This is a genomic window from Micromonospora sp. NPDC051141, from assembly GCF_044455765.1.
GTDB lineage: Bacteria > Actinomycetota > Actinomycetes > Mycobacteriales > Micromonosporaceae > Micromonospora.
On sequence record NZ_JBITFD010000001.1, the window covers coordinates 169,348 to 225,597 of the forward strand.

Annotated in this window: 53 protein-coding genes (1 of these 53 only partly in view); 18 read left to right on the forward strand and 35 right to left on the reverse strand. The window is 74.0% G+C overall.

The features are described from left to right. On the reverse strand, window positions 1–802 hold an 802-nt coding region (locus ACIA6B_RS00895; protein WP_396769628.1), incomplete at its 3' end, for an NADH-quinone oxidoreductase subunit C. 102 nt (window positions 803–904) lie between these two features. On the opposite strand from ACIA6B_RS00895, the gene ACIA6B_RS00900 reads away from it, so the two are divergent. Beyond that, on the forward strand, window positions 905–1,951 hold the full coding sequence (locus ACIA6B_RS00900) for a glucose 1-dehydrogenase (protein ID WP_396769630.1): 1,047 nt from the start codon (window positions 905–907) through the stop codon (window positions 1,949–1,951). Window positions 1,952–1,964: 13 nt separating this feature from the next. Here the strand turns inward: ACIA6B_RS00900 and ACIA6B_RS00905 are convergent, their stop codons facing one another. Together ACIA6B_RS00905 and ACIA6B_RS00910 are read right to left on the reverse strand one after the other, a co-directional pair. After that, entirely contained in the window at window positions 1,965–3,281 is a 1,317-nt protein-coding gene (locus ACIA6B_RS00905) for a DUF2252 domain-containing protein (RefSeq protein WP_396769632.1), read from the reverse strand. A gap of 37 nt (window positions 3,282–3,318) precedes the next feature. Further along, entirely contained in the window at window positions 3,319–3,879 is a 561-nt protein-coding gene (locus ACIA6B_RS00910; RefSeq protein ID WP_281938179.1) for an NADH-quinone oxidoreductase subunit B, read from the reverse strand. A gap of 195 nt (window positions 3,880–4,074) precedes the next feature. Here ACIA6B_RS00910 and ACIA6B_RS00915 point away from each other — a divergent pair, with 195 nt between their 5' ends. The 3 genes from ACIA6B_RS00915 to ACIA6B_RS00925 all read left to right on the forward strand — a co-directional run bounded on the left by ACIA6B_RS00915 (window position 4,075) and on the right by ACIA6B_RS00925 (window position 6,892). Then, a complete protein-coding gene (locus tag ACIA6B_RS00915) occupies window positions 4,075–4,635 on the forward strand; it encodes a SigE family RNA polymerase sigma factor (RefSeq protein ID WP_396769635.1) in 561 nt (186 codons plus the stop codon). Further along, window positions 4,628–5,824, forward strand: a complete 1,197-nt coding sequence (locus ACIA6B_RS00920) for a hypothetical protein (RefSeq protein ID WP_396769637.1) — start codon at window positions 4,628–4,630, stop codon at window positions 5,822–5,824. Before ACIA6B_RS00915 ends, ACIA6B_RS00920 begins: the two co-directional genes overlap by 8 nt. A gap of 117 nt (window positions 5,825–5,941) precedes the next feature. Next, window positions 5,942–6,892, forward strand: a complete 951-nt coding sequence (locus ACIA6B_RS00925; protein WP_396769639.1) for a hypothetical protein — start codon at window positions 5,942–5,944, stop codon at window positions 6,890–6,892. Between the two features lie 124 nt (window positions 6,893–7,016). Here the strand turns inward: ACIA6B_RS00925 and ACIA6B_RS00930 are convergent, their stop codons facing one another. The 3 genes from ACIA6B_RS00930 to ACIA6B_RS00940 are packed head-to-tail and all read right to left on the reverse strand — an operon-like array spanning window position 7,017 to window position 10,274. Next, complete coding sequence (locus ACIA6B_RS00930; protein WP_396769641.1) at window positions 7,017–8,489, reverse strand: pyridoxal phosphate-dependent decarboxylase family protein; 1,473 nt, start codon at window positions 8,487–8,489, stop codon at window positions 7,017–7,019. Window positions 8,490–8,541: 52 nt separating this feature from the next. After that, on the reverse strand, window positions 8,542–9,927 hold the full coding sequence (locus ACIA6B_RS00935) for an MFS transporter (RefSeq protein ID WP_396769643.1): 1,386 nt from the start codon (window positions 9,925–9,927) through the stop codon (window positions 8,542–8,544). A 32-nt stretch (window positions 9,928–9,959) separates the two neighbouring features. Continuing rightward, complete coding sequence (locus tag ACIA6B_RS00940; RefSeq protein WP_107157392.1) at window positions 9,960–10,274, reverse strand: MGMT family protein; 315 nt, start codon at window positions 10,272–10,274, stop codon at window positions 9,960–9,962. Window positions 10,275–10,287: 13 nt separating this feature from the next. Between ACIA6B_RS00940 and proB the strand changes: the two genes are divergently transcribed. Beyond that, on the forward strand, window positions 10,288–11,445 hold the full coding sequence (proB, locus tag ACIA6B_RS00945) for a glutamate 5-kinase (protein WP_396769645.1): 1,158 nt from the start codon (window positions 10,288–10,290) through the stop codon (window positions 11,443–11,445). Between the two features lie 66 nt (window positions 11,446–11,511). Continuing rightward, window positions 11,512–12,753 carry a glutamate-5-semialdehyde dehydrogenase gene (locus ACIA6B_RS00950; RefSeq protein ID WP_396769647.1) on the forward strand — a complete coding sequence of 414 codons (1,242 nt, stop codon included), beginning with the start codon at window positions 11,512–11,514 and terminating at the stop codon, window positions 12,751–12,753. Window positions 12,754–12,790: 37 nt separating this feature from the next. Here ACIA6B_RS00950 and ACIA6B_RS00955 read toward each other — a convergent pair whose 3' ends face one another. The 6 genes from ACIA6B_RS00955 to ACIA6B_RS00980 form a co-directional block, all read right to left on the reverse strand. Continuing rightward, window positions 12,791–14,062 (reverse strand): hypothetical protein, encoded by a 1,272-nt coding sequence (locus ACIA6B_RS00955; RefSeq protein ID WP_396769649.1) that lies wholly within the window; start codon window positions 14,060–14,062, stop codon window positions 12,791–12,793. Window positions 14,063–14,172: 110 nt separating this feature from the next. Continuing rightward, window positions 14,173–15,420 (reverse strand): adenylyltransferase/sulfurtransferase MoeZ, encoded by a 1,248-nt coding sequence (gene moeZ, locus ACIA6B_RS00960; RefSeq protein ID WP_396769651.1) that lies wholly within the window; start codon window positions 15,418–15,420, stop codon window positions 14,173–14,175. A 41-nt stretch (window positions 15,421–15,461) separates the two neighbouring features. Continuing rightward, window positions 15,462–16,259: a DUF3152 domain-containing protein gene (locus ACIA6B_RS00965; protein ID WP_396769653.1), complete on the reverse strand. Its 798-nt coding sequence runs from the start codon at window positions 16,257–16,259 to the stop codon at window positions 15,462–15,464. Window positions 16,260–16,334: 75 nt separating this feature from the next. After that, the gene (locus ACIA6B_RS00970) at window positions 16,335–17,186 is read right to left on the reverse strand and encodes a DUF3152 domain-containing protein (protein WP_396769655.1); all 852 of its coding nucleotides are present in this window, start codon (window positions 17,184–17,186) and stop codon (window positions 16,335–16,337) included. A gap of 5 nt (window positions 17,187–17,191) precedes the next feature. After that, on the reverse strand, window positions 17,192–18,247 hold the full coding sequence (locus ACIA6B_RS00975; RefSeq protein WP_396769657.1) for an alpha/beta fold hydrolase: 1,056 nt from the start codon (window positions 18,245–18,247) through the stop codon (window positions 17,192–17,194). Window positions 18,248–18,288: 41 nt separating this feature from the next. Then, the gene (locus tag ACIA6B_RS00980; RefSeq protein ID WP_396769659.1) at window positions 18,289–21,282 is read right to left on the reverse strand and encodes a hypothetical protein; all 2,994 of its coding nucleotides are present in this window, start codon (window positions 21,280–21,282) and stop codon (window positions 18,289–18,291) included. 148 nt (window positions 21,283–21,430) lie between these two features. On the opposite strand from ACIA6B_RS00980, the gene ACIA6B_RS00985 reads away from it, so the two are divergent. Both ACIA6B_RS00985 and ACIA6B_RS00990 read left to right on the forward strand, forming a co-directional pair. Continuing rightward, complete coding sequence (locus tag ACIA6B_RS00985) at window positions 21,431–22,069, forward strand: TetR/AcrR family transcriptional regulator (protein ID WP_107161786.1); 639 nt, start codon at window positions 21,431–21,433, stop codon at window positions 22,067–22,069. Between the two features lie 65 nt (window positions 22,070–22,134). Beyond that, window positions 22,135–22,362 (forward strand): DUF3107 domain-containing protein, encoded by a 228-nt coding sequence (locus ACIA6B_RS00990; protein WP_107161788.1) that lies wholly within the window; start codon window positions 22,135–22,137, stop codon window positions 22,360–22,362. A 107-nt stretch (window positions 22,363–22,469) separates the two neighbouring features. Here ACIA6B_RS00990 and ACIA6B_RS00995 read toward each other — a convergent pair whose 3' ends face one another. Further along, window positions 22,470–23,111, reverse strand: coding sequence for a ferritin-like fold-containing protein (locus ACIA6B_RS00995; protein WP_396769661.1), 642 nt, complete (start codon window positions 23,109–23,111; stop codon window positions 22,470–22,472). A gap of 282 nt (window positions 23,112–23,393) precedes the next feature. Here ACIA6B_RS00995 and ACIA6B_RS01000 point away from each other — a divergent pair, with 282 nt between their 5' ends. Both ACIA6B_RS01000 and ACIA6B_RS01005 read left to right on the forward strand, forming a co-directional pair. After that, window positions 23,394–25,055, forward strand: coding sequence for a DEAD/DEAH box helicase (locus ACIA6B_RS01000; protein WP_396769663.1), 1,662 nt, complete (start codon window positions 23,394–23,396; stop codon window positions 25,053–25,055). A 187-nt stretch (window positions 25,056–25,242) separates the two neighbouring features. Then, on the forward strand, window positions 25,243–26,412 hold the full coding sequence (locus tag ACIA6B_RS01005; RefSeq protein ID WP_396769665.1) for a class I SAM-dependent methyltransferase: 1,170 nt from the start codon (window positions 25,243–25,245) through the stop codon (window positions 26,410–26,412). On the opposite strand, the gene ACIA6B_RS01010 is transcribed toward ACIA6B_RS01005, so the two are convergent. Beyond that, on the reverse strand, window positions 26,409–26,801 hold the full coding sequence (locus ACIA6B_RS01010) for a hypothetical protein (protein ID WP_396769667.1): 393 nt from the start codon (window positions 26,799–26,801) through the stop codon (window positions 26,409–26,411). The genes ACIA6B_RS01005 and ACIA6B_RS01010 overlap by 4 nt on opposite strands. A 230-nt stretch (window positions 26,802–27,031) precedes the next feature. Between ACIA6B_RS01010 and ACIA6B_RS01015 the strand changes: the two genes are divergently transcribed. Next, a complete protein-coding gene (locus ACIA6B_RS01015) occupies window positions 27,032–27,451 on the forward strand; it encodes a helix-turn-helix domain-containing protein (protein WP_396769669.1) in 420 nt (139 codons plus the stop codon). Between the two features lie 58 nt (window positions 27,452–27,509). On the opposite strand, the gene ACIA6B_RS01020 is transcribed toward ACIA6B_RS01015, so the two are convergent. The 9 genes from ACIA6B_RS01020 to ACIA6B_RS01060 all read right to left on the reverse strand — a co-directional run bounded on the left by ACIA6B_RS01020 (window position 27,510) and on the right by ACIA6B_RS01060 (window position 37,604). Then, window positions 27,510–28,469, reverse strand: coding sequence for a hypothetical protein (locus ACIA6B_RS01020; RefSeq protein ID WP_396769670.1), 960 nt, complete (start codon window positions 28,467–28,469; stop codon window positions 27,510–27,512). A 103-nt stretch (window positions 28,470–28,572) separates the two neighbouring features. Beyond that, window positions 28,573–28,803 carry a heavy-metal-associated domain-containing protein gene (locus ACIA6B_RS01025; RefSeq protein WP_107161800.1) on the reverse strand — a complete coding sequence of 77 codons (231 nt, stop codon included), beginning with the start codon at window positions 28,801–28,803 and terminating at the stop codon, window positions 28,573–28,575. Window positions 28,804–28,885: 82 nt separating this feature from the next. Further along, entirely contained in the window at window positions 28,886–31,006 is a 2,121-nt protein-coding gene (locus tag ACIA6B_RS01030; protein WP_396769672.1) for a DEAD/DEAH box helicase, read from the reverse strand. A 137-nt stretch (window positions 31,007–31,143) separates the two neighbouring features. Continuing rightward, window positions 31,144–32,253, reverse strand: a complete 1,110-nt coding sequence (locus tag ACIA6B_RS01035) for a branched-chain amino acid ABC transporter permease (RefSeq protein ID WP_396769674.1) — start codon at window positions 32,251–32,253, stop codon at window positions 31,144–31,146. After that, on the reverse strand, window positions 32,250–33,140 hold the full coding sequence (locus tag ACIA6B_RS01040; RefSeq protein ID WP_396769676.1) for a branched-chain amino acid ABC transporter permease: 891 nt from the start codon (window positions 33,138–33,140) through the stop codon (window positions 32,250–32,252). Before ACIA6B_RS01040 ends, ACIA6B_RS01035 begins: the two co-directional genes overlap by 4 nt. Next, window positions 33,140–33,874, reverse strand: coding sequence for an ABC transporter ATP-binding protein (locus tag ACIA6B_RS01045; RefSeq protein ID WP_396769678.1), 735 nt, complete (start codon window positions 33,872–33,874; stop codon window positions 33,140–33,142). The genes ACIA6B_RS01040 and ACIA6B_RS01045 overlap by 1 nt, the downstream gene beginning before the upstream one ends. Next, window positions 33,871–34,614, reverse strand: coding sequence for an ABC transporter ATP-binding protein (locus ACIA6B_RS01050; RefSeq protein ID WP_396769680.1), 744 nt, complete (start codon window positions 34,612–34,614; stop codon window positions 33,871–33,873). Before ACIA6B_RS01050 ends, ACIA6B_RS01045 begins: the two co-directional genes overlap by 4 nt. Before the next feature lie 3 nt (window positions 34,615–34,617). After that, the gene (locus ACIA6B_RS01055) at window positions 34,618–35,820 is read right to left on the reverse strand and encodes a substrate-binding domain-containing protein (protein WP_281938225.1); all 1,203 of its coding nucleotides are present in this window, start codon (window positions 35,818–35,820) and stop codon (window positions 34,618–34,620) included. Between the two features lie 665 nt (window positions 35,821–36,485). Beyond that, window positions 36,486–37,604: a glycerophosphodiester phosphodiesterase gene (locus ACIA6B_RS01060; RefSeq protein ID WP_396769682.1), complete on the reverse strand. Its 1,119-nt coding sequence runs from the start codon at window positions 37,602–37,604 to the stop codon at window positions 36,486–36,488. A 106-nt stretch (window positions 37,605–37,710) separates the two neighbouring features. On the opposite strand from ACIA6B_RS01060, the gene ACIA6B_RS01065 reads away from it, so the two are divergent. Both ACIA6B_RS01065 and ACIA6B_RS01070 read left to right on the forward strand, forming a co-directional pair. Further along, window positions 37,711–39,045: a TrkH family potassium uptake protein gene (locus ACIA6B_RS01065; protein ID WP_396769684.1), complete on the forward strand. Its 1,335-nt coding sequence runs from the start codon at window positions 37,711–37,713 to the stop codon at window positions 39,043–39,045. Then, window positions 39,035–39,703, forward strand: coding sequence for a potassium channel family protein (locus ACIA6B_RS01070; RefSeq protein ID WP_396769686.1), 669 nt, complete (start codon window positions 39,035–39,037; stop codon window positions 39,701–39,703). Before ACIA6B_RS01065 ends, ACIA6B_RS01070 begins: the two co-directional genes overlap by 11 nt. 74 nt (window positions 39,704–39,777) lie before the next feature. On the opposite strand, the gene ACIA6B_RS01075 is transcribed toward ACIA6B_RS01070, so the two are convergent. The 7 genes from ACIA6B_RS01075 to ACIA6B_RS01105 all read right to left on the reverse strand — a co-directional run bounded on the left by ACIA6B_RS01075 (window position 39,778) and on the right by ACIA6B_RS01105 (window position 48,455). Then, window positions 39,778–41,403, reverse strand: a complete 1,626-nt coding sequence (locus tag ACIA6B_RS01075; protein WP_396769688.1) for a serine/threonine-protein kinase — start codon at window positions 41,401–41,403, stop codon at window positions 39,778–39,780. Between the two features lie 71 nt (window positions 41,404–41,474). After that, complete coding sequence (locus tag ACIA6B_RS01080; protein WP_396769690.1) at window positions 41,475–43,028, reverse strand: fused MFS/spermidine synthase; 1,554 nt, start codon at window positions 43,026–43,028, stop codon at window positions 41,475–41,477. Between the two features lie 36 nt (window positions 43,029–43,064). After that, entirely contained in the window at window positions 43,065–44,105 is a 1,041-nt protein-coding gene (locus ACIA6B_RS01085) for a coiled-coil domain-containing protein (protein WP_396769692.1), read from the reverse strand. A 181-nt stretch (window positions 44,106–44,286) separates the two neighbouring features. Further along, the gene (locus ACIA6B_RS01090; protein ID WP_396769694.1) at window positions 44,287–45,096 is read right to left on the reverse strand and encodes an inositol monophosphatase family protein; all 810 of its coding nucleotides are present in this window, start codon (window positions 45,094–45,096) and stop codon (window positions 44,287–44,289) included. After that, window positions 45,089–45,541: a response regulator gene (locus ACIA6B_RS01095; RefSeq protein ID WP_396769696.1), complete on the reverse strand. Its 453-nt coding sequence runs from the start codon at window positions 45,539–45,541 to the stop codon at window positions 45,089–45,091. Before ACIA6B_RS01095 ends, ACIA6B_RS01090 begins: the two co-directional genes overlap by 8 nt. Next, window positions 45,538–47,262, reverse strand: a complete 1,725-nt coding sequence (locus ACIA6B_RS01100) for an ATP-binding protein (protein ID WP_396769698.1) — start codon at window positions 47,260–47,262, stop codon at window positions 45,538–45,540. Before ACIA6B_RS01100 ends, ACIA6B_RS01095 begins: the two co-directional genes overlap by 4 nt. Beyond that, window positions 47,262–48,455: a PP2C family protein-serine/threonine phosphatase gene (locus ACIA6B_RS01105; RefSeq protein ID WP_396769700.1), complete on the reverse strand. Its 1,194-nt coding sequence runs from the start codon at window positions 48,453–48,455 to the stop codon at window positions 47,262–47,264. The genes ACIA6B_RS01100 and ACIA6B_RS01105 overlap by 1 nt, the downstream gene beginning before the upstream one ends. A gap of 315 nt (window positions 48,456–48,770) precedes the next feature. Between ACIA6B_RS01105 and ACIA6B_RS01110 the strand changes: the two genes are divergently transcribed. Then, window positions 48,771–51,149 carry a M28 family peptidase gene (locus ACIA6B_RS01110; protein WP_396769702.1) on the forward strand — a complete coding sequence of 793 codons (2,379 nt, stop codon included), beginning with the start codon at window positions 48,771–48,773 and terminating at the stop codon, window positions 51,147–51,149. Here ACIA6B_RS01110 and ACIA6B_RS01115 read toward each other — a convergent pair. Continuing rightward, window positions 51,146–51,982: an SDR family oxidoreductase gene (locus ACIA6B_RS01115; RefSeq protein ID WP_396769704.1), complete on the reverse strand. Its 837-nt coding sequence runs from the start codon at window positions 51,980–51,982 to the stop codon at window positions 51,146–51,148. The genes ACIA6B_RS01110 and ACIA6B_RS01115 overlap by 4 nt on opposite strands. 109 nt (window positions 51,983–52,091) lie before the next feature. Between ACIA6B_RS01115 and ACIA6B_RS01120 the strand changes: the two genes are divergently transcribed. Beyond that, entirely contained in the window at window positions 52,092–52,685 is a 594-nt protein-coding gene (locus ACIA6B_RS01120; RefSeq protein ID WP_396769706.1) for a TetR/AcrR family transcriptional regulator, read from the forward strand. An 85-nt stretch (window positions 52,686–52,770) separates the two neighbouring features. Next, window positions 52,771–53,373, forward strand: coding sequence for a dihydrofolate reductase family protein (locus tag ACIA6B_RS01125; RefSeq protein ID WP_396769708.1), 603 nt, complete (start codon window positions 52,771–52,773; stop codon window positions 53,371–53,373). Between the two features lie 48 nt (window positions 53,374–53,421). On the opposite strand, the gene ACIA6B_RS01130 is transcribed toward ACIA6B_RS01125, so the two are convergent. Then, window positions 53,422–53,595, reverse strand: coding sequence for a hypothetical protein (locus ACIA6B_RS01130; RefSeq protein ID WP_396769710.1), 174 nt, complete (start codon window positions 53,593–53,595; stop codon window positions 53,422–53,424). Between the two features lie 316 nt (window positions 53,596–53,911). On the opposite strand from ACIA6B_RS01130, the gene ACIA6B_RS01135 reads away from it, so the two are divergent. Next, window positions 53,912–54,103 (forward strand): hypothetical protein, encoded by a 192-nt coding sequence (locus tag ACIA6B_RS01135; RefSeq protein WP_396769712.1) that lies wholly within the window; start codon window positions 53,912–53,914, stop codon window positions 54,101–54,103. A gap of 108 nt (window positions 54,104–54,211) precedes the next feature. Next, a complete protein-coding gene (locus tag ACIA6B_RS01140; RefSeq protein WP_396769714.1) occupies window positions 54,212–54,661 on the forward strand; it encodes a GNAT family N-acetyltransferase in 450 nt (149 codons plus the stop codon). Between the two features lie 97 nt (window positions 54,662–54,758). Here ACIA6B_RS01140 and ACIA6B_RS01145 read toward each other — a convergent pair whose 3' ends face one another. The 3 genes from ACIA6B_RS01145 to ACIA6B_RS01155 all read right to left on the reverse strand — a co-directional run. Beyond that, window positions 54,759–55,013, reverse strand: coding sequence for a Smr/MutS family protein (locus ACIA6B_RS01145; protein WP_396755100.1), 255 nt, complete (start codon window positions 55,011–55,013; stop codon window positions 54,759–54,761). Window positions 55,014–55,068: 55 nt separating this feature from the next. After that, window positions 55,069–55,431, reverse strand: a complete 363-nt coding sequence (locus tag ACIA6B_RS01150) for a tetratricopeptide repeat protein (protein ID WP_396769716.1) — start codon at window positions 55,429–55,431, stop codon at window positions 55,069–55,071. A gap of 101 nt (window positions 55,432–55,532) precedes the next feature. Then, a protein-coding gene (locus ACIA6B_RS01155; RefSeq protein WP_396769718.1) for an ROK family protein crosses the window boundary here: on the reverse strand, window positions 55,533–56,250 show its 3' portion. The gene runs 53 nt beyond the window's last position; only the last 718 of its 771 coding nucleotides appear in the window; its start codon lies beyond the right edge, outside the window — the gene reads right to left on this strand; the stop codon is at window positions 55,533–55,535.

A 56,250-nucleotide genomic window follows, 5' to 3' on the forward strand; every position in this document is an offset into this window, starting at 1 on the left:
CGGACGCGGGGCGCGCCGGACGCTCACCCGGGGCCGGGCGGGACGGACGCTCGCCGGACGCGGGGCGCGCCGGACGCTCACCCGGGGCCGGGCGGGACGGACGCTCGCCGGACGCGGGGCGCGCCGGACGCTCACCCGGGGCCGGGCGGGGCGGGCGCTCGCGGGCCGGGCGGGCCGGCGTACCGCCGCGGGGGCCCTCGCCGACGCCGGCCGCGCCGGCCGGCGTGGGCGTCGTCCCCCACTCCCCCGGCGCGGGCACGCCCGGCGGCCGGATCGGCCGGCGACCGCCGCCCGCCTCCGACTCGCCCGGCTCCTTCGCGCCCGGCCACGGCTTCGCCACCCGGGAGGCCAGCACGAACTCCTTGCGCAGCGGATGCCCCTCGAACTCCGGCGGCAGCAGCAGTGGCCGCAGCTCGCCGTGCCCGGCGAAGTCGATGCCGAACATCTCGTGGGTCTCCCGCTCGTGCCAGGCCGCGCCGGGGAAGACGTCGACCACCGAGGCCACGACCGGTGTGTCCCGGGAGACCCGGGTGCGCAGCAGCAGCCCGTGCCGGTGCCGCACCGACCAGAGGTGCGCCACCACGTCGAAGCCGTCGGCCAGCTCGTCCACCGCCGACAGCCAGTCGAGGAAGTCACAGCCCAGCTCGGCGTCGTCGCGTGCCGCGCGCACCGCGTCCGCCCAGGTCGCCGGCGGTACGTCGACGGTGGCGCGGGCGTACCCCTGACCGCCGGAGACCGACGCGGCGGCCTCGACGGGCGCGAGCAGCGCGACCACGCGGCGGCCGACCTCTTCCGGAGTCATGCGCTGATCCTATGGCCGGCAGCTCCCGGCCGGGTCGGGCCGTCCGGGCCCGGTTCGCCGCTTTGCCGAGCGGGCGGTCGGCCGGCGGGGAAAGATGAGGCCGTGCGCGCTGTGACTGTGACCCCCGGTGTCCCGGACTCGCTGCGGCTCACCGAGGACTGGCCCGAGCCGGCGCCCGAGGAGGGCGCGATCCTGGTCGAGGCGCTGGCGGTGGGCGTCTGCGGGACCGACCAGGAGATCATCGCCGGGGAGTACGGCGAGGCGCCGCCGGGTCAGGAGCGCCTGGTGCTCGGGCACGAGTCGCTGGGCCGGGTGCTGGAGGACCCGACCGGCACGTTGCACCCCGGTGACCTGGTGGCCGGCGTGGTCCGCCGCCCCGACCCGGTGCCCTGCGCGAACTGCGCGGTGGACGAGTGGGACATGTGCCGCAACGGGCGGTACACCGAGCACGGCATCAAGGGGTTGCCCGGCTTCGCCCGGGACCGCTGGCGGCTGCCGCCCAAGTTCGCCGTCGGGCTGGACCCGGCGCTGGAGTCGGTGGGCATGCTGCTGGAGCCGACGAGCGTGGTGGCGAAGGCGTGGGACCACATCGAGCGGATCGGCCGCCGGGCCGAGTGGAAGCCGAAGACCGCGCTGATCACCGGCGCCGGGCCGATCGGTCTGCTGGCCGCGCTGCTGGCCAGCCAGCGTGAGCTGTCCGTGCACGTGCTGGACCGCAACACCACCGGCCCGAAGCCGGACCTGGTCCGCGCGCTCGGCGCGACGTACCACACGTCGACGGTGGCCGAACTCGACCTCGCACCGGACGTGGTGGTCGAGTGCACCGGCGCGCCGCCGGTGGTGCTGGACGCGATGTGCAAGGCCGCGCCGAACGGCATCGTCTGTCTGACCGGGGTGTCCAGCGGCGGCCGGACCATCGACTTCGACGCCGGCGCGCTCAACCGGGAGCTGGTACTGGAGAACAACGTGGTGTTCGGTTCGGTCAACGCGGGCCGCCGGCACTGGGAGCTGGCCGCCGAGGCGCTCGCCCGCGCCGACCGGTCCTGGCTGACCTCGCTGGTCACCCGCCGGGTGCCGGTCTCCGCGTACCGGGAGGCGTACGCGTCGACCGGCGACGACATCAAGGTGGTGCTGGACTTCGCGCAGTGAGCCGGGCGGCGGCTCAGATGCCGGGCAGCCGGCCGTTGCGGAACAGGTCCACGAAGAGCTGGTGGTCCTCGCGGGCCCGGATGCCGTACCGGTGGGCGAAGTCGACCAGGTAGTCGACGAAGCCGTCGGCGTCGGCGTCCACGGCCGCGACGATCGACTCCTCGGTGGAGTAGTCGACCAGGTCGTGGCTGGACTCGTCGTCGGCCACCGAGTGCATCCGGGCCACCGCCCGGCCCAGGTCGGTGAGCACCCCGGCCAGGTCCTCGGGCTCGTTCACGTCGGCCCAGTCGAGGTCCGCCGCGTACGGGGAGACCTCGGCGACGAGCTGGCCGACGCCGTCCAGCTCGGTGAAGCCCAGCCACGGGTCGGCATGCGCCTGCAACGCCCGCTGCGACTCGGCGGTGCGGTGCCCCTGGTGCCGGAAGTACGACCGGACCCGCTCGTCGTCGATGTGCCGCGCCACGGCCGGCACCTGGGCCTGCTTCATGTAGATGACGACGTCGTTCTCCAGCGCCTCGGTGTGCCCCTCCAGCAACAGGTTGTACGACGGTAGCCCGGCCGAGCCGATGCCGACGCCCTTGCGCAGCACCACGTCCTTGATGGTGGTCGCCACCGGGCGCAGCCGGGCGCTCGACTCAGGAAGGGTGTGCAGGTAGTCGCCGAACGCGGCGCAGACCCGTTCCCGGGTGGCGGCGTCGATCTCGTGCACGCCGTCGCCGAGGGAGAACCGCCGCTCGTAGTTGTCGACGGTGGTCTGCGCGGCGAGCAGGTCCACCCGGGTGCTCAGTCGGGCCTGCTGGAGCACCCGACGCAGCACGCCGTCGGCGTTCTCCAACGTGATCGAGCCGATCGCGTCGTCCCCACCGGTGGCGATCGCCCGCAGCTCGGTCAGGTACGACCGGGCGAAGCTGGTCACCAGCTCGCCGATCACCCGGTCGGAGAGCGCCTTGGCGTAGCCGAGCAGGGCCACGCTGGCGGCCAGCCGCTTCAGGTCCCAGGTGAACGGTCCGACGTACGCCTCGTCGAAGTCGTTGACGTTGAACACGAGCCGGCCGGAGGCGTTCATGTAGGTGCCGAAGTTCTCGGCGTGCAGGTCGCCGTGGATCCAGACCCGGCTGGTCCGGTCGTCGAGAAAGCGGTCGCTGGCGAATTCGCCGCGCTGGTCGGCGTAGAACAGCGAGGCGCTGCCGCGGTAGAACGCGAACGGCGAGGCGGCCATCTTGCGGAACTTCCGGCGGAACGCCGCCGGGTCGATCGCCATGGACGCGCCGAACTCCTCGGTCAGCACGTCGACGATGTAGGCGGAACGCTTCTCCGCGGAGTCGGTCATGGTCCGCAGGCTAGCCCCGCCGCGCCACCGGCGCGGGTCAGCCGATCGGGGGACGCACCGGGGGCGCGGTCAGCGCCTCGACCGGGCGCGGGACCACGTCCGCCGGGGAGGCGAGCCGGTCCGGGCGGGGTACGCCGCCGAGGCCGGACTGCTCGGCGGCGATCTTCTCCTGAAGGCGGAGGATGCCGTGCAGCAGCGCCTCCGGGCGGGGCGGGCAGCCGGGCACGTAGACGTCGACCGGGATGAGCTGGTCGACGCCCTTGGTCACCGAGTAGGAGTCCCAGTACGGGCCGCCGCAGTTGGAGCAGGCACCGAACGAGATCACGTACTTCGGCTCGGGCATCTGGTCGTAGAGCCGCTTGACCGCCGGGGCCATCTTGTCGGTGACCGTGCCGCTGACCACCATGAGGTCGGCCTGCCGGGGGCCGTGGGCGAACGGGATCACGCCGAGGCGCATGAAGTCGTGCCGGCCCATGCTGGTCGCGATGAACTCGATGGCGCAGCAGGCCAGGCCGAAGTTGAATACCCAGAGCGAGTAGCGACGGCCCCAGTTCAGCACGAACCGGATCGGCTCACCGAGCACGGCCGGCAACTGCACCTGACTCTCCCTCCACGCTCCCCGAACCGACAGTCAACCACAGCGTCCGGGGCCCGGACCGGCCGCCGGCCACCGCCGCTGTCCCCGACCGGACAGTCGGGCGCCCGCCGGTACGGCAACGGCCGCAACCCGTACCGGCGTCCGGACGTGTGACCGGTGTGACCGCGCCGGCGGCATGCCCACGGGGAGGACCGGATGACAGTGACGAGGGAGCCGCGGCTCGACGAGCCGCCGCCCGAGGAGACCACGAGGCGCCCGGCCGGAGCGGCGCCGGTCGACTTCGACGGTCTCTACCATGCGCATTTCCGGTCGCTGACCGTTCAGCTCACCGCCTACTGCGGCGACCTGGCCCAGGCGCAGGACATGGTGCAGGAGGCGTTCTGCCGGGCGTTCGCGCGCTGGTCCCGGGTGTCCCGCTACGACGATCCGGTGGCCTGGATCCGTCGGGTGGCATGGAACCTGGCGACCAGCCGGTGGCGGCGGGTGCGGACGGCCCAGGCATGGCTGCACCGGCAGCGTGAGGAGCACGTGCCGGGGCCCGGGCCGGACCGCGTCGCGTTGACCGCGGCGCTGGCCGACCTGCCCGCCAACCAGCGTCGCGCGGTGGTTCTGCACTACCTGGCCGATCTCAGCGTCGCGCAGATCGCGGCCCAGGAGGACGTGCCGGAGGGCACCGTCAAGTCCTGGCTGCACCGGGGGCGGGCCGCGCTGGCGGCGAAACTCACCACCACGAATGAGGTGAACCACCATGACTGAGCCCGACGACATCCTGGTCGGCGGCGAGTTCGCCGAGTTCCGCGCGGCGTACGTGCCGGTGGTGCGCCCGGCCGGGACGGCGGCGGTCCGGCGGACCGTGCGCCGGCGTCGCCGGCGGACCACGGTGGTGACCGCTGCGGCGGTGGTGCTCGCCGTGGTGATTCCGGTGGGTGCGAACGCCGCGCTGGACCGGCGGACCGGACCGCCCCCGACGCCGGCCCAGACCGTCACCCCGAGCCCGTCCGAGACCACGTCGCCACCACCACCGCCGACGACGCCGGCGCCGAGCACCGCCAGCCCGAGCCGGGTCGCACCGGACGGACGGATCAGCCGGTCCCAACTGCTGGCTGCCCGGGTCGACCTGCCGGCGTGGACGCCCGACCCGGTCTGCCCGGCGGGTCCGACCCGGATCGCCGCCACCTACCGCAAGGAGGGCGACGTGCTGCTGGAGGAGATCGCCCACGGCGACGTGGACGGTGACGGCACGGTGGAGACGGTCGCCCTGCTCCGCTGCCAGATCTTCCAGCACGGCCCGTCCCAGGTGGTGGCGCTCGACCGGGACGCCGCCGGCCGGATCGTCGTGCTCGGCCAGGTCGCCCGGTCCGCGAAGACGGCTCCCGAGTGGTTGCTGGACACGCAGGTCACCGACCGCGGCACGGTCCGGGTGGAGATGGCGGACATCGCGCCCGGCGGCGGCTGGTCGCTGGACTGGTCGCAACGCCAGTGGCGCGGGTACCGGTGGACCGGGAAGCGCTTCGACCAGGTGGACGGGCCCACCTCGTTCGGCCCGAACCCGCACCTGGCCGACCTGACGGTCTCCGCCGGTGACGTGGCGTGGAGCGCGCCGGACGCGGACGGCGCACGTACCGGGACGATCTCGGTCACGGTCCGGAACCTCAGCGCGGTCCCGGCCGACCTGGTCGAACTGCACCTGCGGATGCAGGTGGGGACCGTCGCGGACGGTGACGCCTGGGCGGCCTGCCGGGACGGGGCACCGCCGAAGGGACCGATCATCTGCCGCTTCGGTCCGCTCGGAGCCGGCGCGGAGCGGACCTTCCGGTTCGGCCTGCGCAACACGAACAGCGCCAGCGGTACCGGCATCGCCGAGGTGACGCCGGTCGGCAGCGGCGCCGAACCGCTGCTGGACCCGAACCACGAGAACAACGAGGACCGCTACACGTACCGCTGAACCGCTGTCGGATTCCACACAGAAAAGATCGCAACCGGATCGACGCGCGTCGCGTGCTACCGGTGACGCCGCGCGGACCAGCCGTGCGGTGACGGGGACCTTGGGAGGACCTTCCAGATGAGGACACGTATCGGAGGCCGGCTCGCCGGCGTCCTGCTCGGCTCGGCCGCCGCGTTGCTGGCACTCACCGCTCCGGCCGCCGCCGCGCCCACCGCCGACCCGGCCGCCGACATCTCGGTGGGTCGGCTGGTGCTCGAACCGGGCGCACGCGGCTACCACGGCAGCCTGCCGGTCACGGTGACCAACAACGGCCCGGTCGCCACCTACTTCAGCGTCTTCCTGCTGGAGCCGGTGGCCGGTTCGTTCCGCGGCGTGAGCCCGGAGGAGGCGTGCGGCTTCGGGGGGTTGCAGGACAACCGGCGGACCGCCACCTGCGGCGTGCCCGGCGGCGACATCGAGCCGGGCGAGAGCCGGCAGTTCAACGTCACGTTCGAGGTGCTCACGGCGACCCGCGACGTCGCGATGATCGCGAAGGGCGGCAAGATCTCGGTGAACGTCGGCGACGGCCGGAACGAGGTCGCCGACCGGGCCAGCTACGCGGCGCGGTTCCGCTCCACCACGGGGTCGCTGCGCGACCCGGTGCCCTACGTGCAGGACACCCAGGCCCGCGCCTCGCTCACCACGGCCGGGGCGGCGACGCTGACCCGCCAGGAGGACGGCAGCTACCGGGGCCGGCTGCCGGTGACGGTCGGGTGGGCCGGTGACGCCGCGCACGACCAGCTCTGGGCCGAGGCGACCGGGCTGCCGGCGGGCGTGCAGATCTGGGGCACCGACCCGCAGGACGCCCCGAGCTTCTTCACCAGCTTCACCGTGCCGGGCGGGCGTTTCATGGCCGGCGAGCAGCGGAGCTTCGACGTCCTGCTCTACGCCGAGCCGGGCACCGCGCCGGGTGACTTCGGGGCTGCCACGCTCCAGCTCAACACCCAGTGGGACGCCGTCACGGTGCCCGACGCCACCCCGGCGGACAACACCGCCTCGTTCACCGTGACGGTGGCCGACGCGGGCTGACATCCCCTTCGCCCGGCCGGCGCCCACGCGCCGGCCGGGCTGCTCCGGCGACCGGCCGGGCTGCTCCGGCGACCGGCCGGGCTGCTCCGGCGACCGGCCGGGCTGCTCCGGCGACCGGCCGGGCTCACCAGGCGGGTCGCTGGAGCAGCCCGACGAACTCCGCCAGCAGGCGTTCCCGCACCGCCGCCGGGGCGGCGTCGAGCAGCGTGTTGACCACCGCCATCCGGTCCGGGACGCCGCCGGCCAGGCCGAGCCCCTCGGCCAGCCCGGCCACCAGCTCCGGGGTGAGCGCCTCCGGGGCGAGGCCGACGGCCAGCGCCCGCAACTCCGGCGGCAGCACGACCGGGCCGGCGGCCCGCGCCGCGGCGACCGCGTCGGCCAGCGCCGGTGCGAACTCGGCCACCCGGGACGCCACCGCGGCGGTCACCGTGAGATGCACACTGGCCGGCAGGTCGGCGTACCGGAGCTGGGGCTGGGTGTGCCAGCCACGCGCGGTCAGCTCGTCGACCAGCACGAACAGGTCCAGCTTCGGGTCGTCGGCGGTGAAGCACACCACGGTCGACTCCGGCTCGGCCATCAGCCGCAGCCCGTCCGACGCCCGCACCGCGTCGGCCAGCCCGGCGACCGCGTCCCGGGTGGACGCGGCCAGCCGCAGGTAGCCGTCCTCGCCGAGGTGCCGCAGCGTGGCGTACGCGGCGGCGATCGGCCCGCCGGACCGGGTGGAGGCGATCACCGGGTTGACCATCGTGTAGCCGGGCCAGTCCGCGTACGCGAAGAACTGCGGGGCGCGCAGTGCCGGGTCGCGGTGCAACAGCACCGACACGCCCTTCGGCGCGTACGCGTACTTGTGCAGGTCGACCGAGACCGAGGTGACGCCGGGCACGGCGAAGTCGAACGGCGGCACCGGCGCGCCGAGCCGACGCAGCCAGGGCAGCGCCCAGCCGCCGAAGCAGGCGTCCACGTGGCAGCGCACCCCGGCCCCGGCCGCCACCTCGGCGATCCCGGCCACCGGGTCGACCACGCCGTGCGCGTACGACGGGGCGGACGCGACCACCAGCACGGTCTCCGGCCGGATCGCGGCGGCCACGTCGGCCACCGCCGGACGCAACGTCACCGGGTCGACCGGCACCGTGTCCAGCTCGACCCGCAGGTAGTGGGCGGCCTTGGCGAACGCGGCGTGCGCGCTGGCCGGCACCACGAGCCGCGGTGCGGTCAGCTCGGGGCGGGCGTCCCGGGCGGCCTTGACGGCGAGCAGGAGCGACTCGGTGCCGCCACCGGTGACGCTGCCCACCACGTCCGGCGCGGCGGTGCCGGGGCCGCCGCCGAGCAGCCGGGCGGCGGCGGCGACAAGCGCGTTCTCCATCGCCAGCAGCGACGGGAAGGCGGTCGGGTCGAGGCCGTTGACGTGCGCGCTCTCCGCGTACGCGGCCTGGGCCAGCTCGTCCAGGCCGGCCACGCCCGGGTCGTAGACGTAGGCGAACAGCCGGCCGCCGTGCGTCGGGCGGTCGGCCGACCGCAGCGCCCGGATCTCGTCGAGCACCCGCGCCGCCGGCACCCCTCGTGCGGGCAGCGCGCCCGTCCCCGCCGTGTCGCTCATCAGGTGTTCCTCTCGTGACGGTCCGCGTCGACCTGCGGACGGGTGCGGTGCCTCACGCCCGAGCCACCGGCGCGGCAGCGGTGTCGCCGGACCCGGACACGGTGCCGTCGGACGCGGTGGTCAGGTCGGCCGGGGTGAGCGTGTAGCCGCGCAGCAGCGCCACCGGGGCGGCCACCAGCAGGGCGGGCAGCACGGTGAACCCGAGCAGCACCCCGAGCCGGGCGGAGTCCGGCTGGACGGCGGCGGCGCCGGTCGACGAGGAGACGTACCCGGAGAGCTGGAGCACCAGGCCGTAGATGCCGGGCCCGAGCGCCAGGCCGAACGTCTCGCCGGCGGTCCACAACCCGGTGAACACGCCGGCCTGCCGACGGCCGGTGCGCGCGGTGTCGTACGCGATGCAGTCCGGCAGCATGGCCAGCGCGAACACCTGCTGGCCGGCGTAGCCGACGCCGATCAGCGCGACCACCGCGTACACCCCGGCGGCCGGCAGCGCGGGCGCGGCGACCAGGGCCAGCGCGCCGGCCGCGAAGAGCAGCGACGCGGCGACCAGCGAGGTGCGCTTGCCGAGCCGGTCGCCGGCCCGGCGCCAGAGCGGCATGACCAGCAGCGCGGGCGCGACGAAGCAGGCGAAGAGCAGGGTGGGCCCGCTGTCCGGCGCGCGCAGCACCTGGTCGGCGAAGTACTTCACGCCGGCCAGCACGGTCGCCACCCCGGCGGACTGGAGCACGAAACAGACCAGCAGCGCCCGGAACGGCCGGTTGCGGCCGGCGACCGCGAGCTGGGCGCGCAGGCTCGGCTCGCTCTCCCCGACCGTCCCGGCCGGCGCGGACCGGGTGCCGAGGAACGCGCCGACCGCGCCCACCACGATCAGCCCGGCGACGAACAGGCCCATCCAGCGGTGACCGGGCACGCCGTCGCCGCCGGCGGTCACCACCGCCGGGGCCACCGCGCCGGAGACCAGGATGGCCAGCGCCAGCACCGCGATCCGCCAGGTCATCAGCCGGGTACGCTCCGCCGGGTCGGCGGTCAGCTCGGCCGGCATGGCCACGTAGGGCACCTGGAAGAACGCGAACGCGGTCGCGGTGGCCAGGAACGCCAGCGCCACGTATCCGGCGGCGGCCGGGCCGCGCCCGAACGGGGCGGCGAAGATCGCGGCGAACAGCACGGCCAACGCCAGCCCGCCGGCGAGCAGGTAGGGCCGGCGGGCGCCCCAGCGCGAACGGGTCCGGTCCGAGACGCGGCCGGCGACCGGGTTAACCAGCACGTCCCACGCCTTCGGCAGGAGCACCAGCAGCGCGGCGAGCCCGGCCGCGACGCCCAGCGTGTCGGTCAGGTACGGCAGCAGGAGCAGCCCGGGCACGGTCCCGAACGCGCCGGTGACGAGCGAACCCGACGCGTACCCGAGGTGCACCCGGCGGGGCAGGCCCGAAGCTGTCATGGAGCCGAATGCTACTCACGTTATGGTCGCGGTCACATCCCCTCCTCCGGCGACCAGGCGGCCACCGCCAGGTCGACCCGGTCCCCGCGCAGCGGGCAGCCCTCGGCGCGCAGCCGGGCCCGCGCCTGAAGCTCGTGCCCCGGCGGCAGCCGGCCGGCCGCGTTCACCACCCGGTGCCACGGCACCCCGCCCCCGTGCCGCGCCATGATCGAGCCGACCAGCCGCGCCGACGCCCGCCCCGACCGCTCGGCCAGCGCGTCGGCCACCGCCCCGTACGACATCGCCCGCCCGGGCGGGATGCGCTCGACCAGCGTCAGCACCGCCTCGACATACTCGTCAGGTGTCACGAGCTGCCACGATATGGGAACGCGCCACGATCGCGCGGACCGCGACCCGCAGAATGGTCGGGTGCGTGAAGCAGTCGCCTCGGCCCGCCGGATCGTGGTCAAGATCGGATCGTCCTCGTTGACCACCGCGACGGGCGGCCTCGACGACGCCCGGGTCGACGCGCTCGTCGACACGCTCGCCGCCCTGATCGGCGCGGGACGCGAGGTGGTGCTGGTCTCCTCCGGTGCGATCGCGGCCGGTCTCGCCCCGCTCGGGCTGCCCCGACGCCCGCGCGGCCTGGCCACCCAGCAGGCCGCCGCCAGCGTCGGCCAGGGGCTGCTCATCGGCCGGTACGCCGCCGCGTTCGCCCGGCACGGTCACCCCGTCGGGCAGGTGCTGCTCACGGTCGACGACGTGACCCGGCGGGCGCACTACCGCAACGCGTACCGCACCCTGCGCAAGCTGCTCGACCTGCGGGCCGTGCCGATCGTCAACGAGAACGACACGGTGGCCACCGACGAGATCCGCTTCGGCGACAACGACCGGCTCGCCGCGCTCGTCGCCGCGCTCGTCGACGCCGACCTGCTGGTGCTGCTCTCCGACGTGGACGCGCTCTGGACCGGCGACCCGACCCGTCCGGGCAGCACCCGGGTCACCGAGGTGCACGGCGAGGGCGACCTGGCCGGCATCGACGTCGGCGGGGCCGGCCAGGCCGGGGTGGGCACCGGCGGCATGGTCACCAAGGTGGAGGCGGCGCGCATCGCCACCGGCTTCGGCATCCCGGTGGTGCTCACCGCCGCGCCGCTGGCCGGCCCGGCGTTGGCCGGCGAGCCGGTCGGCACGTTCTTCCACGCCAGCAGCCGACGCCCGGCCGCCCGGCTGTTCTGGCTGGCGCACGCCACCGCGCCACGCGGCCGGCTGCACCTCGACCCGGGCGCGGTGCAGGCCGTGGTGGGTCGGCGCAAGTCGCTGCTGCCGGCCGGCATCACGGCGGTGGACGGCGCGTTCACCGCCGGGGACCCGGTGGACCTGGTCGACACCGCCGGCGCGCCGGTGGCCCGTGGCCTGGTCAACTACGACGCGGTGGAGCTGCCCGGCCTGCTCGGCCGCTCCACCTCGGAACTCGCCGCGGCGCTCGGCCCGGCCTACGAACGTGAGGTCGTCCACCGGGACGACCTCGTCCTGTTGTAAGCAGGGGCCCCCTGTTAACGCATTCTGCATAACCGGGGGCCCCTCCTAACGCCTGAGGAGCGGATCATGAGCGTCGTCGAGCAGGCCCGCCGGGCCCGGGACGCGGCGGAGTCCCTGGCGGCGGCCACCCGTACCGCCAAGGACGCCGCGCTGCACGCGATGGCCGACGCGCTGGTGGCGCGTACGCGTGAGATCCTGACCGCGAACGCGACGGACCTGGCGGCCGGGCGCGACGCCGGACTGAGCGCGGCCGTGCTGGACCGGCTCGCGCTCGACGAGGGCCGGGTCGCCGCCATCGCGGACGCGCTGCGCGAGATGGCCGCGCTGCCCGACCCGGTCGGCGAGGTGGTCCGCGGGTCCACGCTGCCGAACGGGCTGGAGCTGCACCAGGTGCGGGTGCCGTTCGGGGTGGTCGGCATCGTCTACGAGGGCCGGCCCAACGTGACTGTCGACGCGGCCGGCATCTGCCTGAAGTCGGGCAACGCGGCGCTGCTGCGCGGCTCCTCGTCGGCGGCGCACTCCAACGCCGCCCTGGTCGCGGTGCTGCGCGACGCGGTCGCCGGCGCCGGCCTGCCGGCGGACGCGGTGCAACTGCTCGACGCCAGCACCCGTGACTCGGTCAAGGAGCTGATGCGCGCCCGGGGCCTGGTCGACGTGCTGATCCCGCGCGGCGGCGCGTCGCTGATCCGCGCCGTGGTCGAGGAGTCGACCGTGCCGGTGATCGAGACCGGGGTGGGCAACTGCCACGTGTACGTGGACGCCGCCGCCGACCTCGACAAGGCGGTGGCGATCACGCTGAACGCCAAGACGCAGCGCTTGTCGACCTGCAACACCGCCGAGTCGCTGCTGGTCCACCGGGCCGTCGCGGACGCGTTCCTGCCGGCCGTGCTGGCCGCGTTCGCCGAGGCCGGAGTGACCGTGCACGGCAGCCCGGAGGTGGCCGCCCACTCCGACGCGGTGGTCGCGGCGACCGAGGAGGACTTCGCCACCGAATATCTCTCCGCCGACATCTCGGTCGCCGTGGTCGACTCGCTCGACGCGGCGGTCGCGCACATCCGGCGCTTCGGCACCGGCCACACCGAGGCGATCGTCACCGACTCGCAGCGGGCGGCGCGGGAGTTCGTGGCCCGGGTGGACGCCGCCGCCGTGATGGTGAACGCGTCCACCCGGTTCACCGACGGCGGCGAGTTCGGGTTCGGTGCCGAGATCGGCATCTCCACCCAGAAGCTGCACGCCCGCGGCCCGATGGGACTGCCGGAGCTGACCAGCACGAAGTACGTGGTCACCGGCGACGGCCACCTGCGCTGAGCCGCCCCCGGCCCCGGCTCGCGCCCGTGGCGGCGGGCTACGCCACCCGGAGCGGATTCGGGGCCGGAGCCGGACCCGGACCCGGGATCCCGGCCGGGACCACACTCGAAGCCGGGACCACACTCGAAGCCGGGACCACACTCGAAGCCGGGACCACGCCCGGAGGCGGAACCACGCCCGGAAGCCGGGTCGGAGCCGGGAAGGCCGCCGGAAGCCGGGTCGGGGGTGCGGCCGGGGCCGGGAGGAGCGCCGGGGCCGGGGGCGCGGCCGGGTCGGGAACGGCCGGCGCGGGCGGCACGGACGGATCGCGAACGGCCGGCGCGGGCGGCACGGCCGGATCACGAACGGCCGGCGCGGGCGGCACAGCCAGATCGCGAACGGCCGGCGCGGCCGGCGCGGGCGCGCGGCGGCGGGACGGCGGCTCGGGCAGCGCGGCGGCGCGCGGCGCCACGAACGGGCCCCCGGCCGCCGCGACCTCGGGCTCGGTCGGCCGGCAGGCCCGGATCGCGCGCAGCGTGGTGTGCACGTCGAACTGGTGACCGTCGTCGCTGTCCCAGCCGCCGTCGCTGCGTTGCGTCCCGGCCAGCCGACGCCGCGCCGAGACCAGCAGCCACTGCTCCTCGCCCACCTCCACCCGGCGCAGCGTGGCGGCGAGCCACGCCACGTCGGACGGGGACATCTCCGGGATCCGGTCGGCGAGCACCGCCTGGATCCGGGCCGACTCGTGGTACATCCGCTGGCGGTGCAGCACCGCCGCGGCGAGCCAGCCGGCGGGCAGAAACGACGGCCAGCTCCCGTCCGGGGCGAGCTGCGCGGCGAGCGTGTGGGCCGCCGCCTGCACCACCCCGGCGTACGCCCCGCCGACGCGGTGGTCGAGCGGGCCGGCGGCACGGGCGTCCAACCCGGCCACGGTGAGCCAGAACCCGGCGTCGGCGGTCAGGTAGAACCGTGCCTCCGGGTCGCCGGGGGTGGCCCACTCCGGCGCGAACCCGGCCAGCGACAGGTGCTCGTCCCAGCCACCGTCGGCGAGCTGGCCGGCGGCGAGCCAGTCCAGCGCGTGCCGGGCGGCGGGGCGGCTCAGCGCGCCGAGGTCGTCCAGCTCGGCGAGGCGGAAGCAGGTCGCGTCGACCGAGGCGACGTCGCCGCCGAGCACGGCGGGCCAGCCACCCCCGGGAGCCTGACCGGACTCCGCCGCGTCGAGCACCGCCGGCGGCACCGGCGTGCCGGAACGCAGTCGGGACAGGCGGGCGCGGTCCACCGCGTCCCCGTGTGCCACGACGAACCCGATCGCCGCTTCCAGATCGACCACGGTCGTGACGCTACCTGCGCGGACGCGGTCACGCCTCGGTAGCTCGGCCAGAAAGCGGCAGACGCCGAGGGCCCTCCCGGCGCACCGGAAGGGCCCTCACCACATCGACGTCAGTACGCGGGCAGCGACGGGTCGACCTGCTTGACCCAGGAGAGCACGCCACCCTGCACGTGGACGGAGTCCTTGAACCCGGCCGCCTTGAGCGCGGCCAGCGCCTCGGCGGACCGGACGCCGGACTTGCAGTGCAGCACGATCTGCCGGTCCTGCGGGAACTTCGCCAGCGCCTCGCCGGAGAGGATCTCCCCCTTCGGGATCAGCGTGGAGCCGGGGATGCGGACGATCTCGTACTCGGCGGGCTCGCGCACGTCGACCAGGAAGATGTCCTTGCCGGCGTCCTGCCACTCCTTCAGCTCCCGCGCGGTGATGGTCGAGTCGACCACCGCCTCCTGCGCCTCCTCGGAGACCGCGCCGCAGAAGTCCTCGTAGTCCTCCAGCAGGTCGGTGACCGTGGGGTTCTCGCCGCAGAGCGCGCAGTCCGGGTCCTTGCGCACCTTGATCTTGCGGTAGCTCATCTCCAGGGCGTCGTAGACCATCAGCCGGCCGACGAGCGGCTCGCCGATGCCGGCGAGCAGCTTGATCGCCTCGTTGACCTGGATCGACCCGATGGACGCGCAGAGCACGCCGAGCACGCCGCCCTCGGCGCAGGAGGGGACCATGCCGGGCGGCGGGGGCTCCGGGTAGAGGCAGCGGTAGCACGGGCCGTGCTCGGCCCAGAACACCGACGCCTGGCCGTCGAAGCGGTAGATCGAACCCCAGACGTACGGCTTGCCGAGCAGCACAGCCGCGTCGTTGACCATGTAACGGGTGGCGAAGTTGTCGGTGCCGTCGACGATCAGGTCGTACCGGGAGAAGATGTCGCGGACGTTCTCCCGGTCCAGCGCGGTGTCGTGGATCTCCACGTGGACCAGCGGGTTGATCTCGCGGATCGAGGCGGCGGCGGACTCGGCCTTGGACCGGCCGACGTCGGAGACGCCGTGGATGATCTGCCGCTGGAGGTTCGACTCGTCGACGGTGTCGAAGTCGATGATGCCGAGCGTGCCGACGCCGGCGGCGGCGAGGTACAGCAGGGCCGGCGAGCCGAGACCACCGGCGCCCACGCAGAGCACCCGGGCGTTCTTCAGCCGCTTCTGCCCCTCGACCCCGACGTCCGGAATGATCAGGTGGCGCGAGTAGCGACGGATCTCGTCAACGGTCAGCTCGGCGGCGGGCTCGACGAGCGGGGGCAACGACACGGTGGACTCCCCGGAATCGGCGGTGGGACCGCGCCATTGTCGCTCGCCGGAGTGCGGATCGGCCATGACGAGGGACACCCGGCCCGAACTGCGGGACCGGGAATATCTCAGACGCCGTCGGTGGGCTCACCGGAGTACCGCGCCCCGTCGACGTACGGCCACGCGTTCGGCAGGCAGCCGTCCAGCCCGTACGTCTGCTGCTGCATGACCGGGGCCGGGGCGCCGGGGCGCGGGCACGCCTGGTGCAGCTCGCCGAACTCGTGCCCGACCTCGTGGTTGATGACGTACGTCCGGTAGACGTCGAGCGGGGCGCCGTAGTCGGGCACGGCGGTCATCCAGCGCGCCAGGTTGAGCACCACGCGGCCGGGCAGCCGGCAGGACGTGTACCGCTCGGTGTGCAGGCCGCCCTCGGCGCACATCCGCTCGGAGGTGACCGGCGTGGCCAGGTAGACGGTGAAGTCGGCGGCGGCGGCCTCGGGCACCCGCTGCACCCGCAGTTCCCCGGAGGCGATCCAGCTACGCGGGTCGCCGAGCACCGCGTCCACGGTCGCGGCGAACGCGTCGGCGTCCTGCCCCGTACCGTGCTCGACCTCGATCCGGTAGCGACGCAGCGGGCCGGCGTGGCCGCGTACCGGTGAACGCCCGTCGGCCACCGCGAACGTGCCGGGGCCGGCGGTCGGGTAGCCGGTCGGCGACGCCGACGCGGCGGTGTCGGTGTCGGCGTCCGGCATCAGCGTCGGCTCGGCGGCGAGCGGGACCCGTACGGGACGCGGCGGCTCGCTCAGCCGGGTGATGCCCGCCGCGCCGCCGACGGCCGCGAGCAGCATCGTCAGCAGCAGCACCGCGCGTCGGCGTCGGCGGCGCATCCGGCGCAGCCCGGGGCGTTCGGGCGGGTACGACGTCATGCGGACAGCGTGCCACGCAATTCGGGCATTTAGCTGCTTTTACGGCGCAAGTCCTGAGAATTGCTCACAACTCAATCACAATGCCGGCCCGGTGTACCGCTTCCCGCCCAGGTACGGCCACGGGTTCGGCCGGCAACCGTCGAGGAAGAGCGTCTGCTGCTGCATCACCGGCGCGGCCCGCCCGGCGCCCGGACACGCCTCGTGGTGGTGCCCGAGCTGGTGCCCCACCTCGTGGTTGACCACGTAGAGCCGGTACGTCTCCAGCGGCATGCCGGCGGCCACCAGGTGCGGCGCGGACGTCCGCCACCGGTCCAGGTTGAGCACGACCCGGCCCGGGACCCGGCAGGACGTGTACGGCACGCCGCCCTTACGGATGTCGATCCCGCCCGCCCCGCACAGCCGTCCGGCGGTGTCCCGGCTCGCCAGATAGATCGTGAAGTCGTACCGGCTGCCCGGCGTGACCCGCTGCAACCGCAGCCGGCCGCTGTCCACCCAGCTCCCCGGCCCGGCCAGGGCCCGCTGCACCGCGTCCCCGAACGCCCGGACGTCCTCACCGACGCCCCGCTCCACCGCCACCCGGAAGCGACGCAGCTCACCGCCCCGGCCCAGCACGCCGCCGGCCCGGTCGTCGTACCCGAAACCGCCGGTGCCCCGCGCGGGCACCGGACCGGGCAGACTCAGCACGGGCGCCGGCGAGCGGGGCGGCGCGGGCAACGACGGCGACGGGACGCTCGGAGTCACCGGCGCCGGCGGCTGGGCCACGAACCCGTCGGTGACCACCTCCCGCGCGCCGGCCGGCGGCAGTCGCAGCGCCACGCCCACGCCGGCCCCGGCGGTCGCCATGAACGCGCAGACCACGACGGCGGAACGCCAACGACGGGCAGCGGACAGGGACCGGGGCACACGCGGACGGCGGGAGCTGGGCATCCGGCTCAGCCTGCCATGTCGCGGACGCCGCCGCTCTCCCCCATTCCGGTCATCAGCGCCGTGACCTGCGCCTTCCGGCCGTCCGACCCCGGCGTGGCGGCCTCCGGCGACCCGGCCGGCGCCGCCTCGTCGAGCAGTGCCAGCACCGCCCGGGCCACCGTCCGGGGCACCTCCAACTGGGCCACGTGCCCGACGCCGTCAAGCATCAGCAGCCGGCTGTCCGGAATCACCCGGGCGGCCTGCGGAGCGACCCGCACGTCGACCAGCCGGTCCTGCCGTCCACCCACCACCAGCGTCGGCACCCGCACCGCCGCGGCCTGCCGCCAGAGCGCGCCCTCCCCCGGCAGGTACGACCGCAGGAAACTGCCGACCAGGCCCCGGAACGTCCGGACGTACGCGGCGGCGTAGTGCGCCGCCTCGTACCGGATCCGGATCTCCTCGATCGCCTCCTGCCGGCGCTGCTCACTGATCCGGGTCAGGTCCGCCACGCACGACTCCATCACCTGCTGCGCCATCGCCTCCGGAGCGAGCTGGGCCAGCCGCCAGGCGGCCAGCCGCTCGCCCCGGGGGATCACCAGCACCGGCAGCATCCGCCCCTGCAACGAGCGCCGGAAGTCCAGGAACGGCAGGGCCGGCGAGATCAGCGTGAGCGTGCGGACCAGATCCGGGCGCAGCACCGCCACCCGGACCGCGACCGCCCCGCCCAGCGAGTTGCCGAACAGGTGCACCGGGCCCCGGTCGCTGTGCTCGATCCAGCGGACCACCCGGTCCGCGAACGCCGGGATCGTGTACCGCCGGCCGGGCTCGCTGCGCCCGAAGCCGGGCAGGTCGATCGCCTGGCCGTCGAGCCGGGGCGCCAGCAGGCCGGCCAGGTCGGTCCAGTTCTGCGCGGAGCCGCCGAGCCCGTGCACGTACAGCGCCGGCTCGGCGTCGGGCCCGGTGGCCGGCGTGTCCCGGACGTGCACGAGCGTGCCGTCGAGCCGCACGTGCCGGCCCGGCCAGGGCGGCGGGAGATGATGCGCGGGAAGGAGATGCTCGGGCCCGAGCGCGGCACGCTTCATGCGTCCAGTCTTCCCCGCGCCGGCCCCGTCCGCACACTCCCCTAGGCGAGCAGCGCCTCCAGACGCCGGTTCACCGCGGCCAGCGTGGCCCGCACCACGGCCTGCCGCGGATCGCCCGCGACCAGGGCGGAACCGGCCAACTGCTCCACCCACCCGTCGCAGACCAGCAGCACCACCACGGTCGCCACCTCGCAGTTGCCGAACGGCACCACGGCGGCGTGCTCGACGAAGCACCGGCCCCGCTCGCCGGCCGGCAGCGCCGGGCCGAGCAGCTCGTCCACCGCGGCGGCTGCGGCCACCGCGCAGAGCCGCAGCACGTACCCGTCGACGGCCGGCCCGGTCGCGTGCCCCTCGGCCGTCCGGTCCCCGGCGAGCAGGCGGACCTCGGTGGTGGCGTCCAGCCCCAACGTGCTCACCAGGACGTGGTCGATCACCACCCGGGGCCCGGGCACGCCGCCCGGATCCAGCGGTCGCGACGGCGCGGTCTCCGTCGTGGTCACCTGCCCACCGGAGTACGAGGTGCCGAGCGTGACCGGACTGCCGGTGGACATGCCGGTGGGTGCGGCGGCCAGCGACGTCTCGTCGACGGTGGCCCGGCCCCGGTGGGTGGCCTGCCGGCGGCGGCGCGGCGGCTCGTCGGCGTCCTCCCCCGGCGCGTCGACCAGCCGGCCGGCGCGCGACTCCACGCCGCCGAACCGGCCCTCGCCGGAGCGGTTCTCGGCCGGCCGGTTCGACGCCGACCGCACCACACCGGCCCGCGCCGGCACGTCCGCCTCGGCCGGACCGGACGAGGCCCCGCCCCGCGCCGGAGCGCCCGGCTCGTCGTCGGCGCGCGGCGTACCGGATCGGGGTTCGGCCGACGTGGTCTCGGCCCGGCGGTAGGCGGCACGGCCCGGCGGGATCTCCGCGACCGGCGGGGCCTCGGCGAGGCGGTCGGCGCGAGCCGGTGGCACCTCCACCGGACGGTCGCGGACGGCCGCGTCCTCGGCCAGGCGGTCCGCGCGCGCGGTGGCGGACCGGCGGCGGACCGGCGGCGGCGGTACGGCCGGCGCGCCGGGCAGGTTCTGCGGGGCGGCGGCCAGACCCATCCGATCCTGGAGCAGCCGGGCCACCAGCCGGCTCACCTCGGCCGGGTCCGCGCCGTCGGCCAGGTCCAGCCGGAGGCTGTGCGCACCGGCCGGGGTGCGGCGGAGCGCGGCGTCCCGGACGCCGGCCACCTCGCGCACGGCGTCCAGGATCGCGTTGACGTCGAAGCCCTCCGGCCGCTCGCGCAGCGGCGCCGGTTCGTCGTCCCGGCGCAGGTGGGTGGCGATGCGGGCCAACTCCGGGGTCTCGGCGGACGGTTCCACGGCCGGCGGCTCCGGCACGACCGGCACATCCGGCTCGGCGGGGACGCGCTGCGGCAGCACCGCCGGGGCCGACTCGGTCGACTCCGGCGACTCCGGCGCGGGAGCCGCCTCGGCGGCCGGCGTCGGCTCCGGGGCGGACCGGCGGGCCGCGTAGGGCGGGGCGCTCGTCGGGCGGGGCGCGGGCGGCGGGTCGAAGCGCGCGGCCGGGCCGCTGCGGGTGGTCGCCGCGCTGGTGCTGCCCGGCATCGTCCCGCCCGGCGCGGGAAGGCCGGCCGGCTCGCCGTGCGACGGGTCCGGTGCGGGGTACGCGGCGGCCGGCTCACCGACGGGCCGGGAGGCCGGCCCCGCGGCATATGCCGCCGGCGGTGGACCGGCCGGCGCCTCGCGCTCACGGGCGACCGGCGGCGCGCCGGCCGGCTCGGGACGCGCGCCGAACGGGGTCACCGGCACCGGCGGACCCGCCCAGGAGGGCCGCTCGGCGGGCGGCTCGTGACCCGAGCGGGGCTCGGCGTCCTCGCGGGGCAGCCGGAACGGCCGGGTCGCCTCGGGACGCGGCGGCTCGGGCGCGGTCGACGACTCGGCCCGCACCGCCTCGTACGGTCGGACCGGCTCGGGCCGCGGCTCGTAACCGCCGGCCGGATCGACGCGGGTCGGCTGGTAGCCCGGGGGCGGATCGACGCGGGTCGGCTCGTACGGTCGCACCGGCTCGGGCGCCCACTCGGACGCGCGGTCCTCGCGGGCGGCGCGGCGGCCGGTCGGCTCGTCGTCCCCGGTCCGTCGCTCGGCCGGCGCGTCGTCGCGGGCCGACCGGCGCCCGACCGGCTCGTCGGCGCGGGCCCACGGCGGGGCCCAGCCGTCGCCCCAACTCGGGCGGTTCCAGGACGGCCCGGACCACTCCGGCTCACCCGCCGGCCCCGCACCCGGGTCGTTCGGCGCGGCGGCGTGGGGATCGGCGGCGGTCCGCTGCCCCTCTGCGGGGTGGGCGTCGCCCGGGTGGTGCTCCGCCGCCGGCGGCTCGCCCCGGCCGGCAACCGCCGCCGGCGGCTCGGCCGGGCCCCGGTGGGGCCAGCCCTGGTGCAGCGCCGGGGCCGGGTCGACGGTCGGGGCGTGGAAGCCCGGCGGCACCTCGAAGCCGGAGGCGGCGGCGCCGACCGGCGGCACCTGGAGCGCCGGGGGCGCGGAGGCCGGACCACTCTCGGCCCAGCGGGGCGACCGCCCGGCGGACGTGTCGTCCGAGGCGTGCCGGGAGCCGGTGGCGTCGGCCGGGCCGGGACGCTGCTCGACGGCGGGCGCGGGACGGGGGGCGGGCACGGCCAGCCGGTCGCCGTCGGTCTCCCGCGGCGGCTCGCCCAGGGGCGGGGCACTCACCGGCGCCTGGCGGGTCACGGGTGACTCCTCCCCGGCGTGGTGCACGCCGTTGACGTGGCGGCCGTTGACCCGCGCCGGCAACTGCTCGGCCGGGTGGCCGGGCAGCGGGGCCGGCAGGTCGCCGTGTCGGGGCGAGGACGTCGCCCACCCGCCACCGAGGTCGCCGTAGGGCCAGCCACCGGGCGCCGGGGCGCCGCGGGACCAGCCGTCCGCCGGGGGCGCCCATCCGCCGCCGGTGCGGGCCGGGTCGTCGTGCTGGCCCGTCCCGTCGCCGTGCTCTCCCGGGGTGGCGGCTCCGGGTTGCCCTGTTTCACTCACCGCGCGCTCCTTGGTCGCCCCCGCTGAGGCTACCGTGTGGTGACAGTGGCGATAAGTTACAGCGGCGGGCCAATTCCGCGACGGGTTCACGAACCCGGACCGGTTCGGGCGATACGTGCCGGCTCGACGCAGATACTCGGAGGTTCCCATGACGGCAGTGGGGAACGGTGCACACACGGCCGGCCGGCCCACCCGCCTGCCCCGCTCGGCGCGCCGCAAGCAGCTGCTCGCCGCGGCCCAGGAGGTGTTCGTCGCACACGGCTACCACGCCGCCGCGATGGACGACATCGCCGAGCGGGCCGGCGTCTCCAAGCCCGTTCTCTACCAGCACTTCCCCGGGAAGATGGAGCTCTACCTGGCGCTGCTGGACACACACTGCGACGCCATCGTGGCGAAGGTGCACGACGCCATGCGTGGCACCAACGACAACAAGGAGCGGGTCGGGGCCGCCGTGCGGGCCTACTTCGACTTCGTCGACCACGAGAGCGAGGCGTTCCGCCTGGTCTTCGAATCCGACCTGCGCAACGACCCGGCCGTGCGGCAGCGGGTGGAGCGGGTCGAGCAGGGCTGCATCGCGGCGATCACCGACACCATCATCTCGGACACCGGGGTGAGCCGGGCGCACGCCGAGCTGCTCGCGTCCGGCCTGGTCGGCGCCGCGGAGACGGCCGCGCAGTTCTGGCTGGCGGGCGGCCGGCAGGTGGCCAAGCCGGAGGCGGAGGCGCTGGTCGCGGCGCTGTCCTGGCGTGGCATCGCCAGCTTCCCGCTGCAAGGTGAGTCAGCCTGACCATCGCGCGGCCCGATCGGATAGCCTTCCCACGGTGGCTTTTTCGCCCCAGTTGAGGAGGCACAGTGGAGGTCAAGATCGGCGTGCAGTACGCGCCGCGGGAGCTGGTCCTGGAGAGCGCGCAGTCGCCGGCCGAGATCGAGCAGATCGTGACCGACGCCTTCGCCGGGAGCGAGGGCACGCTCTCCCTGACCGACGAGAAGGGCCGGCGGGTCATCGTGCCGGTCGGCAAGGTCGCCTACGTCGAGATCGCGGAGGCCTCGCCCCGCGCGGTCGGGTTCACCGTCCGCTGATCCACGTCGCACCGGTCGCCGTGGCGGGGAGACCCGCCGCGGCGGCTCAGTTGCTCGGCCTGACGGTCAGTCGTGCGGCCTGACGGTCAGTCGTGCGGCCTGACGGCTCAGTTGTTCAGCCCGACCGCCGACATCCGCGTGGCGTGCGCCTCGGTCAGCCGACGCAGCACCGCCGGCACGTCGTCGCCGGCCCTGCCGAGCAACGCCGCGAGCGCGCCCCGGTCGGCGGCGGCGACGCGTCCGGCCTGCGAGAGCGCCTCGCCGAGCAGTCGACGCGCCCACATCGAGAGCCGTCCGGCCGCCCTCGGGTCCGCCGCGATGGCGGCCCGGATCTCGGTGGCGGCGAACTCGGCGTACCGGGAGTCGTGCAGGATGTCGAGCAGCAGCGCGCGGTCCGGCCCGGCGAGGCCGTCAGCGATCCCGCGCAGGAAGTCGTCGGTGATCGCGTCGCCCACGTACGCCTTGGTCACCGCCTCCGCCCAGTCCCGCGGCTCGGTCGAGTCGTGGTACGCCCGCAACGCCTCGACGTAGGGGGCCATCGCGTCCTCGGGGGTCACGCCCAGCGTGGCGAGGCGGTCGGTGAGCCACCGGTAGTGCGTCATCTCGCCCGCGGCCAGCTCGCTGAGCGCGGCGCGGCGGCGCAGGTCGGGGGCGAGCCGGGCGTCGGCGGCGAGCCGGTCGAAGGCGAGCAGTTCGCCGTACGCGACGAGGCCGAACAGACCGACGGCGGCGGAATCGGGGGCGGACACGAGCGCAGGCTACCGCCCCCTTGCTGTGATGCAGGTCACAGTAAGTGGCCCCGGCTGCCCGGCCGACACCTGGAATCGGGACGGCTCGCAGGCCGTTCAGGTAAGATGAAGCAGTTGCCGTGGGCACCGACCTGGCCAGCATCGCTGATCAGCACCGGTCCCCGGCGCGCGTGCGGCCCGGTCCGGCTCGGCGAAACCGCCCCCGACCGCGTGGCCCGCGCCAAACCGTCCGCGCCCTGAGGACATGAGGGGCGCACCACGAGAGGGCACCCCCACATCCACATGAGTGAGCAGAGCACAGGCCAGCCACTGGCCCCCACCGCTCCGGTCCCCCCGGAGGCACCCACATTCGCCGCGCTCGGCGCCCGCCAGGAGACCGTCGAGGCGCTCGCCGCCGCGGGCATCACCCGCGCCTTCGCCATCCAGGAGTACGCGCTGCCGATCGGGCTGCGCGGCGTCGACCTGATCGGGCAGGCCCCGACCGGCACCGGCAAGACGCTCGGCTTCGGCATCCCGCTGCTGGAGCGGGTCTTCGCCCCGTCCGAGGGCAGCGACGGCGTGCCCCAGGCACTCGTCGTCGTCCCCACCCGCGAGCTGGGCATCCAGGTCGCCAAGGACCTCGACGCCGCCGGTCGCACCCGGGGCGTCCGGGTGCTGCCGATCTACGGCGGCGTGGCGTACGAGCCGCAGATCGAGGCGCTGCGCAAGGGCGTCGAGATCCTGGTCGGCACGCCCGGCCGCCTGCTCGACCTGCAGAAGCAGAAGCACCTGCGCCTCGACCGGGTCCGCGCGCTCGTCCTCGACGAGGCCGACCGGATGCTCGACCTGGGCTTCCTGGACGACGTCGAGAAGATCCTGGCGATGCTGCCGGAGGACCGGCAGACCATGCTGTTCTCGGCCACCATGCCGGACCCGATCGTGGCGCTGTCCCGGCGGTTCCTCCGCCGGCCGGTCACCATCCACGCCGGGCACACCGCCGAGACCGGCCCGTCGCCGCAGACCCAGCAGCTCGCCTACCGCACCCACTCGATGAACAAGGTCGAGATCGTGGCGCGGATCCTCCAGGCCGAGGGGCGCGGGCTCACCATGATCTTCTGCCGCACCAAGCGGGCCGCCGACCGGGTCGCCGAGGATCTCGACTTCCGCGGCTTCGCCGTGGCGGCCGTGCACGGTGACCTGGGCCAGGGTGCTCGGGAGCGGGCGCTGCGGGCGTTCCGCGCCGGCAAGATCGACACGCTCGTCGCCACCGACGTGGCGGCCCGGGGCATCGACGTCACCGGCGTCACCCACGTGATCAACTACGACTGCCCCGAGGACCAGGACACCTACACCCACCGGATCGGCCGCACCGGCCGGGCCGGGGCGACAGGTGTCGCGGTGACGTTCGTCGACTGGGACGACATGCCCCGCTGGCGCATCATCGACAAGACGCTCGGGCTGGACATGCCCGAGCCCCCGGAGACCTACCACACCTCCAAGCACCTCTACACCGACCTGGACATCTCCCCGGACGTCAGCGACACCCTGCCGACCGCGGCGCGTACCCGCGCCGGCCTGTCGGCCGAGGTCGAGGAGGACCTGGGCGGCGGCCGGTCCCGGCGGGACGGCCGGCGCGGCGACAACCGCGGCGACAGCCGCGGGCGCGGCGGGGACCGCCGACGTGGGCGTGGTGGCGAGACCGGCGGCACGCCCGCCGAAGGCGGAGCGACAGCGGTCGCGACGGACGAGGGCACCCGCACCCCGCGTCGGCGGCGTCGCCGCCGGGCCGGCGAGACGGTGGCCGGCGAGCAGCCGACCGCGGTGGTCGCCACCGAAGGCGCGACGGAGCAGCCCGCCACCACCGCCGCTGACGGCGGCGACGAGACCGCGACCAAGCCGCGCCGTCGCCGGCGTCGCCGCAGCGGTGCCGGCGCCGCCACCGCCGAGTCCCCCACCACGGACTGACCGAGCACCCACACACGACGGCCCTCGGACCCGCTCCGGGGGCCGCTCCCTGTCCCCACCCGGCACTCTCCTCGTCGATCATGAGGTTGGCGTCCGCCTGCCCGGCGTGTCACGTCGCCAACCTCATGATCGACCGGGCGCGAGCGGGAGACGGCGGGCGGGAGGCTTGCCGGACGGGAGGAACAGGATGCCGGAACCGTTGGACGCGGCGCTGCGGGAGGTGCGGGCACTGCTGCTCGACCCCGGTCTGACCCGGGCGGTCGCCGCCGGCCGCCAGCGAGGACAGCGGCCCTCGATGGTCCGCGCGGAACTGCGCCCGGTCACGCTGAAGGCCGGCGCGCGGTTGCAGATCGCCACCTCCGACGGCGCCCGGCCGCACACCCGCAATGTCACCCCCGGTACGGAGGAGGCCGACTCGGCCGTCGACGCGTTGCTCGCCGAGCCGTTCGGCAACTGGCACGTGGAGACCACCGGCACCACGCTCCAACTCCGGGTGACCAAGTCCGGTGAGGCGCAGGTGCACCGCGCCAAGGCCAGCCGGCCGGTCGCCGAGCCGGACGGACACGACCGGGCCAAGGACTGGCTGCTCGACCCGGGCGACCCGCTGTTCGCCGCGATCGGCGGCTCGGCGGCCAAGCGCCGCCAGGTCGACGCGTTCCTCCGCGCGCTGGCCGCGACGCTGCCGGACGACCTCACCGGCCCGCTGCGCGTGGTGGACCTGGGCTGCGGAAACGCCTACCTGACCTTCGCCGCCCACCGCTACCTGACCCGGCGCGGCCTGGACGTGACGTTGATCGGCGTCGACGTCCGGGAGGACCAGCGCCGTCGCAACACGGAACTGGCCGAACGGCTGGGCTGGGCCGACCGGGTCAGCTTCGTGGCCGGCACCATCGCGCAGGCCCCTGTCGAACCGGCCCCCGACCTGGTGCTGGCGCTGCACGCCTGCGACACGGCGACCGACGAGGCGTTGGCCCGGGCGGTGCACTGGGACGCCCGCTGGGTGCTCGCCGCCCCGTGCTGCCACCACGACCTGGCCGCCCAGCTCCGGGCCCGGCCCGCGCCCGGGCCGGACGGACTGCTCACCCGCCAGGGCATCCTGCGCGAACGGTTCGCCGACGTGCTCACCGACGCGCTGCGGGCCGGCCTGCTCCGGCTGCACGGCTACCGTGCCGAGGTGGTGGAGTTCGTCGACTCCCAGCACACCCCACGCAACCTGCTCATCCGGGCACGACGGACGGCCGGCTCGCCGACCGACGGCCAGCGGGCCGAATACCGCGAGCTGGTGGACCGGTGGGGCGTCACGCCCCGGCTGGAGACACTGCTCGCCGCGCCGGACCCGAACCCGAACCCGGCCTAGCGGCGCCGCTCGCCGCGGTTGCGGTCGCTGCGGTCCAGCGCCGACACCCGCTCGCCGGGGCCACGGTTGGTGGCCCGATCGCTGTCCGGCGGCACGGTCGGGAACGGGACCACCTTCGCCTGCTGCTGGTCGGAGTTGCCGACCGCGGCGAACGCGTTCCAGGAGATGTCGACAAGCAACCGCTTCAGCTCGGCGTGCCGAGCCGCGGCGTTGCGCTGGAGCGCCATCCGCGCCCCCAGCACCACACCGACCAGGGTGGTGCAGACCGCGCCGGTCGCGGCGACCAGGTGCACGCCCTCCGCCGGGTCGCCCCGCACCGCCAGCACCAGCAGCCAGATCCAGAAACCCAGCGCGAACACGCCGGCCTTCGCCACGAAAAAGAGGCTCACCGCGCCAGGACGGTGCGGAACGGGACGGTCTGGTTCGGCCATGCTGCTCCTCTGAAGTCGCTGCCGGGGAGGGATTCATCCAGCTTAGTTGACAGTCCGCAACTGTTCACGCTGCGTCGGTCCCGCCCACGAGACCTTCCGACCGATCAGTCAGTTACTTCTTCCCCCGGGCGTACTAGGCTCGGGGCGCAGAGCCGGGCGCACCGGCGGAAGGGGACAGCCGAGGAGGGATGGGCTCCGCAGAGGTTTCGCCGCAGATGGCCTTCGCACGATTCGTGCGACGGGCCATCGACGACGCCCGTGAGGAGCGCGGCTGGACGGTGACCGACCTCGCCACCCACACCGGTGTTGGCCGCTCCACGGTGTTCCGCTGGCTGGCCGGCGACTGGCAGGACTATCCCGAGCTCGCCAAGGTGCGCGGCTTCTGCGCCGCCCTCGATCTGCCGGTGGCCGCCGCGTTCCGGGCCCTGGGCCTGCCCGACGCCGGGGCGGTGCCCCGCCGACGCGCCGCCGAGGACGGTCCGGTCGAGGCAGACGTACGGGTCATCCTGGAACGGCTGGCCGACCCGAACGTCCCCGTCGAGGAGAAGCACCACATCCGTGACCTGCTGCGCTACCTGGCCCGCCGACCGGTCCGCCGCGCCGGCTGACCGTACGGGCCGGCCGGTCGGGCGTGCCGCCGGAGCCGGCTGACCCCTGGCCGGCCGGTCAGGCGACGGTCAGCGTGAACTCGGCGGTCCGCACCACGCCCCCGACCTGGAAGTCCAGGAACATCCGGTAACGGCCCGGCCCCGGGGCGGTCAACCAGAACGTCACCGCGTCGCCGTCCCGCACCGGCTCCGGGTGCACGTGCAGGTAGCCGAGATCGCCTTCACGCAGCGCCACCAGGTGACCGAACGCGCCCAGGTAGGGCTCCAGCGCAGCGACCGCGCCGCCGGCGTCGGTGACCCGGAACCGCAACGGCACCGACCGTCCCACGTCGGGCGTGCCGGTGAACCCGACGGTGAACCCGTCGACCGTGGCCGACGTCTCCGGGGCGGGCAGCGGCCGGGGCAGGTAGTCGCCCGGTACGGCCAGGTCGGCACCGAGCACGGCGGCGACCTGCCGGCCGTCGTCGGCGACCACGGTGAAGTCCGCGTACATCCGCCAGGCGCCCGGCGCGGTGGGCGTCAACGGCACGGACCAGGTGCCGTCGGCGGCCATCGTCGGGTGCAGGTGCCGGTAGCCGGTGAGGTCGCGGCGGACCACGATCACGTGCATCGGCTTGTCGTGCACGACCGCGAAGCGGGTCACCGCCCGACGCTTGTCGTCGCGGACCTGGAACCGCAGCTCACCGACGCGGCCGGCGGTCAGGTTCCCGGTCGACGGAACGAGCGTGTAACCGGCCGAGCTGATCGACAGCCCGGTCGCGCCGTCGCCACCGCCCTGGGTGACCGTGGCTCCGTCGTGCGAGTGCGCGCCGGTGCCGGGCACGTGGGAGTGGACGCCACCGCCCGGGGCGGCGTCGCCCGCCGGGACCGTGCCGGCCGGAGCCGTGCCGCCGCCCGGGTTCGCCTGCGGGTTCAACCGGCCGAGCCCGAAACCGAGCAGCACGGCCAGCACCAGGCCGCCCACCACCAGGGCGAGCCGTACCGTGCCCCGGTCCACCACCGCCGGACCCGTCGCCACACCCGCGCCGCCGGAACCCGACGCGGGACCGTCGGAGCCCGACAAGGGACCGCCAGGCCCCGGGCCGACGACGTCGGGCGCGGACTCGGCGAGGGACGGCGACTCAGGCAACGCCGCCGGCCAACTCGTAACCCGCCTCGTCGACGGCGGCGCGGACGGACTCCACCGGCAGCGGAGCCGCGCTGGTGACGGTGGCCGTGCCCCCGACCAGGTCGATCCGGACCTCCTCGACGCCCGGCAGCGCGGACAGCTCCCCGGTCACCGCCCGGACGCAGTGTTCGCAGGTCATCCCGGTCACGGTGTACGTCTGGACGACGGGTCGCTGCTCGGTCATGGCCCCACGGTACCGCCGGCCGGGTCGCCCGCGGACGACGCCCGCGCGAACGGTGGCGTCGCTCGCACCCACCCCCTACACGTCAGCCGGCCAGGGCGAGGGCGAGCGGCAGCACGTCCGGTGCGCCGGCCCGGCGCAGCAGGCGTGCCACCATGGCCATCGTCCAGCCGGAGTCGACCAGGTCGTCGACGAGCAGCACCGGCCCGTCCAGCGCGGGCAGCGCGCCGGCCAACTCGTCCGGCAGGTGGAACGCGTCGTGCAGCGCGCGTACCCGCTGGGCGCTGTTACCGCGCGGCCCGCCGGCGCCGGCCGGGCCGGTCGGGGCCACCATGCCGAGCAACGGCAGCCGGCCGACCTGGGCGATCCGCTCGGCCAGCGAGCCGACAAGCGTCGGCCGGGCCCGGGAGCCGACCGCGACCACGCCGGCCGGGCGGCGGGGCCACGGGTCGTCGCCGTGCGCCCACGCCTTCAGCACCTCGACCACGGCCGCCGCCACGTCGTCGGGCACCGGGCCGTCCGGCGCGTCCGGGCCGACCAGCCCTCGCAACCGCCCGCCCCACCCCAGGTCGGACAGGCGTCCCACGGCCCGCCCGGGCAGCGCCTGCTCCGCCGGAGGGATGCGGCCCTTCAGGGGTACGCCGACCGCGTCCAACCCGGTCGGCCAGAGCTTCTTCGGCGCGATCTGGACGCCGGGGCGGCCGAGGAACGTCTGCGCGGCGGTGAGCGCCTCCGGTGAGACGTCCGCGTCGAACAGCGGGCCGGCGCAGTTGTCGCACCGGCCGCAGTCCTCCGCCCCGGTGTCGTCGAGCCCTTCCCGCAGGTAGCGCATCCGGCAGCGGGACGTGTCCGCGTACTCCCGCATGGCCCGCTGCTCGGCGGTGCGCGCGTCGGCGACGCGCCGCAACCGGGCCTCGTCGTAGGTCCAGGGTTCGCCGGTGGCGAGCCAGCCACCGCGCACCCGGCGGACCGCGCCGTCCACGTCGAGCACCTTGAGCATCAACTCCAGCCGGGCCCGGCGCAGGTCGACGACCGGTTCGAGGGCCTGGGTGGAGATCGGCCGGTCGGTGTCGAGCGCGGCGAGCACGGCGCGGACCTGCTCCTCCGGCGGGAACGCGAGCGAGGCGAAGTACCGCCAGATGGCCGCGTCCTCGACACCGGGCAGGAGCAGCACCTCGGCCTGCTCGACGGCGCGGCCGGCGCGACCGACCTGCTGGTAGTAGGCGATCGGCGACGGCGGCGCGCCGAGGTGCACCACGAAGCCCAGGTCGGGCTTGTCGAAGCCCATGCCGAGCGCGCTGGTGGCGACCAACGCCTTGATCTTGTTGTCGAGCAGGTCCTGCTCGGCGGCGCGGCGGTCGGCGTCCTCGGCCTGCCCGGTGTAGGACGCCACCGACCAGCCCCGGCCGCGGAGGAACTCGGCCGTCTCGGTGGCCGCGGCCACGGTGAGCGTGTAGACGATCCCCGAGCCGGGCAGCCGGTCCAGGTGGTCGGCCAGCCAGGCCAGGCGGTGGGCCGGGCTCGGCAGATCGAGTACGCCGAGGCGCAGCGACTCCCGGTCCAGCGTGCCGCGCAGCACCAACGCGTCGCCGAGTTGCTCGGCCACGTCGCGGGTGACCCGGGCGTTGGCGGTGGCCGTGGTGGCGAGCACCGGCGTGCGCTCGGGCAGGTTCGCCAGGAACGTGCGCAGCCGGCGGTAGTCGGGGCGGAAGTCGTGCCCCCAGTCGGAGACGCAGTGCGCCTCGTCCACCACCAGCAGCCCGGTGGTGGCGGCCAGCTTCGGCAGCACACCGTCCCGGAAGTCCGGGTTGTTGAGGCGTTCCGGGCTGATCAGCAGCACGTCGACCGCCCCGGCGTGGATCTCGGCGGTGATCTCGTCCCACTCGTCCAGGTTGGCGGAGTTGATGGTGCGGGCCCGGATGCCGGCGCGGGCGGCGGCGTCGACCTGGTTACGCATCAACGCCAGCAACGGCGACACGATCACCGTCGGCCCGTGCCCGCCTCCGGACCGCAGCAGCGCGGTGGCCACGAAGTAGACGGCCGACTTGCCCCAGCCGGTGCGCTGCACGCAGAGCACCCGCCGCCGGTCGACCACCAGCGCCTCGATGGCGCGCCACTGGTCCTCGCGCAGCCGGGCGTGGTCACCCGCCAACCGCCGCAGGACCGCCTCGGCGCGTTCCCGGACGGCGTTCCGATCCTGGCTCATCCGGCATTTCTACCAGGGGCGGCGTACGCCCCTCCCCGCGCTTCTCCCGACCCCCCCGTTGATCAAGGAGTTTGCGTCATCCGGAGCCGGAGGCCCGACGCGAACTCCTTGATCAACGAGGCGGAGGACGCCGGCGGTCAGCGGCGCGGGCGCAGCGCGGTCAGCAGGGGGGCCAGTCGGGTGCGCAGGCTGGCCAGGCCGCCGGGGAAGAAGTACACCGCCAGGATGAAGACCGTGCCCAGGACGAACAGCGGCTGGCTCAGCGGGTGACTGAGGAACGCCGGCAGGCTGTTCACCGCGTCGCTGCTGCCGAACGCGGTGAGCCGGTGGTCCAGGTACATGTAGAGGACGCCGCCCAGCACCGGCCCCCACCTGGTGCCCGGGCCACCGAGCACCACCATCACCAGCAGCGACAGCGTCAGCTCGGACGACGTGATGTGCGGGCTGGCGCCGCCCACGATCAGCACGTAGACCACCCCGCCGGCGCTGGCCAGGCCGCCGGCCAGGGTGAACGCGACAAGCTTGAACCGGTACGGGTCGAGCCCGAGCACCCCGATCCGCCGCTCGTCGTCGCGCAGCCCGGCCAGTACCCGCCCGGTCGGCGAGCCGCTGACCCGGTGCACCACCAGCACCACCAGCGCCAGATACGCCAGCGCCAACCAGTAGAGATTGACCGTGTTGGTGACGCCGACGAGCGCCGACGGCAGCCCGGACACGTCCAGCGGCAGCCCCTCCTCGCCGCCGGTCAGCCCGCCGAAGTCGCGGGCCACCAGGATCGCCCCGACCTGCGCGAACGCCAACGTCACCATGGCGAACGCGATGCCCACGGTGCGCAGCGCCACCGCGCCGAGCAGCGCGGCCAGCGTGGTGCCGCCGGCCACGGTGAGCAGAGCGGCCTGCCACAGCGGCAGCCCGGCCTTGGTGACCAGGATGTCGGTGCCGTAGACGCCGGCGGCGAAGTAGAGCGCGTGCCCGAAGGAGAGCATGCCGGTGCGCCCGAACAGCAGGTCGTAGCCGGCCGCGAGCCCGCCGAAGACCAGGCAGATGGCGAGCAGTTGCAGCGTGCCCGGCGAGTTCAGCGGCCCCTCGAAGACGCCGGGCAGGTTCACCGTCGAGTACGGCAGGACCGCGGCCACCGCCAACGCGACAAGCGGCAGGTACGGGCGGAGGCCGTGCCAGCGGGAACGCTCCGGGGTCAGTTCGTCAGGCACCTGCGCCGGGGGCGCGTCGACCACCGAGTTGGTCATGCGTGAGCCACCTTTCCGGCCAGGCCCTGCGGACGCAGCAGCAGCACCACGGCGAGCAGGCCGACCACACACAGGTCGCCCAGCCCGGACGTGCCGTAGTAGTTGACGAACTGTTGCAGCAGCCCCACCGCGACCGCCGCGTACGCGGACCCGACGACCGAGCCCATTCCGCCGATCACCACCACGATGAACGCGAAGATCAGCAGTGAACCGCCCTGTCCGGGTGAGACGGTGCCGAAGTAGACGCCGCCGAGCGCGCCGGCCAGCGCGGCGGCGGCCCCGCCGATCGCGAAGACCAGCGTGAACGCCTTGCGCACGTCGATGCCGAGCGCGGTCACCATCTCCCGGTTTTCCACGCCGGCCCGGATGATCAGGCCGTACCGGGTCCAGCGCAGGAACGCCAGCAGCGCGCCGAGCACCACCACCGCGGCGACGATCAGCAGCAGCCCGGCGTTCGGCACCTGCGCGCCGAGCACCGCTGTCACGTTCCGGCTCCAGTCGGGGCGCGGGAACGTGCGCGGGTCCGCACCCCAGGTGGCCTGGAGCAGCGCCACGCCGGCCAGCGACAGACCGACCGTGACCAGCACCTGTTCGATGGTGCGGGAGTAGAGCGGCCGGATCAGCACCAGCTCGACGAGCACCGCGACCAGCGAGCCGGCCAGCACGCCGAACAGCACCGCGACCACGAACCCGAGGCCGTCCGGCCCGGCGCCGGGCAGGTTGCCGGCCGCCCACCAGGTCGCGTACGCGCCGACGCCGAGGAACAGGCCGTGCGCGAAGTTGAGCACGTCGGCGAGGCCGAAGACCAGGGACAGGCCGGACGCGACGAGGAAGTAGAGCGCCGCCAGGCCGAGCCCGGTCAGCGTCAACAGGACCACGGTGTCCATCAGGCGTGCACCTCCCCGGAACCGGCGCCCACGCCGAGCAGCGACTTCGTCAGCGCGGTCTCCAGCAGCAGCTCGCGGGCGTCGCCGGTCCAGGCGACCCGGCCGGCGGAGAGCACCACCGCGTCGGACGCCAGCCGTCGCACCACCGCCAGGTTCTGCTCGACCAGCAGCACCGGCACGGATTCCGCGACCCGTTCCAGCACCTCGGCCACCTCGGTCACCACCTTCGGCGCCAACCCCTTGGTCGGCTCGTCGACCAGCAGCAGCCGGTTGTCGTTGAGCAGCACCCGACCGATGGCGAGCATCTGCTGCTGCCCGCCGGAGAGCGAACCGGCCCGTTGCCGTCCGCGCCGGTCCAGCTCCGGAAAGAGCGCGAAGACCTTGTCGTACGCCGGGGCGGTGCCCCGCCGCTCGGCCAGCCGCAGGTTCTCCGCGACGGTGAGCCCGGCGAAGACGCACCGGTCCTCCGGCACGTAGCCGAGCCCGTCGCGGACCAGCCGGTGGGTGGGGCGGGCGAGCAGGCTCCGCGCGCCCATCCGCACCGTGCCGCGCACCTCGCCGCCCCGGGGGGTGAGCCCGACGATCGCGCGCAGCGTGGTGGTCTTGCCGACGCCGTTGCGCCCGAGCAGCACGGTGACGCCGGTCGGGGCCACCTCGAACGACACGCCCTGGAGGATGTGCAGTCCGGCGATCCGCACCGACAGGTCCTCGACGCTGAGAACGGGTTCACTCATAGTGACTCCCCCAGATACGCCTCCTGCACGGTGGCGTTCGCCATCACCGTGTCCGGGGTGTCGCAGGCCAGCAGCGCGCCGTGGTGCATCACGGCGATCCGGTCGGCCAGTTCCAGGATCACGTCCATGTGGTGCTCCACCATGAGCACCGCCCGGCCGCTGTCCCCGGTCAGCGACTTGATCACGCGGACCAGCTCCGGCACGTCCTCGGCGCTCACCCCGGCCATCGGCTCGTCCAGCAGCATCACCCGGGGCTCCCCGGCGAGCAGCAGCGCGATCTCCAGCTTGCGTTTCTCGCCGTGGGCGAGCGTGCCGGCCAGCGCCGTACCCCGGTGGCGCAGGCCGACCCGGTCGAGCGCCGCGTCGGCGGCGGCGGCCACGTCCCGGTCGGCCGCCGCCCGCCGCCACAGCTTCATCGAGCCACCCCGGTGCGCCTGTACGGCGAGCCGGACGTTCTCCCGGACCGTCAGCGAACCGAAGACCGAGGACGCCTGGAAGGTACGCCCCAGACCGAGCCGGGCCCGCCGGTGCGGCGGGAGCGTGGTGACGTCCGCGCCGTCCAGCAGGACCTTCCCTTCGGTGGGCCGGCGCAGGCCGGTGATCAGGTTGAACAGCGAGGTCTTGCCGGCGCCGTTGGGCCCGATCACGCCGAGGAACTCCCCCGGCGCCAGATCGAGGTAGACGGAGTCGACGATGGCGACCTCACCGATCCGCCAGGTCAGACCGCGGGTGGCGAGCATCGGTCAGCCCTTCATCTGCGCGACCGGCGGCGCGCTCTCGTCACCGGTGAGCGTCTTCTGCGCGGTGGCCGTGAACGCGGTGCCGCTGCCGGTGAGCTTGGCCTGGTACATCGGCTGGAGCAGCGCGTGGTCCTCGGCGCGGATCTTCATGGTGCCCTTGACGCCCTCGAACTCCCAGCCCTCCAGCGCGGTGACCATCTTCTCCACGTCGTCGCCGCCCTCCTGCACCGCGCGCACGACCATCTGCGCCGCGGCGAACCCGTCCGGGTGGAACAGGTCGAGCGTGCCGCCGGGGATCTTCGCCTTGGCGGCCTTGGCGGCCTCGGTGTCGCTGGCCCCGTCGAAGTAGTGCGACAGGAACGAGATCTTGCTGCCGGCCGCGCCGAACGTCGGCCAGGAGGCGCGGATGTCCAGCCCGGTGACGACCGTGGTGGCGGCGAGCACGCCCTGCTGGTCGAGCGTCTGCCACATGGCGCCGGCGGTGGTGCCGGCCCAGGCGACGAAGAGCAGGTCCGGCTTGGCGGCCTTGATCTGGCTGGCGAACGGCGTGAACTCGGTCGCGCTGGCCGGCGCGCGGACGCTGCTCACGGTCGCGCCGGCGCCGCCGATCACGGCCTTCACGGCGGCCTCGTTGGCGTCGCCGAACGCGCCGTCCTGCGCGAACACCACGACCTTCTTGCCGGCCGCGTCGCCGATGAACGACTTGGCGGTCACCACGTCCTGCCAGGACTGCCGGCCGGAGCGGAACGTGTACTTGTTCGCGCCGGTGACCGCGTCGGTGGCGGCCGGGCCGGAGATGAACAGCACCTTGTTCTGCGCCGCGATCGGGGCCACCTGGAGCGCCACCCCGGAGGAGGTGGACCCGGCGATGATCTTCGTGCCCTTGCCGATCAGGTCCTTGGCGGCGGAGACGGCCTTGGCCGGGTCGCCCGCGTCGTCGGCCTCGCTCAGCTCGATCTTCCGGTCGCCGACCTTGCCGGTGCCCTTGGTGGCGAAGTCGAGGCCGGCCTTGAACCCCTCGATGTACTGCTTGCCGTAGCTGGCCAGCGGCCCGGACTGGGAGTAGACCAGGCCGACCTTGACCGGCGCGGCGTCGCCGCCGCCGGAGGCGGTGTCCTGCGGGCTGCCACACGCCGTGGCGGCCAGCGCGGCCGCCATCATCGTGGCGGCGGAAAGGAACACCCGTCGCGTGTGCCGGATCGTCATTGCGACTCCAGGTGAGGACAGGAGGGTTGTCAGTTGTCGGCTCACGCTAGAAGTGACGTCACCCACGAGCTATGTGGTCGACGCACACAAGTGCCCGGGACGGGATGGCCGCACGTTACAACCCCGGACACCGGCACGTAACCCGACCGACCCAGGATGGCCCGCCCCACCACGCGGAACGCGGCCACGGTGTCGCCCCCGCCCATCGCGCCCCGCGTACGCGTCGCAGCCTCCTCCTCACCTCGTCCGGCGTCCTTGTCGCCGAACCTCCGGCGCGACAGCCTCCGGCCCTGGCAACTTGAGGGCGTAAACGACTCACGTTCACGCCGGCCAACCCGTCGGCTGGACGGGCCGTGACCGGGAAGGCGCCAGGGCGACCCGTTTCCGCCATCAAGTTGTCAGGCAGCGCACCGGCACTTCCCCTCGCCCGCCCTTGGGAGCCGACAGCGGCAACGACTCGCCCATCGACCCGCGTGGCCCGACGCCACGACCGTGGCGCACGACCGAACCACGCCGAGGAACGTCCCTGCCGCGAACCGAACGCCCGTCGGCCCGCGAGCCGAACGCCCGTCGGCCCGCGAGCCGAACGCCCGTCGGCCCGCGAGCCGAACGCCCGTCGGGGCGCCCGCGGCACGCGGGCGCCCCGACGAGGCGAGAAGCGGGCGTCAGCGGCCGGCGCGGGCGGCCACCGCCGTGTCCGGCTGGTCGGCGAACGCGCCGTCCAGGCCCAGGTCGAAGAAGAGTTCGTACTCGGACGTGATGTCACCGCGTGCGTTCGGGTCGGCGCCGAGCCGGAAGTCGGCCGGCAGGAACTGGTTCTCGGCGCGGAACGTCCAGGCGTGCACCACCAGGCGCAGCCGGTGCGCGTCCCGGATCACCGAGGTCGGCGCCGACAGCCGGCCGGCGGCGTCGCGGGGGACGATCAGGTTCTTGTTCAGGCCGACGCCGTCGGCGTACCGGGACACCCAGGCCAGGCCCGCGGGGGTGGCCAGGTCGGCGTAGGTCCGGCGGTCCCCGGCCGCGGTGAAGTCGTAGGGTGCGCCGGTCGCGTCCATGAGCTGCACCAGCCGCACGTCGGTCATCGTGTCGAGCTTGCGCAGGTTGGCGGTCTCGAAGCTCTGCACGAAGACCGGGTCGTCGCGGTGGGTCAGCTTGTTCTTCCGGAGCGTCGCGACCAGCGGCTCCTCCAACGCGCGCCCGATCGACGCGAAGTAGGTCGGGTGCTTCGTCTCCGGGTAGATGCCGATGGTCCGGCCGCGCGCCTTCGACTCGGCCCGCGCCAGGTCGATGACCTCCTGGAACGTCGGGATCTCGAACTGGCCGTCGAACGCGGTGTTGGTCACCCGCACCTGGGGCAGCCGCTCCTTGGCGCGCAGCGTCTTCAGCTCGGCGAGCGTGAAGTCCTCGGTGAACCAGCCGGTCACCGCCACCCCGTCGATGGTCTTCGTGGCCCGGCGGGCCGCAAACTCGGGGTGGGCCGCCACGTCCGTCGTACCGGAGATCTCGTTCTCGTGCCGGGCGACCAGGACGCCGTCCTTCGTCGACACCAGGTCCGGCTCGATGAAGTCGGCGCCCTGCCGGATCGCGAGCCGGTAGGACTCCAGAGTGTGCTCCGGGCGGTAGCCGCTCGCGCCGCGATGACCGATCACGATCGGCCGTTGGGTCGCGCGGGGACGCTCGGCGCGCGGGTCCGGGCCGGCCTGGGCGGCCACGGCCGGCACGACCACGGCCGCGGCCGCGAGCAGCGCGCCGGCCACGCCGAGAGCAGAAAGGGTACGTCGCAACGCCGTCTCCTGTCGTCGATGGGTACGCACAGCAGACCCGGCGTGGTTGACGTCCAGTTGGTCGGTTCCTGACCTGCCGGTGAATCTCCGGACGGAAGATGACCTGGTGCGCCGCCTGCTCCGGAAGCCGGTCCGGCTGGTGCCGCTCGGATTCCTGGCGGTGATCCTGGTCGGCACCGGGCTGCTCATGCTGCCCTGGGCCACCCGTACCCAGCACTGGACGCCGTTCGAGACGGCGCTGTTCACGTCCACCTCGGCGGTCTCGGTGACCGGCCTGGCGGTGACCGACACCCCGAACTACTGGACCGACTTCGGGCTCGTGATGATCACCGTGCTCACGCAGCTCGGCGGTCTCGGCATCCTGACCGGCGCGTCCCTGCTGATCCTGGCCGTCTCCCGTCAGCTCGGACTGCGCAACCGGTTGCTGGTGCAGGCCGAGACCGCCGAGTTCGGCCTCGGCGACGTACGCCGGCTGCTGCTCCGCATCGCGGCCACCGTCTTCGTCACCGAGGCGGTGATGACCGCCGTGGTCGGCGGGCGCTTCTGGCTGACCTACGACTACCCGCCGGGGCGGGCGCTCTGGTACGCGGTGTTCCACTCGGTCCAGGCGTTCAACAACGGCGGCTTCGCGCTCTACTCCGACGGGCTGGTCGCCTTCGCCCGGGACCCGTGGGTGGCGTTGCCGCTCAGCGCCGGCGCGATCATCGGCGGGCTCGGCTTCCCGGCGCTGTTCGAGGCGTTCCGGGAGTGGCGTCGGCCGGGCGGCTGGGCGGTCGCCACCAAGCTCACCGTCTGGGGCAGCCTGGTGCTCACCGTCGGCGGCTTCGGCTACCTGCTGCTGGCCGAGTGGACCAACCCGGACACGATCGGCCGGTTCGACGTGCCGGGCAAGGTGCTGGCGGCGTTCACCCAGATCGCGCTGAGCCGCACCGGCGGCTACGACGTGATCCACGTCGGGCACCTCACCGAGGAGAGCTACCCGATGCTCATCGGGCTGATGTTCATCGGCGGCGGCAGCGCCAGCACCGCCGGTGGCATCAAGGTCTCCACGTTCTTCCTGCTCGGTTTCGCCATCTGGGCGGAGCTGCGCGGCGAGCCGGACACCACGGTCGGGAACCGCCGGGTCTCCCCGGCCAGCCAGCGGCAGGCGCTGACGGTCGCGTTGCTCAGCGTGGCGCTGGTGGCCGCCGGCACGGTCGGCCTGATCGCGTTGACCGCGCACATCCGCTTCTACGCCGCGCTCTTCGAGGTCACCTCCGCGTTCAGCACCACCGGTCTGACCGTCGGTCTCACCCAGCGGCTGCCGGCGCCCGGCCAGTACGTGTTGACCGCGCTCATGTACATCGGTCGGATCGGCCCGCTCACGCTCGGCTCGGCGATCGCGTTGAACACCCGACGACGTCTGTACCGCTACCCGGAGGAGCAACCCATTGTCGGCTAGACACACGGACGACACCGGTGTCGTCGTGATCGGCCTGGGCCGGTTCGGCTCCCGCCTCGCCGGCTCGCTGACCCGCCTCGACCACGAGGTGCTCGCCATCGACCGGGACCCGGCCCGGGTCCAGCGGTGGTCGGCGGAGCTGGACCGGGTGGTGCAGGCGGACGCCACCGAGGAGGCGGCGTTGCGTCAGCTCGGCGTGGCCGACCTCGGCCGGGCGGTGGTGGCCATCGGCGCCTCGGTCGAGGCGAGCGTGCTCACCGTGCTGGCCCTGACCGAGCTGGGCGTGCCGCAGATCTGGGCGCGGGCCACGTCGGAGAAACACGCCAAGATCCTGCACTCGGTCGGCGCGCACCACGTGGTGTTCCCGGAGGCCGAGACCGGCGAGCGGGTCGCCCACCTGATCGTCAGCCGGATGCTCGACTTCATCGAGTTCGGCGACGACTTCGCCATCGCCAAGGTGCGGGTGCCCGCCCCGCTTGTCGGACGCGCGCTGCGCGAACTGTCCCCGCACGACAGATACGGGGTGCGGGTGGTCGGCGCGAAGCTGCCCGGCCAGCCGTTCCGTTACGCCGGGCCGGAGACGGTGCTGGCACCGGAGAGCGTGCTCATCGTGGAGGGCAGCATCACCCAGGTGCAGCGCTTCGCGGCGCTGACCTGACCGGCGCGGACTCCGACCCGACCGTCAGCCCTTCGGTCCCTTGCCCTTGCCGTGCCCACCCCCCTTCGGCTGCTTCACTTCCCTTTTCCCCCCGGCCCCTCCTTGCCCCTGGGCTTCGGCTTCGGCTCGGCCTTCGGCTTGGGCTTCGGCGCCGGCTTCGCCCTGGCCGGCCCGCTCTTCGCGGCCGGCTTGGCGGCCGGCTTGACCGGCGCCTTCGTCGTCGGCGCGGTGGTGATCGGCACCGAGCCGGCGATGCCCGACACCTGCACACCGCACGTGCTGTTGTCGAGCTTGAACTCCACCGGCAGCGTGTTGCTCCCGGTGTAGCGCCCGCTCAACGTGAGCTTCGTCGACGCGCCCGGCGCCAGCGTCGCGTCCGGTTTCGGGGCCGCCACCGACACGGTGCGCCCCACCTGCCGGACCGGCGGCTGCGCCGCGGTGACCGCCTGCTTGCCGGGGAAGCTGAAGCTCATCGTCCAGCCGCGCAGTTCCCGGGGGCCGGTGTTGGTCAGCGTCAGCTCGGCGGAGAAGTCCTTGCCGGTGTCGCGGCGCAGCGAGTAGTCGACCGCGCAGGGCACCGGCTCGGGCAGGCCCATCGACGCCTCGGTCGGCTCCACCCCGCCGCTGGCCGGGCTCCGCGACGTCAGCCCCCACATCGTCGCGGTGACCGCGAGCAGGCCGGCGGCGGCCACCCCGGCCTCCACCTTGCGCCGCCGGGCCGCCGCCCCCCGGGTCCGGGTGCGGATCGCCGAGTACGGCACCGCGTCGGTCGCCGCCGACCAGGGCAGGATGGTGGTACCGGCGTTCGCCATCAGCGCCGGGTCGATGCCGCCGAACGCCGGTGACACCGGCACGATCGAGGCGATCCCCACCGCCTCGGCGAGCGTACGGGCCACCTCGGCGGTGGGCGGGCGGTCCTCGGGGCGCTTCGCCAGGCACCGCTGGACCAGTTCCGCGACCTGGCCGGGAAGACCGGGCACCGGCGGCATCGGGTCCGGATCGTGGTACATGTGCGCGCGCAGCATCTCGGTGGTGGTGCTGGCCTGCCACGGCAGCCGACCGGTGAGCATCCGGTAGAGCAGCAGGCCGACCGCGTAGATGTCGGTGGCGGGCGAGACGTGGCCGTTGTCCAGCCGTTCCGGGGCCAGGTAGGCGGGCGTGCCGAGCAGCGCGCCGTCCGGCCCCTTGTCGCTCTCCCCCACCAGCGCCGAGATCCCGAAGTCGACGACCTTCACGCCGGTCCCGGTGAGCATCACGTTGCCGGGTGTGACGTCCCGGTGCACCACACCCCGGGCGTGCGCGGTGGCCAGCGCGGAGGCGACCTCCGCGCCGATGGTCAGCGCCTCCCGCCAGGGCAGTTGCCCGTCCCGGCCGAGCCGGCTGCTGAGCGGGCCGCCGTCGACCAGCTCCATGACCACGTACGGCACGGTCAGCCCGACCTGGACGGACTCGCCGTAGTCGTACACGTTGGTGATGTTGGGGTGGCAGAGCCGCGCGGCGGCCTGCGCCTCGACGCGGATCCGGTGCCGGAACGCCTTGTCGCTGGCGAGCCGGGAGGCGAGCACCTTCACCGCCACCTGCCGGCCGAGCACCTCGTCGTAGCCGCGCCAGACCACCGACATGCCGCCGGCGCCCAACTGCTCGACCAGGCGGTACCGCTCACCGAGCAGTTGCACGCCGTTCCTGACCGGTCCACCCATGGTCGGTGCAGTTGCCCGAAGTGGCCCCCGCTACACCTGAGCGGTCGGAATCGGTCAGAAACATCACCCGATCAGGCGGTCGCGAGGAGTTGGTCCACCGGCGCGTAGTCGTCGGTCAGCACCCGCGCGTCCCCGATCCACTCGGCGGTCGCCGCCTCGTCGAGCAGCTCGGCCGGCTCCGGAAGCGGCTTCAGGCCGGGCGGGATCGCGGCCAGCGGCAGCGGCGCGTCCGAGGCGACGATCACGAAGTTCGCGCCCTGCCGGCCGTCGACCGCGCCCGGCGGGGCGATCAGCGCGACGTGGTCGAACACGGCGGAGACGGTGGCCAGCTCGGCCCGGATGAACCGGCCCGGCGGGTAGTCGATGACGTTCTGCACGTAGATCCCGTCCGGGCGGAGCACCCGGCGGATGTCGGCGGCCATCTCCCGGGTGGCCAGGTGCCACGGCACCACCAGGTGGCCGAACGCGTCGCCGACGATGAAGTCCCGGCTGTCGGTCGGCTCGGCGCGCAGCAGCACCCGGGCGTCACCCACCCGGGCGGTCAGCTCCGGGCCGGTCCGCAGGCCCAGTTCCCGCCGGTCCAGCTCGACCAGGCCGCCGTCGACCTCGAAGACCAGGTTGTCGGTGCCCGGCCGGGTGGCGGCCAGGTAGCGCGGCACGGTGAAGCCGCCGCCGCCCAGGTGCAGCGCGTCCATCCGCTGCTCCGCCGGCCGCGCCACGTCCGCGACCAGGCCGATCCACTGGGTGTACGCGTACTGCAGGTGTCTCGGGTCGGTCAGGTCGACGTAGGAGTGCTCGGCCGAGTTCAGGTAGAGCGTGCGCCCGTCCGTCCGGTCCGGGGCCGCCTCGACCCGGGCGCAGTGGTAGGCGGTCTCCACGTCGCACGGGTTCGGCGCCGCCGCGCTGAGCCCGGCGGCGGCGAGCCCGATCAGCGCCAGCGCCGCCTTGGCCCGGCCCGGCGTGGACAACGCCGTGCCGGAGCGTCGCCGCAGCCAGAACCCGAGCGCCAGCCCGGTCACGCCGAGCACCGCGGCCAACGCCAGCACGATCACCGAACTGGGCAGCGCCGCCACCAGGATGAAGCCGGTGCCCAGCGTGGCGGTGATGCCGCCGAGCGTGCCGATGCTGGACAGCTTGCCCACCACCTGACCGGTGCGGCGCAGGTCGGCGAGCTGGAGCTTCACCACCAGCGGGGTGATCCCGGCCAGCAGCGCGGCCGGCAGCAGCACGGTCAACGCGGTCAGCAGCAGCACCGCGCTCGCCGCGCCGCCGCGCAGCGCCTCACCGGCGTACCTGACGATGGGCAGGGTGACCGCGGTGGCGATGCCGGCCAGCACCAGCGCCGGGGCGAGCAGGGCGCGCGGGTCCCGCCGGTCGGCGAGCCACCCGCCCATCCACGCCCCGTACGCGATGGCGGCCAGCGCCATGCCGATGACCGAGCTGGTCACCTGGAGCGTCACCCCGACGTACGGGCCGACCAGGCGCAGCGCGACGGTCTCCAGCACCAGCACCGCCCCGCTGGAGAGGAAGACCAGGAAGGCGGCCAACCCGTTCGGCAGGGCCCGCGGCGGGGCCGGCGCGTCGGTCGCCGGCGCGGTGACGAAATCGGACGATGTGCTGCTCACCGTGGCGAGGGTACGCGGCGTTCCGGACCGCCCGGGTCAGTACATCGAGATGTGAACATGGTTTGTGTGGTCGGCGGCCGGACTGCCGCCCCCGCTGTACGCCCGCCAACCGGTGTTCGGCATCCAGATCTGCCGGTACCAGATCACGTACATGATGCCGAGCCGGCCCGCGTTGTTCTTCGCCCAGTTGGCGAGGCTGTCGCCGTACGACTTGTCGCCGCCGGTCGCGGTCTTGTCCTCGAAGCCGCCGCTGGCGGCGGAGAAGTCGCAGGCCCGTCCCTTGGGGTGTTCGCCGCCGCCGCCGCTGCGGTGGCAGGAGGCGTACCGCTTGTAGCCGGCGGCCTGCGCCTGCTGGAGCATGTGCAGCGTGCGCGGCGTGATGCAGCCGTCGGCCGGCGTCGGGTCGTTCACCGAGCAGGACTCCGACGGCCACGACCCGTCCGAGTTGCGCGGCGCGGGCCTGGCCGACGAGGAGCTGCCGCTGAAGCCGGAGCCGGCGCCGGAGCTGACCTTGGCGAGCGCGACCTCGGCGTCCTTCTTCTTCCTGGCCAGCACGGCGAGCTGCTTCTGCTGCTCACGCACCTCGGCGTCGAGGGCCAGTTTCGACTCGGTCGCCTCGGCCTTCGCGTCGGCCAGGTCACCGAGTCGCTTGCTGTCCCGGTGGGCCATCATGTCCAGCTCGGCGGCCCGGTGCAGGAAGTCGTCCGGCCCGGAGGCGGCCAGCAGCATCGACGCCGGGGTCAGCCGGCCCTGCCGGTACGACTGCACGGCCACCTCACCGGCCTGGGCGGTCAGCCCGACCAGCCGTGCCTCGATGTCCTTGAGCTGGGCGGCCAGCGCGGCCTGCCGACGCTTGGAGTTGTCCAGCCGGTTCTTCGCCTCGATGTGGCCCTTCGCCGCGGCCTCCAGCGCGTCCCGCAGCTTCTTGCTGCCGCCCTCGTCGGGGGCGTTCGGGCTGGGCGCGGCGGCGGCCGGGCCTGCGGCGGCGAGGCCGGCGCCGAGCAGCACGGCCGTCGCGGCGAGCAGCGCGAGCAGCGACCGGCGGACGCGCCGGCCGGTGAGCCTGGTCCTGGGCACGTGATGGTCCTTCCGTCGACCGCCGGCCCCCGATTCGACCGTGCGCGGCGGCGGCTCCACCGGCGCCGGGCGGCGGCCTGCTGGCGGAGACCGCCGGTCACGATACCGGACCGGACGCGCCGCGCCAGGCCGGTGACCGCCCGGGACACGCAACGTTGACGCAGTGTGCCGCCGTCGACGCTCAGCGTGCCAGCAGCGCCGCGTACACCTCGTCCCAGATCTCCTCGCTGGCCGCGACCAGCAGGCCCCGGCCCTCGTCGGCCGGGTGGTAGTCGGTGCCGTCGAAGCGGCGGGCCACCCCGCCGGCCTCCCGCACCAGCAGCGTGCCGGGGGTGTGGTCCCACGGCAGCGTGCGCCAGAACAGCACGAACTGCTGCGCGCCGGTGAGCACGTCCAGGTATTCCCGGCCGGCGCAGTGCTGGCCGGGCAGCAGCTCGCCGATCCGGCGGCCCCCGGCCTCGACGTCGCGGCGGTAGTCGGCGGGCAGGAACTTCGTCATCGCGGTGCCGCGCAACGCGCCCACCTCGGGCACCGGCCGGTCGGGCCGGACGGGCGTGCCGTCCAGCCGGGTGCCCGCGCCGAGCCGGCCGGCCGCCATCGTGTCGTCGAGCGGGTCGTAGACCCAGGACGCCGCCGGTACGCCGTCGGTGAGCAGCGCCACCATCAGCGCGAACGGCCGCTTCCCGGCGGCGAAGTTGGCGGTGCCGTCGACCGGGTCGACCAGCCAGACGTCACCGCCGCCGCGCAGGTGCCGGAGCAGGCCCGGATCCTCGGCGACGCCCTCCTCGCCGACCACCACCGAGCCGGGACGCAGCCGCCGCAGCCCGTCGGAGATGAGCTTCTCGGCCTCGCGGTCGGCGACGGTGACCACCTCGCCGGGCGCCTTCTCGGAGATGTCGGACGGGTCGAGCCGACGGAACATCGGCACCACGACCTCGGCCGCGGCCTCCCGCAGCAGCCCGGCGACGTCGTCCAGCAGGGGGTCAGCCACGCGGCGGCAGCTTGACCACGCTGACGAAGAACTCGTCGATCTGGCGGACCACCGAGATGAAGCGCTCGAAGTCCACCGGCTTGGTCACGTAGGCGTTGGCGTGCAGCTGGTAGCTGCGCAGGATGTCCTCGTCGGCCTGCGAGGTGGTGAGCACCACGACCGGGATCCGGCGGAGGTGCTCGTCCTTCTTGATCTCCTCCAGCACCTCCCGGCCGTCCCGGCGGGGCAGGTTCAGGTCGAGCAGGATCAGGTCGGGCGCCACCGCGTCCGCGTACTGGCCCTCACGGCGCAGGTAGGCCAGCGCCTCGGCGCCGTCGGAGACGACCGTCAGGCGGTTGCGGAGCTTGTGCTCCTCGAACGCCTCCTGGGTCATCAGCACGTCGCCCGGATCGTCCTCGACGAGCAGGACCTCGATCGGGCTCTTGCCGTCCGCGGGCGCCGTCATCCCACCGTCTCCTTCATGCCACCGTTGGTGTCGTGCCGCTCCGGCGCCACGGCCGGCTCCTCGCTTGCCGCGCCGTCCGGCTGCCGGGCGACGTCCGCCGGGGCGTCCTCGGCCGACCCGGCGGCCCCGGTCTCCTCCGCCGCCGCGGTCTCGGCCGCCTGCGCCGCCTCGATGTCGGCCTCCAGCGCGGGCAGCGTGAACCGGATGGTGGTCCCCTCCTCGGCGTCGGTGTCCACCCAGACCCGGCCGCCGTGGTATTCCACGATCTTCTTGACGATCGCCAGCCCGATGCCGGTGCCCGGGTACGCGTCCTTCGAGTGCAACCGCTGGAAGATCACGAAGATCTTGTCGGCGAACTCCGGCTCGATGCCGATGCCGTTGTCCCGGCAGCTGATCTCCCACTCGCCGTCGACCAGCCGGGCCGACACGTGCACCTTCGGCGGCACGTCCGGGCGGCGGAACTTCACCGAGTTGCTCACCAGGTTGACCAGCAGGTTGGTCAACAACGGCTCCTCGCCGCGGATGGTCGGCATCTCGTCCCAGGTCAGCTCCGCGTCGGCGTACTGCCGGGCCGCCTCGGTCTGCCCGGCGACGTCGCCCATCACCCGGTTCAGGTCGACCTCGGTGAAGCCGGTGGTGAGCCGGCCGATCCGGGAGAACGCGAGCAGGTCGTTGATGAGCCGCTGCATCCGCTGCGCGCCGTCCACCGCGAACGCGATGTACTGGTCCGCCCGCTCGTCGAGCTGCCCGGCGTAGCGCCGCTGGAGGAGCTGGCAGAAGCTGGCCACCTTGCGCAGCGGCTCCTGGAGGTCGTGCGAGGCCACGTACGCGAACTGCTCCAGGTCACGGTTGGAGCGGGTCAACTCCTCGGCCTGCTTCTGGAGCTGGTCGTTCACCCACTCGATCCGCTCCCGGGCCTGGCGCACCTCGTCCAGATCCTGGGCGATCTTCTGGCGCATCTGGTCGATGTCGTCGGCGAGCCGGCGGAACTCCGGCGGGCCGGAGCCGGAGATCCGGTGCTGGTAGTCGCCCTCGGCCACCTCGCGTACCTGACCGACAAGCGCGGCCAGCGGACGGATCAGGATCCGGTCGAGCGAGACCAGCATGACCGCGCCGGCCACCGCCACCACCAGTGCCGCGATGATCAGCAGCACGACCAGTACGTTGCTGGTCGAGTTGACCCGATCGGCAGCCTGCTTCCGAACGGTGAGGATCTCGTCCTGGAGCGTGTTCACCGACGCCCGGACACCGTCGAACTGCTGCCGGGTCCGATCGGTGATCAGCGCCCGGCCGGCCGACGGGCCACTGCGTTCGGTGGTCGCTATCACCGGTTCGGCGACCTGGGCCCGCCACTGCGTCGCCTGCTGCTCGATCACGTCCAGCTCCCGGCGTACGGCCGGGTAGCCGGCGGCGAGCCCGCGGATCGACGCGACCAGGCTCTGCTCACGCTTCAGACCGTCCTGGTAGGGCGCCAGGTCCTTGCGGTCGCCGTTCACCGCGTACCCGCGGATTGCGGTCTCCTGGTCCAGCAGCGCGCTCATCAGCTCCTGCGCCTGGACCCGCAGCGGGCCGGTCTTGAGCAGCACCGCGTCGATGTTCTGCCGGTTCTTCGCGGCGACCGCCGCCTCCGCGGCGGCCAGCCCGAGCAGCAACGCGAGGACCACGCCGAGCAGCGCGGCCACCCGCCGCCGCAGCGTCCACCCCTGCTGGTACCCCTGCATCAGCGGCCACCGCCCCGGGTCACCAGCAGCATCGCCACGTCGTCGGCGAGCGGACCGCCGTTGATCTGCTCGGCGCGGCCGACCAGCCACGCGGGCAGCTCGGACAGCGGCACCGCCCGGTTCGCCGGGTCGGCGAGCAGGCCGGTCAGCCCGGGCACGTCGAGCCGTTCGTCGCCGCCGTCGACCCGACCCTCGATGAGGCCGTCGGTGTACATCAGCAGGGACCAGTCATCGGTGTCGAACTCCAGGTCGAAGGCAACGGGACGGCGGGGCCGGACGCCGAGCAGCAGCCCGCCCTTGGCCGGCACCGGGGCGACCTTACCGCCGCTGAGCAGCAGCGGCGGCGGATGGCCGGCGAGTCGCACGGTGGCTCGCGCGGACGCCAGGTCGAGGCGGGCGGTGGCCACCGTCGCGAAGATCTCCTGGAGCCGGCGCTCGCTCATCAGCACCTGCTCCAGCGCGGGCAGCACCTCGTCGTCCGGCACGCCGGCCAGCACCAGCGCCCGCCAGGCGACGCGCAGCTCGACGCCGAGCGCCGCCTCGTCCACGCCGTGGCCGCAGACGTCGCCGACGATCAGGTCGATCCGGTCCGGGCGGGTCTGCACCACGTCGTAGAAGTCGCCGCCGATCAACGCGGCGTGCCGGCCGGGCCGGTAGAACGTGTGCACCGACACCTCGTCGGTGGTCATCAGCGGCTGCGGCAGCAGACCCCGCTCCAGGCGGGCCGACTCGGCCTGGCGCAGCTCCACCTCGCGCAACCGGCGGGCGTTCTCGTCGGCGCGCTTGCGCTCCACCGCGTACCGCAGCGCCCGGGTCAGCAGCACGCCGTCGACCTGGCCCTTGACCAGGTAGTCCTGCGCGCCCTCGGCGACCGCCACGATGCCCAGGTGCTCGTCGGAGCGGCCGGTCAGCACGCAGACCGCGGCGCCGCTGGCCATCTCCAGCACCCGGCGCAGCCCGTCCAGACCCTGCGCGTCGGGCAGACCCAGGTCCAGCAGGACGCAGTCGACGCCCATCACCCGCTGGCGGGCCTCGCTGAGGCTGGTCGCGACCAGCAGGTCGATCATCGAGTTGGTCTCGGCGAGCAGCTCGCCGACCAGGAAGGCGTCACCCTCGTCGTCCTCGACCAGCAGCACCCGCAGCCGCTCGCCGGGCGGCAGGCCGCCGGACAGCCCCGCGCCGGCCCGGGGCACGACGGCAGCACCCGGAACGCCGGTCCCCCGGTGCGGCCGGGCCACCGCCGCCAGTCGCGGGAGGTCGCTGGTGATGACGTACTCCTTCCGAGCGCCGTGGGCGATCCAGGCTAAGACAAACGGCCGCACCCCATTCGACCGCCGTCGGCACCGGCGGTCGAATGAGCCCGTCCACCCGGACAGCGACGCGGCCGACCCCCGATGTTACGCGGGAGCGCGACCAGTCCGGCAGCGCACCGACCGGGGAGTGCCGCCACGACGGGCGGGGGTGCAGGATGATCCCCACCCCCGTAGATCCACCCCCGAGGAGTCCCCGTGGGCGCACCCCCCACCCGCCCCGCCGACCGGGCGTTCGCCAAGCCCCGCCGCCGGCTGCCCGCCGCCGTCGCCGCGCTGGTCGCGCTGCTCGCCGTCGGGGCGGGCGTCCTGGTCACCCTGTCCACCCCGGCGCCGCGCCCGGCCGACGCGCCGGCCGGCGAGTTCAGCGCCGCGCGGGCGTACCGGAACGTCGAGGTGATCGCCGCCCGGCCGCACGTGGCCGGCAGCGCGGCCAACGACCGGGTCCGCGAGCACCTGGTCGGCACGCTGCGCGGGCTGGGCCTTCAGACCGAGGTGCAGGACGCGGTGGCGCCCGAGGCGGGGCAACTGTCCGGCGCGGCCGGCGGCGCGACGCTGGCCCGGGTCCGCAACGTGGTGGCCCGCCTCCCCGGCACCGACCCGACCGGCAAGGTCTTCCTGGTCTCGCACTACGACTCGGTGCAGACCGGGCCGGGCGGCAACGACGACGCGGCCGGCACCGCCACCATCCTGGAGGTGGCCCGCGCGCTGACCACCGGTCCGCGCCCCCGTAACGACGTGGTCTTCGTGCTCACCGACGCGGAGGAGGCATGCCTCTGCGGCGCGGCCGGCTTCGCCGCCGACCATCCGCTCGCCGCCGACGGCGGGGTGGTGCTCAACCTGGAGGCACGCGGCTCCACCGGCCCGGTGATCATGTTCGAGACGTCCCGGAACAACGCGAAGCTGGTGGACGTGTTCGGCCGGGCCGCGCCGCACCCGGTGGGCACCTCGTTCGCGGTGGAGATCTACCGGGCGCTGCCCAACGACACCGACTTCACCGCGTTCTCCGACCGTCGCTTCGCGGGCCTGAACTCCGCCTACATCGACGGCGGCGCGATCTACCACACGCCGCTGGACGTGCCCGCCCGGATGGACCGGGGCAGCCTCCAGATGCACGGCGAAAACGCGCTCGGCCTGGCCCGCGAGTTCGGCCGCACCGACCTCGGCGATCTGCGCGCCGACCACGACGACACCTACTTCCCGGTGCCGGGCGGGCTGGTCCGCTACCCCGGCGGGCTGACCCTCCCGCTGGCGGTGGCCGCGCTGCTCGCGGTCGGCGCGCTCGGCTGGCTGCTGCGCCGCCGGGGCCGGGCCACCGTCGGCACGCTCGCCGCCGGGACCGGGCTGGCCCTGGTGCCGGTCGTCGTGGCCCCGCTGGGCGCCTGGCTGCTCTGGGCCGCGATCACCACGATCCGACCGGGGTACGCCGAGCTGCTCGACCCGTACCGCCCGGTCTGGTACCGCCTCGCGGTGGTGGCGCTCGCCGCCACGGTGCTCCTCTGCTGGTACGCGCTGCTGCGCCGCCGCGTCGGCCCGGCCGCGCTGGCGTTCGGCGGGCTGCTCTGGCTGGCCCTGTTCGGCGTGCTGCTCGCCGTGCTCGTACCCGGTGGGGCGTACCTGACGACCCTGCCGGCGCTGGCCGGCGCGGTCGCCGGCCTCGTCGCGCTGGCCACCCGCCTGGACGGCCCGTGGCCGGTGGTCGCGGTGACGCTGGCCGGCGCGGTTGCCGTCGTCATCCTGCTGCCCCCGGTGGTGCTGCTGTTCCCGGCACTCGGCATGGGCATGGGCGCGGTGGCCGCGCTGGTCGCGGTGTTGCTCGGCCTGGCCCTGCTGCCGGTGGTGGACCTGCTGCACCCGCGCGCCGGCGGCCAGCGCGGCCTGCTGGCGCTGCGGGCCCGCCGCCTCGGCGCGCTGCCGGCCGGCGCGGCGTTCGTCGCGGCGGTGACGCTCGCCGGGGTCGGCCTGGCCGTCGACCGCTTCGACGCCGACCACCCCGTGCCGACCCACCTGATGTACGCGCTGGACGCCGGCTCGAAGAAGGCGGCCTGGCTCAGTCACGAGGACCTCCCGCAGCCCTGGACCGACCGCTACGTCGACCGGACCATCTCGGTGGCCGACGACTTCCCCGGCCTGGGCGACGGCGAGCTTCGGGCCGGCCCGGCTGCCGCCGCCTCGTTGCCCGCCCCGAAGCTGGAGACGCTCGCCGACGACCGCAACGGTGACCAGCGCGTGCTGCGGGTGCGGGTCACGCCACAGCGGACGGTGCGGCTGCTCACGCTGCACGTCGACACACGCACCGCGACCGTCCGGTCCGCCTCGGTGGCCGGACGGGACGTGCCGGTGAAGGCGCGCGACGGCCGGTGGGGCTTCGGGATCGTGTTCCACGCCCCGCCGCCGGAGGGCGTCGAGGTGACGCTGACGTTGACGACCTCGGCGGACACGGTCAACCTGCGCGCCATGGACGCCAGCGACGGGCTGTCCGCGCTGCCCGGCTTCCGGCCGCGGCCGGCGACCGTGGGCGTGGTCGGCTCGCACACCTCGGAGATGCTGGCGGTGGCCCAGACGTACGCGCTCTAGCCGGCCGTGCCGGGGGCGGGAACCGCGTGCTCGGCGGCACGGCTGACCCGCTCCCAGCGCGCCCAGGTGTCCATCCGCCGGCGGGCGATGTCGAACGCCAGGTCGTACACCATGCTGCCGAGCAGCAGCCGCAGCGGCGGGTCGTCGCTGTCGACCAGTCGCAGCAGAGCCTCGGCGGCCAGCCGTGGCTCGCTGTCGACCGAGTCCTCCGCCCACTGTCGCGCCAACTCGGCGCGCAGCGGCGCGTACGCGTCGATCGGGGTGGTGGTCTGCATGCTGTCGTACAGGTCGGTCCAGTAGCCGCCCGGCTGCACGATGCTGAGCGTGACGTCGAAGGCCGCCGCCTCCATCGCCAGGGCCTCGCTCATGCCCTCCAGGGCGAACTTGCTCGCGCTGTACATACCCGTGCTCGGGAAACCACCGAGCGCGGAGATGCTGGAAACCTGCACGATGTGGCCGGACCGTTGGGCGCGCAGGTGCGGCAGCACCGCCTGGCTGACCCAGAGCGCGCCGAAGAGGTTCACCTCGAACTGGGCGCGCGCCTCCGCCTCGGTGAACTCCTCGACCATGCCCATGGACAGGGTGCCGGCGTTGTTGACGACGACGTCGAGCCGCCCGAAGTGCTCGACCGCGGTGGTCACGGCGGCGAAGACGGCCGCCCGGTCGGTCACGTCGAGGGTCAGGGCGAGCAGCCGGTCGCCGTGTCGCGCGTCGAAGTCGTCCGGGGTGACGGTCCGGGCGGCGGCCACCACCCGGTCGCCCCGGTCGAGCGCGGCCCCGGCGAACGCGCGGCCCAGGCCGCGGCTGGCGCCGGTGATGAACCAGGTCCGCATGTCGGCGGTTCCCTTCGTTCGATGAGACGAGACGGTCCGTCTCGACCCTGCCTTGTCATCCACGATCCGTCAAGACGAGACGGTTCGTCTCGCTGATATGGTGCTTCCCATGACGCCGCCGAACACGGCCCGCCGGAGTGAGACCTCCCGCCGCGCCATCCTCACCGCGGCCTTCGACCTGATGCAGGAGGTCGAGTACGCGAAGGTCACCATCGAACGCATCGCCGCCCGCGCCGGCGTCGGCAAGCAGACCATCTACCGCTGGTGGCCGTCCAAGGGTGCCGTCGTCTTCGACGCGTTCCTCATGCTCAGCGAAGGCGCCGAGGGTGAGCCGGTGCGGCTCCCGGACACCGGCGACCTGGCGGCCGACCTGACCGAGGTGCTCCGCGCCACGGTCGCGGAACTGACCGACAGTCGGTACGAGCCACCGATGCGCGCGCTGGCCACCGAGATCGCGCACGACCCCGAGCTGGCCGCCACCTACGCCGAACGCCTGGACGGACCGCTGCGGGAGGCCAAACGGCAGCGCCTGCGCAGCGCCCAACAGGCCGGACAACTCGCCGAGGACGTCGACCTCGACGTCGCGGTGGACCTGATCTGGGGCCCGCTGTTCCAGCGTTGGCTCCACCGCAGCGGGCCGCTCACGACCGCGTACACCGATCGCCTCGTCGCCGCCGCGCTGGACGGGCTGCGACCCCGCTAACTCTTTCGGCCGGGATGTCGAGGACGGGTCGGCCGGCTTCTACCCCCGGGTGAAAGCTGGTTCATGCGACCCGAGGAGCACAACCATGAGCAAGGTGACCACCGGCGCGACCATGTCCCTGGACGGCTACGTCGCCGACTCGTCGCACGGCGGCTTCGACCACCTCTTCCGGTGGTACAACAACGGTGACGTGGCCGTACCGACCGCCAACCCCGACATGACGTTCCGGACGTCGGCGGCCAGCGCCGCGCACATCCGGGCGCTGACCGAGCGCACCGGCGCGCTGGTCGTCGGCCGCACGCTGTTCGACCTGACGAACGGCTGGGGCGGCCGGCACCCGCTGGACATGCCGGTGGTCGTGGTGACCCACCGGGTGCCGGCGGGCTGGGCGCCCGAGGGCGAGTCGTTCGTGTTCGTCACCGACGGCATCGAGCGGGCTATCGAGCGCGCCCGCGCCCTGGCGGGCGGCAAGGAGGTCGGCGTGAACGCCGGGACGATCGCGCGCCAGGTGCTGGAGGCGGGACTGCTCGACGAGGTGCACGTCGACCTGGTGCCGGTGCTGCTCGGGGACGGGATTCCGTTCTTCTCCGGGCTGGGCATCGCGCCGGTGGAGTTCGACGGCCCGTTCCGGGTGGTCGAGGGCGTCGGCGTCACCCACCTGGCCTACCGGGTACGCCGACCGGCCTGATCCGCTGTCGCCCCGGCCTCCCGATCACCACGGAGGGCCGGGGCGAGGTCAGATCGAGCGGCGCGCGATGCCCGGTCGCTTGGGTGGCCGCAGATGCTTCTCCTTGTGCTGCCGGACCATCTCGTCCCACACGTCCTGAGGAAAGTCGGGGTCAGGCGGGATCCACCGGTGCAAGTTGTCGGAGTAGTGGAACTTCTCGTCACCAGGGTTGATCACGCTCACGAAAGCCACCCGAGGAACCTGCGGTGCAGAGCACCAGCGGAGGCCCAACTCAGATCCTGCATGGCGGACAGCAGATGCGAGGCCATGTAGATCGACAAAGACACCCGAGCACAGGCGAACTCGGCCAGTAGCTCGCGGCGACGTGCGGGACAGGGCCAGGGGAGGTCGCACCCGGCGCATGTCCAGAGAGGCAGAACAGGCCCGTGGTTCGTCACCGCCTCATCACATCACACGGAGTTGTCTTCGTACAACCCCTCTGGGGGTTGTCCTACCCTGTCTAACTTGATGCAATACCCTGAGGCCATACCGTCGGATCGTGGAGCTGCTCGGGTTGGATGAGATCCGCGATCTGCTGGGCGGGATCAGCAAGCAGCGGGCCACGATCATCGTCGGCCGAAAGGGATTCCCCGACCCGCTCGTCACCTTGAAGATGGGTCGCGTCTGGGACGGCAAGGCCGTTCGATCGTGGATCGCCAAGAACCGTCCCGGCCCGGCCGACGAGGACTGATCGTCCCCTCCAGCACCGGTACGGGGAGCATTGCCCGCACTCTTGGCCCGGATCAGGGCCGCCAATACCCGGTCGCCCGACCCGGGTCCGCTGGTTACGCTGCGCCGCATGCGGCTGGAGAAGATCACCCCCGACAACTACGAGGCGGCTCTCACGCTGTCGGTGCACCCCGACCAGGAGGATCTGGTGGCACCGGTGGTCAAGTCGTTGGCCGAGGCGTACGTCTTCCCCGAGCACGCCTGGCCGAGGCTGGTCTACGACGGTGATCGGCTGGTCGGTTTCCTGATGGCGTTCTTCGACATCCCGTGGGGCGACAACCCGGACGACCTGCGGGCCGGCCTCTGGCGGCTGAACATCGCGGCCGACGCGCAGGGCCACGGCTACGGCCGGTTCGCGGTCGACGCGGTGTGCGAGGAGATCCGGGCCCGGGGCGGCAACCGTGCGTACGTCACCTGGGAGCCCCGCGTCGGCGGTCCGGAACCGTTCTACCTGAAGCTGGACTTCCGCCCGACAGGCGAACAGAGCGACGGCCAAACGGTCGCCGTCCGGGACCTCTAGACCCACTCCCCTGGCTTGATCGACACCAGCTCGGGGAAGTGGCCGAATCCGAGCGACCGGTATACCGCCACCTCGGCGAAGTGGAGTGGATCAAGCGCTACTTCCAGCGAAAGTGGACGAACAGGCGGCCGAAGTTCTTCGAGTCCTTCTCGACGCGGTGGTAAAGCTGCTTCACGTCCTTCTGGTCGAGGAAGCGCAGCACCTTCTTCTTCAGCGCGCCGGAGCCCTTGCCCGGGATGATCTCCACGAGCGTGGCCTTCTTCGCCACCGCCTCCTCCATGATCCCGCGCAGCGCGCGGTCGATGTCGTGGCCCTTGTTGTAGATGTCGTGGAGATCGAGCTTCAGCTTCACGAGCCCATCCTAGGTACGCCGAAGGGCAGCCCAGCTGGGCTGCCCTTCGGGAGAACTAACGACCGACCCGGCTCTCCACCCGCTTGAGGGCGGTGGTGTAGTCGGCGTTCGTCGAGTACATCGCCGCCGCGATGCGCAGGTGCCGCAGCGCGTCGGCCGGCCGGTTCATCCGCTCCAGCGTCCGGCCCAGCACGTGGTGCGCGTAGTGGTCGCTCGGGTCCCGGTCGACCAGCTCACGCAGGTGCTCCTCGGCGCGGTTGAGCTGCGCCGACTGGAAGTACGCCCGGGCCAGCAACTGCCGCACCGAGGAGTTGTCGGGCTCCGCCTCGATGATCGGCTCCAGCAGCCGGGCCGCTCCGGTCGGGTCCCCCGAGTCGAAGAACATGGTCGCCCGCCGGTACTCCGCCAGAAGGTCCACTCGACCCACCTCCTCGTGTCGCGTCAGCCCTTTGTCCGACGCTGGCACAACACCGGCGGAAGCGCGAGTGTTCCACGGGAGTAAGGACACGGGGGTAAGGATCAGGGCGTGGGGTCGTACCTGTCGCCCACCAGGTCCCAGGCCCGGACACCACCCACGATTCCGGCCGTGTTCGGGACGACCACGACATCGTCCCCCATTCGGGCCACCTGCTCCGGCCGGATCAGCCGCGAGTTACCGCCGCCCAGGTAGAGCCGGTCCCAGTGGAACACCGGCCGCAGGCCGTCCACCACCTGCCGGATCCGCCGGGACCAGAACGCGTCACCGAGGCGCCGCCGTTCCGGCTCCCCGACGTACGTGTCGTAGGTGGTGTTCCACCGCACCGGCGCGTGCGACAACTCCAGGTGCGGCGCTATCGTCCCGCCGTCGAAGAGCGCACTGCCCAGCCCGGTGCCGAGCGTCAGCACCAGCTCGCAGCCGGTCCCGGCGACCACGCCGGCGCCGTGCACCTCAGCGTCGTTGAGCACCAGCGCGGGCATCCCGAACGCCTCGGCCAGCGCGCCGCGCGCGTCGTACCCGGACCATTCCGCGACCAGGTCGGGGTCGACGCGGGTGCGCGGCCCGGCGCGGGTCACGTAGTGCGGCGTGGCCACCACGACGCCGTGCCGGATCATGCCGGGCATGCCGACGGTGAGCCGGTCCGCCGCGGGCAGCCGGGCGCCGAGATCGAGCAGCGTCCGCACGAACACGGTCGGGGGCAGCGGGTACGGCGTGGGCACGCGCAGCGGGCGGGCCCGCATGGTGCCGGCGGCGTCCAGT

What these genes read in the sequence shown, in the direction of transcription:
- ACIA6B_RS00920 (WP_396769637.1), top strand. Translation starts at nt 4,628, where the DNA reads ATGACTGAGCCCGACGACATCCTGGTCGGCGGCGAGTTCGCCGAGTTC.
- ACIA6B_RS00975 (WP_396769657.1), bottom strand. Translation starts at nt 18,247, where the DNA reads ATGAAGCGTGCCGCGCTCGGGCCCGAGCATCTCCTTCCCGCGCATCAT.
- ACIA6B_RS01035 (WP_396769674.1), bottom strand. Translation starts at nt 32,253, where the DNA reads ATGACCAACTCGGTGGTCGACGCGCCCCCGGCGCAGGTGCCTGACGAA.
- ACIA6B_RS01030 (WP_396769672.1), bottom strand. Translation starts at nt 31,006, where the DNA reads ATGAGCCAGGATCGGAACGCCGTCCGGGAACGCGCCGAGGCGGTCCTG.
- ACIA6B_RS01045 (WP_396769678.1), bottom strand. Translation starts at nt 33,874, where the DNA reads ATGAGTGAACCCGTTCTCAGCGTCGAGGACCTGTCGGTGCGGATCGCC.
- ACIA6B_RS01005 (WP_396769665.1), top strand. Translation starts at nt 25,243, where the DNA reads ATGCCGGAACCGTTGGACGCGGCGCTGCGGGAGGTGCGGGCACTGCTG.
- ACIA6B_RS00970 (WP_396769655.1), bottom strand. Translation starts at nt 17,186, where the DNA reads ATGCCCAGCTCCCGCCGTCCGCGTGTGCCCCGGTCCCTGTCCGCTGCC.
- ACIA6B_RS01100 (WP_396769698.1), bottom strand. Translation starts at nt 47,262, where the DNA reads ATGCAGGGGTACCAGCAGGGGTGGACGCTGCGGCGGCGGGTGGCCGCG.
- ACIA6B_RS01140 (WP_396769714.1), top strand. Translation starts at nt 54,212, where the DNA reads ATGCGGCTGGAGAAGATCACCCCCGACAACTACGAGGCGGCTCTCACG.
- ACIA6B_RS00985 (WP_107161786.1), top strand. Translation starts at nt 21,431, where the DNA reads ATGACGGCAGTGGGGAACGGTGCACACACGGCCGGCCGGCCCACCCGC.
- ACIA6B_RS01120 (WP_396769706.1), top strand. Translation starts at nt 52,092, where the DNA reads ATGACGCCGCCGAACACGGCCCGCCGGAGTGAGACCTCCCGCCGCGCC.
- ACIA6B_RS01055 (WP_281938225.1), bottom strand. Translation starts at nt 35,820, where the DNA reads ATGACGATCCGGCACACGCGACGGGTGTTCCTTTCCGCCGCCACGATG.
- ACIA6B_RS00950 (WP_396769647.1), top strand. Translation starts at nt 11,512, where the DNA reads ATGAGCGTCGTCGAGCAGGCCCGCCGGGCCCGGGACGCGGCGGAGTCC.
- proB (WP_396769645.1), top strand. Translation starts at nt 10,288, where the DNA reads ATGGGAACGCGCCACGATCGCGCGGACCGCGACCCGCAGAATGGTCGG.
- ACIA6B_RS01025 (WP_107161800.1), bottom strand. Translation starts at nt 28,803, where the DNA reads ATGACCGAGCAGCGACCCGTCGTCCAGACGTACACCGTGACCGGGATG.
- ACIA6B_RS00925 (WP_396769639.1), top strand. Translation starts at nt 5,942, where the DNA reads ATGAGGACACGTATCGGAGGCCGGCTCGCCGGCGTCCTGCTCGGCTCG.
- ACIA6B_RS01000 (WP_396769663.1), top strand. Translation starts at nt 23,394, where the DNA reads ATGAGTGAGCAGAGCACAGGCCAGCCACTGGCCCCCACCGCTCCGGTC.
- ACIA6B_RS00930 (WP_396769641.1), bottom strand. Translation starts at nt 8,489, where the DNA reads ATGAGCGACACGGCGGGGACGGGCGCGCTGCCCGCACGAGGGGTGCCG.
- ACIA6B_RS00905 (WP_396769632.1), bottom strand. Translation starts at nt 3,281, where the DNA reads ATGACCGACTCCGCGGAGAAGCGTTCCGCCTACATCGTCGACGTGCTG.
- ACIA6B_RS01125 (WP_396769708.1), top strand. Translation starts at nt 52,771, where the DNA reads ATGAGCAAGGTGACCACCGGCGCGACCATGTCCCTGGACGGCTACGTC.
- ACIA6B_RS00915 (WP_396769635.1), top strand. Translation starts at nt 4,075, where the DNA reads ATGACAGTGACGAGGGAGCCGCGGCTCGACGAGCCGCCGCCCGAGGAG.
- ACIA6B_RS00935 (WP_396769643.1), bottom strand. Translation starts at nt 9,927, where the DNA reads ATGACAGCTTCGGGCCTGCCCCGCCGGGTGCACCTCGGGTACGCGTCG.
- ACIA6B_RS01075 (WP_396769688.1), bottom strand. Translation starts at nt 41,403, where the DNA reads ATGGGTGGACCGGTCAGGAACGGCGTGCAACTGCTCGGTGAGCGGTAC.
- ACIA6B_RS00965 (WP_396769653.1), bottom strand. Translation starts at nt 16,259, where the DNA reads ATGACGTCGTACCCGCCCGAACGCCCCGGGCTGCGCCGGATGCGCCGC.
- ACIA6B_RS01050 (WP_396769680.1), bottom strand. Translation starts at nt 34,614, where the DNA reads ATGCTCGCCACCCGCGGTCTGACCTGGCGGATCGGTGAGGTCGCCATC.
- ACIA6B_RS01015 (WP_396769669.1), top strand. Translation starts at nt 27,032, where the DNA reads ATGGGCTCCGCAGAGGTTTCGCCGCAGATGGCCTTCGCACGATTCGTG.
- moeZ (WP_396769651.1), bottom strand. Translation starts at nt 15,420, where the DNA reads ATGGCCGATCCGCACTCCGGCGAGCGACAATGGCGCGGTCCCACCGCC.
- ACIA6B_RS01095 (WP_396769696.1), bottom strand. Translation starts at nt 45,541, where the DNA reads ATGACGGCGCCCGCGGACGGCAAGAGCCCGATCGAGGTCCTGCTCGTC.
- ACIA6B_RS01115 (WP_396769704.1), bottom strand. Translation starts at nt 51,982, where the DNA reads ATGCGGACCTGGTTCATCACCGGCGCCAGCCGCGGCCTGGGCCGCGCG.
- ACIA6B_RS01040 (WP_396769676.1), bottom strand. Translation starts at nt 33,140, where the DNA reads ATGGACACCGTGGTCCTGTTGACGCTGACCGGGCTCGGCCTGGCGGCG.